This is a genomic window from Paraburkholderia sp. RCC_158, from assembly GCF_041355255.1.
GTDB lineage: Bacteria > Pseudomonadota > Gammaproteobacteria > Burkholderiales > Burkholderiaceae > Paraburkholderia > Paraburkholderia graminis.
In genome coordinates, this window is the sequence record NZ_JBFUPM010000001.1 from 807,402 (window position 1) to 863,023 (window position 55,622).

The window sequence follows — 55,622 nt, forward strand, 5'->3', positions numbered from 1 at the left end:
CGGGCATTCCGGAGAACCTCAAAGATCAGCGACCGGGAGGACTCAAAGGTGTTTAAACCCTATTCGAACGACGACGACGTGCTCAACATCCAGGGCGACGCCATGACCGTGAGCAACGGCACGACGCGCGTCGTACTCAACGGCACGCTCGAACTCACGCAAGATCAGCGCGGGCTGAAGGCCGCGCTCGCATTGAAGCAGGCGGTGGATGCGATCGTGGCGGCGTTGCAGGCGCAGTCGGCACTGCCCGCGAAAGTGAAAGAGGAACCAGACGCGAAGCCGGGCGTCGTCGATAACCCGTTTCAGTAACGTCTAAAGCACAGCGTAGTCGCATGCCGATATGTTTCCGCGACTGCGCCGCAGTTACTTTTTGTCACCAGAGCATCGTCAACTGCTGTCTTCCGGACTGCGTTAAACCGGCAGCGCTGAACAATTCAGCCGCGATCAGGAATCCAAACAGGAATCCACCGGTTCAACAAGGAGTCAAAACCATGAAGACGCTTTTCGCCGCTCTCGCTTCCGCTCTGCTCGTGTCGACCGCTTTCGCTCAAACGGCGGCACCCGCAGCGTCTCAATCCGCGCAGCCCGCGCAAACGCAGCCCGCCGGCCAGGCGAATCTGAAGGCGAGCACCGCCGTGCAAACCGGCGCGTCGGACGACAGCGCGGCCACGGCCAAAGCGCCTTCGGCAACGACCGCGAAGTCGCATGTGAAGACGTCCTCGAAGCACGTCACGAAGAAGCATAAAGCCGTGAAGAAGACGCCGGCCGATTCGAGCGCTGCGAAAGCGAAAACGAAAACGGACGGCACGCAGCAGACCAGCACCGCGCCGGTGAACGCCGACGGCGCAAAGACCGGCACGACCAAAACGCAATAACACGTGTACGGTTTCGGCGCGCACCGGCCACGCATGTATTAAAAGCTAGAAGCAGATAATCGAAGCCGGGCGAAGCCGTTCAGGGAGGGGCGAATCGTATGATTCGCCCTTTTTTCATGGCGTTTTTCAGCGGGGCAATGGTTGTGTGGCAATCGCGCTATGCCTGCACATGCGCGCATGCCATTAATCCTGTTTCGCGTTCGACTGCGCAAACTCGGCAAGCCTGCGTGCATCGACGATTTCTATTTCGGCGTAGCCAAGCCTCAACGCGCCCTGCGTTTCAAACTGCTTCAGCACCTGATTGATGGTTTGCCGCGACAGCGCGAGCATCATCGCGAGATCTTCCTGCGGCACGCCGATAACACGCCGCATGACGCCCGCGTCGCCATAGCCGCCCGCCATCAGCAGCAAGCGCCGCGCGACGCGTTGCGCGGCCGGCAGCAACGCGGCTTCTTCTATTGCATCGAAGGCGAGACGCAGCTTTTGCGTGAGCAGCAAGCCGAACGTGTGCCAATAGGCCGGCGTGCGTTCGAGCAGCGCGGCGAGTGCGGTGCGCGGCACATGAAACAGTTCGGTTTCGCGCTCGGCATACGCGTCGTGCGTTCGCGGACGATTATCGAACAGCGCGATCTCGCCGAACCAGTTCACTGGCTCTATCACAGCAAGCAGCGCTTCCTTGCCGCTCACACCCGCGGCGCCGATCCGCATCAGACCGCTCAGCACGCAATAGAGGCCGTCGTCGGCATCGCCGCGCGTGAAAAGACGCTCGCCGGCTGCGAGGCGCTCGACTCGTCCGCCGTCGGTCAATTGCGTCTGCAACGCGGCCGGCGCCGAGCGGAACCATGCGCTGCGTGCGAGCCGCGTGGCGAGCTGAGTCGGAGGAAGAGCTTCAGTCATTGAATGTGAATCGCGCCTGTGCCGATTGTCGATTGCCGATTGTCGGCTACCCGATGGTTTCAAATTTCGATCGCCGCGATTATGCTGACTTTGACCGAGGAGCGGCATCCATGAGAACGCTGACGCAACAGCTTACGCAGTATGCGGCTTACCATCGCGACCGGCGCAACATCGCCACGCATTTCATCGGCATTCCGCTGATCGTGCTGGCGTTGGCGGTGCTGCTGAGCCGTCCGTCGTTTGTGCCGGGCGGGTGGCCGTTCGCGTTATCGGCGGCGTGGCTGTTGTTCGTCGCGGCCACGCTCTATTACCTCGTGCTCGACGTGCCGCTCGGTTTGATGATGGCCGTGGTGTCCGCGCTGTGCATCGCATTCGGCGAGTGGATCGCCGCGCAATCCACGTTGGCCTGGCTCGCAACGGGTGTTGGGCTTTTCGTGATCGGCTGGGTGTTCCAGTTTATCGGGCACGTTGCCTACGAGCATCGCAAGCCGGCTTTTATCGACGATGTAATTGGCCTTCTCATCGGACCGCTGTTTGTGTTGGCCGAAGCACTGTTCGGCATCGGCTGGCGGCCTGCATTGCGTGAGGCGATAGAACGCGAGGTGGGGCCGACGCGCATCACTCAGGACCGCGCCGCGGCACACCGATAACACGCGCCGCCTCGCCTCATGAACCGTGCGGCTCCAGTCTTTTAATCTTTCAGCCGAAGCGCAAGAACCGCATGCTATGCAGCGCCGTCAGCGCGACGGCGATCCATATCGGCACATACGTGGCCAGTTGCGCGGCGCTCAACGTTTCGCCGAGCAGCGTGATCGACACCAGCACCAGCAACACCGGCTCCACGTAGCCGAGAATCCCAAACAACGCGACCGGCAACAGACGGCTTGCCGTCAGATACGAAGCCAACGCGAGCGTGCTCAGCAGCCCAAGCCCCGGCAGCAGCAGCAACCACATGTCGATGCGCCCTGAGATAAGCGGCAACGATCCTCCGCTGACGACAAACGCGACCGCGGCCGGCAGCAACAAGATCATTTCGACGGTGAACACCGCAAGCGAATCGTATTGGATTTTGCGGCGCAACACGAAGTACGGCGGATAGCCGAGCGCGACCAGCAGCGTGGGCCACGAGAATGCACCCGTCACCCACAATTCATGACCGACGCCGACGGCCGCGCTGACGACCGCGGCCCACTGCAAACCGTCGAGGCGCTCGCGATAGTAAAAGCGCCCAACCAGCACCATTACGAGCGGCAAGAGGAAATAGCCGAGCGACACTTCGAGCATGCGCCCATGCAGCGGCGCCCACAGAAAGACCCATAGCTGCGCGCCGAGCAGCGCGGCGGCCGCGATCATCGCGAGGCCGAGCTTAGGTTGCGTCACCATCCGGTAAAGAAGCTGCCGCAGAATCGGCATGCGTTTGCGCAACGCGACAAGCAACAGCGCGCCAGGCACGGTCCACACGATACGCCACGCGAAAATGTCGAGGCCGCTAAGCGGCGCGAGCAGCGTCGCGTATGCCGACAGCAACGCGAACATCGCACACGCGCTAATCGATAAGGCAATGCCGCGCTTCGGCGAATAGGCGTTCATTGCGCGGCCCGTCGCGCGGGATGGCGGCGCATCGCTATAGTTGTTGTCATTCGATGTGAAAGTCGGTGAGCGGCAGCGCTTACGTGCCGCTTTGTTGCTTTTGATCTGACGATGCAAGCCGGGCATTCTAGCCGGATTATCGACGTGGCATTCGCGGCATCGTTGCGCGCGTTCTGCGCTTTTTCGCGTTGCAGCGGCAAATTAATCCGTGCACATCTCGCGTCGATGAACTAGAACATAACTTCACGCGCGCGGGCGGCAACGTCCGCGCGTCTGCATCCGCAACGCAGCACTCCGTCGCTCAAGCGCGAAACTTGCTTCGGGATCATCCTGCAGCGTTTGCAACATCCACGAGCCGGGCCGGCTTTTCCGGACCTGCTTCCTTCGCAGCACGCATCGCACACTCGCACGCGTGCCGGCGTCCCGCACGAATCCCGCAAACCGAATGTGACTACTGGAGCCAGCATGACCCAGCCAGCCATCTCGCACGACGCATCGCCCGATCTACGCTCAGCTTTCGCCGCCGACGTCCGCGCCGGCCTCACCCATTCGCCGCAGAAAGAGTTGCCCTCCAAGTATCTGTACGACGAAGTCGGCTCCGCGTTGTTCGAAGTGATCACCGTGTTGCCCGAATACGGCGTGACGCGCGCGGAAGAACGGCTGCTCGCGAAGCATGCGGCGGACATCGTCGAGCATCTGCCACATGATGTGACGGTCGCGGAACTGGGCAGCGGCAGCGGCCGCAAAACGCGGCGCATTCTTGAAGCGCTGTGTAAAAAGCGCCCCACTTCTTACTGCCCGATTGAAATTTCGCGCAGCGCGTTGCAGTTGTGCAGGCGCGAACTGGGCGACATCGAGCGTATTTCGATTGTCGGTTACGAACGCGATTATCTGGCCGGTCTCGCGGAAGTCAGCAAGAAGCGCGCGGCCGACGAGCGGCTACTCGTGCTGTTCCTCGGCAGTACGATCGGCAATTTCGGCCGGCTTGCGGCGACGCGTTTTCTGCGCGACATCCGCAACATGCTTGCGCCCGGCGATGCCCTTCTGCTCGGCACCGATCTCATCAAGCCGACGCCCACATTGATTGCCGCTTACGACGACGCAATCGGCGTCACCGCGTCGTTCAACCTGAATCTGCTCGCGCGCATCAATCGCGAACTGGGCGGCGATTTTCCGCTCGACGCGTTCGAGCACGTCGCGCGTTTCAATCCGGACGCGCGTAGCATCGAAATGCATTTGCGCGCGAAACGCGACGTGAGCGCGCATATCGCGGCCGCGAAGCTCACCGTCACGCTAAAGGCAGGCGAGACGATCTGGACCGAAAGCAGCCACAAATATCGCGCCGACGAAATGCCTGCGATCGCCGACGACGCGGGCTTTGCGTGCAGCCATCAGTGGGTGGAAAACGAGTGGGGATTCGCCGAGAGCCTGTTAGTGGCGCGCTAGGCCAGGCTGGGCGCTTAAGGCTTTTCATAACGCTGCGGATTTTTCAACGCAGCCAGTCGAAGCGGCGCGCGATGCTAAAAATCGCGCGCCTTTTTTTTGCGTCAGACGGCGCCGCGGTTGAGCCTCTTACCGCTCAGTGCTGCTCGAAACGCTCGTAACGTTTTTCCGTCGCGCGTTCTTCGCCGCTCACTTCGGTCACGCGCGCGGCCGGCGGCCCGTGCCGCAGCCACGACAGCATCCGGTCGACCTGATTCGCCGCGCCCTGCAACATGGCTTCGACGGAGCCGTCCTCGAGATTCGCCACCCATCCCTTGATGCCGAGCGCGTGCGCCTGGCGCACCGTCGCGTGACGAAAGCCGACGCCCTGCACAGTGCCGCGCACGCGCACGTAATACGTTTCGATCCGCTCATCCAGATCCGGGGCCATGCCGTTCTCTCCTCACAATCTTTCAAGCCGGCATTCTAGTCGGGTCGCGGCGACCCTGCTTGGGCGACAGCGGCCGCGCGCGCCACGTACAATCCCCCGACTGTCACGCAGGAAACGGAAACAGAATGACCGAACAGAATCGCGATCTCGTGCTCGTGACCGGCGCATCCGGCTTCGTCGGGTCGTCGGTGGCGCGCATCGCGCAACAGAAGGGCTTCAAAGTGCGCGTGCTGGTGCGCGCCACCAGCCCGCGGCAAAACGTCGAATCGCTCGACGCGGAAATCGTCGTCGGCGATATGCGAGACGAAGCGTCGATGCGCAACGCGCTGCGCGGCGTGCGCTACCTGCTGCACGTCGCCGCGGATTACCGGCTGTGGGCGCCTGACCCGAGCGAGATCGAGCACTCCAATCTGGAAGGCACCGAGGCCACCATGCGCGCGGCGCTGAAGGAAGGCGTCGAACGCATCGTGTACACGAGCAGCGTGGCGACGCTCAAGGTGACCAACTCCGGCAATTCCGCGGACGAAACCTCGCCGCTCAAAGCCGATCAGGCCATCGGCGTGTATAAGCGCAGCAAGGTGCTGGCCGAACGCGCGGTCGAGCGCATGATCGCCGAAGACGGGCTGCCGGCTGTGATCGTCAATCCGTCCACGCCGATCGGTCCGCGCGACGTGAAGCCGACGCCGACCGGACGCATCATCGTCGAAGCGGCGCTCGGCAAGATTCCCGCTTTCGTGGACACCGGCCTGAATCTCGTGCATGTCGACGATGTCGCGGCCGGCCACTTTCTCGCGCTCGAACGCGGCGAGATCGGCGAACGCTATATTCTCGGCGGCGAAAATCTGCCGCTTCAGCAGATGCTCGCGGACATCGCGGCGCTGACCGGCCGCAAGGCGCCCACCATCAGCTTGCCGCGCTGGCCGCTTTATCCGCTTGCCGTGGGTGCGGAAGCCGTCGCCAGGTTCACGAAGCGCGAACCGTTCGTGACCGTCGACGGACTGAAGATGTCGAAGAACAAAATGTATTTCAGTTCCGCGAAGGCCGAGCGCGAACTCGGTTATCGAGCCCGACCGTATCGCGAGGGTTTGAGCGATGCGCTCGAATGGTTCCGGCAGGCCGGCTATCTGAAGCCGTAGCACAAGCATTTTGTTACAACGTCGCTGTGGTTGCGAAAGGTAAAAGCCTGCGCGCAGCAGTTAAAATCGTGGGTCTTACCAGAGAAACCTCGCATGAATCTTCACGAACAGCTCGGCGCGCTGGAAGTGGGCGTCGATCAGCTCATTCAGGCTGTCGTGGCCCCGCCGGCCGAGAATATCCCCGAGACACGCAACGAGAACGCCGCGCATGAGGTGGTGGAGCAGGCTGCGTCCGTAGCGGACGAAGCGCAAGCAGAAGCGGTTGACGCGGAAGTTGATGTTGCGGTGAACGAAGCCGCCGCAGAGCCGGTTCCGCCCACGCTCGAGATCAATCGTCCGGCGCAGAACGAAATCACCATGACGATCGGCGGTCAGACCGTCGCGCTGCGTGCCGAGCAGATCGGACAACTGATCGAGGAACTGTCGAACGCGCGCGCCTCTATGACGCCGGAGCCGCCGCCAGGCATTCCGCCGGGCTGGCGCTTCGTGTCGACGAAGAATCCGGTCATGGCCGTGCAGAAGCAGTCGAACGGCGACCGTCTGCTGGTCATGCGCCATACCGGTCACGGCTGGGTGCCGTTCACTTTTTCGCCGGACATGGTGATTCAGCTTTATATGCTGCTCACGAAGGGCTAAATGACGAAGCGGCGCTTGTGCGCCGCTTTTTTTGTTACCGCCCTGCACTGCTTCGTGCGGCCCGATGCGGGCCGCACCCATCTCAACGTTCCTGCACCGGCGCCTGAACCCGCGCCTTCCATTGCCCGCCTTTCCCGCGCCAGTAGCGCACCGCCGACGCGAACGTCGCGCCGACATAAAACAGCGCGATGAGCGGCAGAAACGGCGCCCACAGCGGCGAGCGACGGTAATAGCTGAGCATCGGCGCATACGCGCAGCACATGGCCGCCCAGGCGAGCCATGCGGGCCAGCCGGTCGGCCCGAGCACCAGCGCGGCGACGGGTGGCACGAGGTAGATGACCGTCATGCCGGCGAGCGTGCCCGCGAGCAGCACCGGCGAATAATGCAGTTGCGTGAACGCTGTGCGCGCAATCATGTTCCAGATGTCGCGCCAACTGTCGTAAGGACGCAGCGACACGCTGCGCGCCGCCACGTCGAGCCGGATCGCATGACGCCCCGTGCCGCGATGCTTGATGCGCGCCGCCAGACTGCAATCGTCGATCAATTCCGCGCGGATCGATTCGATGCCGCCCGCTTCCTCGAGCGCGCTGCGGCGCACGAGCATGCAGCCGCCCGCCGCAGCCGCCGTGCGATTGCGCGGGTTATTGACCCACGCGAACGGGTACAGCTTCGCGAAGAAGAACACGAAGGCCGGAATCAGCGCCTTCTCCCAGAACGAATCGCAGCGCAGGCGGACCATCAGCGAGACCAGGTCGCGGCTTTCGACGTCGGCGCGGGTCACGAGTTGCGCGACGGCGTCGGGCGGATGACCGATATCGGCGTCCGTCAGCAGCAGAAAATCCGCCGGCAGGCCAAGCGTGCGCACCGCCTCGATGCCTTGCGACTGCGCCCACACCTTGCCCGACCATCCCGGCGGCAACGGCTTCGCGCTGAGCACGGTCAGGCGGTCCGGGCATTGCAGCTGCAATGCCGCCGCGCGGGCGGCGTCGGCGGTGCCGTCGGTGCTGTGATCGTCGACGACGATCACGTGAAACTCGCCGGGGTAGTCCTGCTCGAGCAGCGTCGTGACGGCTTCGGCAATGACGTCGACTTCATTGCGGGCGGGCACCACGGCGGCCACCGCGGGCCACGCGTCGCGCGGCGCGGGCGTGAGCGGCGCGGCCGGCCGCGCGCGCCAGAAGCCGCCCCGAGCGAACAGCAGCACGGCCCAAATCAGCAGGGACAAACAGGAGAGAAAAAACAGAATTACCGCCACCAGGCCCATTAAGCGTTACCCTCGATTTCCAGCAAGCGTCGCAATCATTTTTAATGTGGGCGCGAAGCGCTCCACGGGACGACGTAGTTTAAGGGTTCCGCCAAAGCGATGCAGCGTGCAATTATTGCCGCCCGAATTATCGGCGCGCCGATTGAAAGTGCCGCGTGCGCCCAACACTGTGGCGGGGCCGCCAAAGCAAAGCTGGCCTGATAGCGTTAGAATGCGCGTTTGGTTTTGCTGTACCCGGCACGTCGCCGGAGCTCAAGACGCTAACTAATTAGATGGTCGCGGCGATAAAGTCAGAATTTCCGGCTTCTTCGAAACCCGCGTCAGTCGGAGTCCGCCAACATATGCGAGTCATCCTTGCCCAACCCCGCGGCTTTTGCGCGGGCGTTGTTCGTGCAATCGAGATTGTCGATCGGGCGCTGCAGCAGCACGGCGCGCCCGTGTACGTGCGCCACGAAATTGTCCACAATCGCCACGTGGTCGACAATCTGCGCCAGAAAGGCGCGCGTTTCGTCGAAGAACTCGATGAAGTGCCCCAAGGCGCCGTGGCGATTTTCAGCGCGCATGGCGTCGCCCAAACGGTCGAACGCGACGCGGAAGCGCGCGGCCTCGACGTGCTGGATGCGACCTGCCCGCTCGTCACCAAGGTTCACGTGCAGGGGCGCCAATATGTGGCCGCCGGGCGCACGCTGATCCTGATCGGCCACGCCGGGCATCCGGAAGTGGAAGGCACGATCGGCCAGATTCCGGGCAAGGTCCTGCTGGTGCAGAGCGAAGCCGAGGTCGAGCATCTGAACCTGCCGGTCGATACGCCGCTTGCCTATGTCACGCAAACCACGCTGTCGGTGGACGACACGCGCGGCATTATCGACGCGCTGCTGCGCCGGTTTAACGACATCGTCGGACCGGATACGCGCGACATCTGCTACGCGACGCAAAACCGCCAGGCCGCGGTGCGCGAGTTGAGCAAGCAGGTCGACGTATTGCTGGTGGTGGGCGCAACCAATAGCTCGAACTCGAACCGGCTGCGCGAAATCGGCAGTGAAAGCGGCGTGGCGAGCTATCTCGTCGCCGACGGTTCGGAGGTGAAGCAGGAATGGTTTGCGAATGCGCAGACCATCGGCATCACGGCCGGTGCTTCGGCGCCAGAAGAAATGGTCAAGAACGTAATTGATGCGCTGAGCGCAATGGGGCCCGTCGACGTCACGACAATGGCGGGCCGTGAAGAGAAAGTCGAATTCAAGTTGCCATCGAAGCTGATGCAACCACTCGCGGCACGCGAAGTTTAAGGAGGACGTCTTGTCTATTCCGCTGCTACAGAAAGTCCGGGTCGGCGCATACATCATGCGTCAGCACCTTTCCGGCAACAAACGCTACCCGCTCGCACTGATGCTGGAGCCGCTGTTCCGCTGCAATCTCGCCTGCAATGGCTGCGGCAAGATCGATTATCCGGACCCCATCCTGAATCAGCGTCTGTCGCTGGAAGAATGTCTTGGCGCAGTCGACGAATGCGGCGCGCCGGTGGTGTCGATTGCAGGCGGCGAACCGCTCCTGCACAAGGAAATGCCGCAGATCGTCAAGGGCATCATCGCGCGCAAGAAGTTCGTGTACCTGTGCACGAACGCGCTGCTGATGGAAAAGAAGATGGACGACTACGAGCCGAATCCGTACTTCGTCTGGTCGGTTCACCTGGATGGCGATCAGCAGATGCATGACCATTCGGTGTCGCAAGACGGCGTGTACGACAAGGCGGTCGCGGCCATCAAGGAAGCGAAGCGCCGCGGTTTCCGCGTCAACATCAACTGCACGCTGTTCAACGACGCCGTGCCGGAGCGCGTGGCCGCGTTCTTCGACACGGTCGGGCCGATGGGCGTCGACGGCATCACGGTGTCGCCGGGCTATGCGTACGAACGCGCGCCGGATCAGCAGCACTTCCTGAACCGCGACAAGACCAAGCATCTGTTCCGCGAGATTTTCAAGCGCGGCAACAACGGCAAGAACTGGTCGTTCAGCCAGTCGGCCATGTTCCTCGACTTCCTCGCCGGCAACCAGACCTACGAATGCACGCCGTGGGGCAACCCGGCGCGCACGGTGTTCGGCTGGCAGAAGCCGTGCTACCTGGTCGGCGAAGGCTACGTGAAGACCTTCAAGGAATTGATGGAAACCACGGACTGGGACAAGTACGGCACGGGCAACTACGAAAAGTGCGCCGACTGCATGGTCCACTGCGGTTTCGAAGCGACGGCCGTGATGGATACGGTTGCGCATCCGCTGAAGGCGCTCAAGGTGAGCTTGCGCGGTCCGAAGACGAGCGGTGCTTTCACCAAAGACATTCCTTTGGACAAGCAGCGCCCGGCCGAGTACGTGTTCTCGCGCCACGTCGAGATCAAGCTGGAAGAGATCAAGGTGGCGGGCAAGGGCAAGAAGGTGCAGACGGCTACGGCTGCGCACTGAGCGTTGGATCGAATAAAAAAGCGCGGTGGCTTTAAAGGCCACCGCGCTTTTTCTTTGCAGCTTTCTTTGCAGTGCAGTTATCCCGCGCTGCGCGCGTTATGCGCGGTCAGGAACTTGATCAATCCGTCGACGCCGCCCTTGGCCAGTTGATCGGCGAACTGCGTCTGATACACCTGGATCAGCCACGCGCCCATCATGTTGATGTCGTAGATCTTCCAGCCGGACGGTCCCTTGGTCAGCCGGTAGTCGATTGCGTCGTCGCCGCCATTGCTGAGCACGTGCGATTGCACGACGATGTCTTTTGCGCCGCCCGGCGCGTTGACCGGCAGAAACTTGAACTTCACGTCCTGATCGCGCAACTGCGAAAGCGACGAAGCATAAGTGCGCACGAGCAACAGCGTGAACTGCTCGTAAAGTTGCTTCTGCTGTTCGGGCGTCGCCGTGCTCCATGCCTTGCCCACCGCGATACGCGTCGTGCGCTGAAAGTCGGTTGCCGGCACGAAGCGCGTCTCGACCAGTTGCGTGATCTTCGACATATCGCCGCCGCGTGCCTGCGGATCGGCCTTCATTGCCGAGACCGTGCCCTCGACGGCACTTTTTACCACGGCGTCGGGCGCAGTTTGCGCATAGGCAGCCGTCGACACAACGGCCGCAGCCAGAAAAGCAGATAGATAACGTTTCATACGCTCAGGCAACCTGGAAAAAGTGTGCGCCGCCCGCTAGCCGCGAAGCAGCGAACCAGCAAGCACAACGGATAAGCAAGCTGGCGGCGAAAGCTGGATAGACCAGTATACCGAGATTGCGTTCCCGCCCCATCGAGCGATGCCGGCGAGCAGTGCCATCCAACGGCGCGTCCGGGAGCCGCATTTGCTACCGCCCTTGCTGCCGGCCATGCCGCGCACGCCGGCGATGCCGACGCGACTACGCGCCGCCGACGCGCATTGCCGTCGAATGCGGTCCGGTTTGCTCCGGCTCTGTATACTTGTGCACTTTCCTGAAAATGCCACCCGTGATAAGGCCAGCTCCGCCTACATGCTGAAGTCATCTATCGTTCGCCTCGTCGCCTACTCGGTGCGCCATCCGCTGCGGATCATCGCACTGTCGATCGTGCTCGCCGTCCTGAGCGGGATCTATGTCGCGCATCACTTCAAGATCAACACGGACATCAGCCGTCTCATCGAAACGGACAAACAATGGTCCACGCTCGAGCACGCGATGGACCAGGCCTTCCCCGATCGCGGCGAAACGGTGCTGGTCGTCGTCGAGGCGCGCGCGCCCGAATTCGCCGACGCTGCCGCGAATGCGCTCACAGCCGCGCTGAAGGCCGAGCCGAAGGAATTCGTCGCGGTCTCGCAGCCCGCCGGCGGGCCGTTCTTCGAACACAACGGCCTGCTGTTCCCGTCGACGGAAGAAGTCATGTCGACCACCTCGCAACTCGTGCAGTCGCGCCCGCTCGTGAACACGCTCGCGCACGACCCGAGTCTCACGGGACTCGCCGGCACGCTCACCACGAGCCTGTTGCTGCCGCTGCAAATCGGCCAGGTGAAGCTCTCGGACATGAGCCGCCTGTTGTCGCAAAGCGCCAACACGCTCGATCTCGTGCTGGCCGGCAAGCCTGCTGCTTTCTCGTGGCGCGCGTTCGTCGATAAGAGTGCGGCCACCAATCCGGCGCGCGCATTCGTGGTCGTGCAGCCGGTCGTGAACTACGATGCGCTCGAGCCGGGCGCAAGCGCGTCGAAGGCGATCCGCGATACAGCCGCTTCGCTGCATCTCGACTCGCGCTATGGCGCGAGCGTGCGCCTGACCGGCGAACAGCCGCTCGCCGACGAGGAATTCGCGTCGGTCAAGGACGGCGCGGTGCTCAACGGCATCGGCACGTTCGTCGTCGTGCTGGTGATCTTGTGGCTCGCGCTGCGCTCGGGCCGCATGATCGCCGCGGTCTTCATCACGCTCTTCGTGGGACTAGCGATCACCGCGGCGCTCGGCCTCATGATGGTCGGCGCGCTGAACATGATCTCGGTTGCGTTCATGGTGCTGTTCGTCGGACTCGGCGTGGACTTCGGCGTGCAGTTCGGCGTCAAGTATCGTGAGGAGCGCAATCGCGACGACCGGCTGTCCGCCGCCCTCGCCCATACCGCGCACAGTATCGGCGTGCCCCTCACGCTCGCGGCGGTCGCCGTTGCGCTTAGCTTCTTCTCGTTTCTGCCGACGGCGTATCGCGGCGTGTCCGAGCTCGGCGAGATTGCCGGCGTCGGCATGTTCGTCGCGTATCTGACCAACATGACGTTGCTGCCGGCATTGCTGAAGATCTTCAATCCGCCGGGCGAGCCCGCATCGCCTGGCTTCAAACAGCTTGCTCCCGTCGACGATTTCCTTGCTCGTCACCGCAAGCCCGTTTTGATCGGCACGTTGATCGTCGTGATCGGCGCGACGCCGCTGCTCACGCGCCTGCACTTCGACTTCAATCCGCTGCATCTGAAAGATCCGCATACGGAGTCGATGGCCACGCTGTTGTCGCTGAAGGATTCGCCCGAGGCCGCGGTGAACAACGTGCATGCGCTTGCGCCGTCGCTTGCCGACGCCGACCGCATGGCCGAGCGCTTGCGCGCGTTGCCCGAGGTCGGCCGCGTGACGACGCTCGACACCTTCGTTCCGGCGCAGCAGCAACAGAAGATGATGCTGATCGCAAGCGCCGCGCAGCAACTGCTGCCCGCGCTTCAACAGCAGCCCGCGCCGCAGGCCACGGACGCCGTGCGCGTCGCGGCGCTCAAGCGCGCGTCGAACCAGCTCTCGCTCGCCGCCGACGATCACCCGGGCCCCGGCGCAGCCGAAGCCAAACACTTGTCGGACACGCTGCAAAAACTCGCCGCCGCCGATGCCGCCACGCGCGACCGCGCGGAAACTGCGATGTCCGAGCCGTTGCGCATTGCGCTCAAGCAACTCGAAAACCTGCTGCAACCGACTGAAATCACGCGCGACAATCTGCCGAAGGAGATCTCGAAGGGCTGGGTCTCGAAAGACGGCCGCGCGCTCGTCGACATCGCGCCGAAAGTAAAACCGGGCGCCGATCCGAATGACGACGCCGCGCTCGCCCGCTTCGCGCATGCGGTGAAGAAGGCCGAGCCGGGCGCGATCGGCGGGCCGATCTCGATCCTGCATTCCGCGGACACGATCATCAAGGCGTTCCTGCAGGCTGCCGGCTGGGCGCTGCTGTCCATCGCGATCCTGTTGTGGGTCGCGCTGCGGCGCCTCGGCGACATGTTGCGCACGCTGGTTCCGTTGCTCGTGTCGGCGCTCGTCACGCTCGAATTGTGCGTGGTGTTCGGCATGCCGCTGAACTTCGCGAATATCATCGCATTGCCGCTGATGCTCGGCGTCGGCGTGGCCTTCAAGATTTACTTCGTGATGGCGTGGCGCAATGGCCAGACCGGCCTGTTGCAGTCGAGCCTGACGCATGCCGTGCTGTTCAGCGCCGCGACCACGGCGACGGCGTTCGGCAGCCTCTGGCTATCGCATCATCCGGGGACGTCCAGCATGGGTCGCCTGCTGGCGCTTTCGCTCTTTTGCACACTCATCGGCGCCGTGGTTTTTCAACCTGTGCTGATGGGCAAGCCGCGCCCACGTCGCGCGAAGCACCAAGGAATATAAGCATGAAACTGCGTACCACTGTGCTGGCGTTCGCCGCCACCGGCCTCATATCGGGCTGCGCGACCGGTCCTGAGCGCAAGCCAGGCGATCCGTTGGAGCCGATGAACCGGGCGGTGTTCAACTTCAACGACGGCCTCGACCGCTACGTCGCGGTGCCCGTCGCGAAGGGCTATCAGAAGGTGACGCCGCAGCCGCTGCGCACGGCCGTGAGCAACTTTTTCTCGAACCTCGGCGACCTCAGCAACGCGGCGAACGCGCTGCTGCAATTGAAGATCACCGACGCGACCGAGGACATCATCCGTTTCGCGTTCAACTCGACGTTCGGTCTTGGCGGCCTGCTCGATTGGGCGACGCCCGCCGGGCTGCCGAAGCATCACCAGGATTTCGGACTGACGCTTGGGCATTGGGGCATTCCGTCGGGACCGTATCTGGTGTTGCCGCTGTTCGGCCCGAGTACGGTGCGCGACAGCATGGGGCTGGTGGTGGACGTGAAGTTCAATCCGTTGAACTACATGGAGCCGGCGGTGCGTAATCCGCTGTATGTGCTGCAGTTCGTGAGCGTGCGCTCCGACCTGCTCGGCGCGACGGATCTGCTGCAACAGGCGGCGTTGGACAAATACTCGTTCGTGCGCGACGCGTACACGCAGCAACGGCGGGCGCGTCTGCGCGGCACGAGCGATAACGCGGCGCCGCTGCCGGAATACGACGATGAGGGCGACTCGGGCGCCGCGACGGTTCCGGCGAAAGGCGCTGCGGCAGGCGCGCCAGCCGCGCTGCCGAACTACGCGGACCCCGGCGATACGGCGGGGACGCCGGATGCGGCGTCTGGTGCGGCTACGGGCGCGCCGGCGGGGGTGCCGGCGGGAGTGCCGGATTACACGGACCCGGGGGAGGCGCCGGCGGGTGGTGCGGGTGGTGCGGGTGGTGCGGGTGGTGCGGCGACGGGAGCGAATAGTGGGGCAACGGCACCGGCTGCGGCCTCCGCGCCGGGCACGACCACGCCGGCTCCGCAGTCTGCGCCTGCTGATAATAAACAGCCGGCTTCAGCGCCCGCCGCGCAATAAGGGCCATCGGCGAGTCATGGTCCGAGGTGGGCGGGGATAGGCAAGCAGTCCGCTTATAAAGTGCCGCAGGCAGTCGGGCGGCAGATGGGTGTGCTCAGGCGGGCGAGGATAGCAGAGCAGTCGGGTTGAAGTGGCGGCAGGTGGGTGCGCCGCCGCAGGTGGGTTTGCCGCAGGTGGGTTCGCCGCAGGTGCGTTTTCGGCAAGTAGGCGTCATAGCTGAACGTCGCAGATAAGCACTGCGCGGATGGGCGAGCAGCGGCTGGCCGTGCCAGAACTGTGCGGATGCGGCGCGGGCGGCCGGGGCAAAACTACCGGCCACGCGCCCTCACCGCGCGCAGTCAAGCCACGCGCATATCCAACGCACGAGCCGCGCCCAACGCGTGCCGCGCCTGCACCAACGAAACCCGCGCTGCGCGAGCATCGACAGCCACCTGAATCAGCGCGCCAATCTGCGACGGCTGCCGCAGCAGTTCACGCAAAATCGGCGCAAGCGTGGTACTGCCGTCGTCGCGCAGTCCGGCAGTCGCCGCCGACGGCAACGTGCGCCACGCCGGATCGACAATCGCGCGGCACACGGCGAACGGCAAGCCACGCGCCGCGGCCATCGCGCCGGCCAGATGCGACTCCATATCCACAGCCAACGCGCCCGTCGAGCGATGGAGCGCGCGCTTGTCATCGGCGGACATGAGCGGTGCGGCCACCGCGGCCATTGGACCGCGCCGCAAACGCGACGCGAGCGGCGCGGTTCCGAGCGCGGCAGCGAGCCGGTTGGCCCAGGCAGCATCGGTCGGAACACGGCCGAACGGGCCGACGACTGCATCGGCGATAACCAGCGCGCCCGGCTTCAGATCCGGCGCGAGACCGCCCGCCGTCCCGAAGCTGACGATGCCCGAGCAACCGCGTGCCACCGCGGCGCTCAGCGCGCGCTCGAGCAGGTCGGCGCGCGCCGCATACACGACTTCGACGCCCTCTCCGCGTGCAATCCGCGCCTCGAAGGCCATGCCCGTCACGACGATCACCGGCAGATCGCCAGAGCCGGAGCGTGAGCCGGCATCCGCATCGGCGGACCGCCCTGTTGAACGAACCATCCGTTACATCCCGACCGCGACGCGCGTGAGCCCGTTGCGCTTCAGATGACGGTAGCGCGCCAGCGCCCACAGCGGGAAGAACTTGCGATAGCCGTGGTAACGCAGATAAAACACGCGCGGGAAACCGGTCGCCGTAAAGCGCGTCTCGTCCCACAGACCATGCTCACGCTGTTCGCGCTGCAAGTACTCGATGCCGCGCGCCACAGCCTCGTGATCGACCTCGCCCGCCGCCATCAAACCCATCAGCGCCCATGCCGTTTGCGACGCCGTGCTCGGCGCGCGCTCGTAGCCGCGATAGTCGAGCTTGTAGCTCTCGCCGCCCTCGCCCCAACCGCCGTCTTCGTTTTGAATCGACAGAAGCCATTGCGCGGCGCGCCGGATGCGCGGATGGTCGTGCGGCAGGCCGGCCGCGTTCAGCGAACACAGCGCGGTCCACGTCCCGTAGATGTAGTTCAGACCCCAGCGGCCGTACCAGCTACCGTCGGCTTCCTGCTCCTTCAGCATGTAGTCGAGCGCGCGTTGCGCCGGTTCGCTGTTCTGCGGGAATTCGCCAAGCTGCGCGAGCATCGACAGGCAACGGCCCGACACGTCCGCGGTCGGCGGATCGAGCAATGCGCCGTGATCCGAGAACGGAATGTTGTTCAGGTAGTACTGCGTGTTTTCGGGCTCGAATGCGCCCCAGCCGCCGTCGCTGCTCTGCATGCCGACGACCCATTCGCGCGCCCGCGCAATCGCCTCGCGATCCGCGCCCGAGTGCGTGAGCGCCTCCGAGCGATGCATGGCCATCGCGACCACTGCCGTATCGTCGACATCGGGGTAATACGCGTTGTTGTACTGGAACGCCCAGCCGCCGGGACGCACATTGGGCCTGCGCGAAATCCAGTCGCCGCGCACATCCAGAATCTGCAGCGGACGCAGCCACGCGAGGCCGCGCTCGGCCGCCTGCTCGGCGCGCGCGTCGCCGGTTTCGAGCAGCGCATGCGCGGCGAGCGACGTGTCCCATACCGGCGACAGACACGGCTGGCAATACGCTTCGTCGTCCTTGATGACGAGCAGCTTTTCAATCGACCGGCGCGCGATCGCACGATTCGGATGATCGGCCGGATAGCCGAGCACGTCGTACATCATCACCGAGTTGGCCATCGCCGGGAAAATCGCGCCGAGGCCGTCTTCGCCGTTCAGACGCTGATCGACGAACGCCACCGCCTCGCGCACCGCGCGCTCGCGCGTGGCTTTGGGGAACAGGCCGTCGACCGCTCGCAGCACCGTGTCGACGACACGGAAAAAGCCGAACCAGCCGACGTGCTGATGCGGCGCGCGCGCCGGCATGCCGGTGTTCACCGGTGCGCCGTGGAACAGTTCGTCGATACGCACGCGGCGCGGATTGCGCGCGAGCGGGCGCTTGGCGTTGAGCACGAGCAGCGGCACGATGACCGTGCGCGCCCAGTACGACACCTTCGACAGATGGAACGGGAACCACATCGGCAGCAGCGTGATTTCGACGGGCATCATCGGCACCGCGCGCCATGACACCACGCCGAAGAGCGCGAGCAGGATGCGCGTGAACACATTCACGGTTTCCGCGCCGCCGTGCGCGAGAATCGCTTCGCGCGCGCGGACCATGTGCTCGGCATCCACGGGATCGCCGATCATCTTCAGCGCGAAGTACGCCTTCACGCTTGCGCTGATGTCGATGGCGCCGTCGGTGAAAAGCGGCCAGCCGCCGTTCGGCAACTGGATGCGGCGCAGATAGCGCGCGATCTTCTGCTCCAGCTCCACGTTCGGCGTCTCGCCGAGGTAGTGGACCAGCAACACGTATTCGGCGGGGATGGTTGCGTCCGCTTCGAGTTCGTAGACCCAGTGGCCGTCCGGTTTCTGCGCGGCGAGAATGGCATCGGTCGCGCGCGTGATGGCGGCGTCGAGCGAAGGAGCCAGTGCGGCGGATGCTTCGGCTGCGGTGCTCGCCGTGGCCTGCGCGCCCGGCGCTTCGCCGGCGGTTTCGGGCATGGCGGCGCCCAGCGCGTGGGCTTGAGATAAGTCGTTCATCAGCGTTCCATCGGTTGATTCAGCAGCGTATCCGCGGCCTTCTGGCCGGAGCGGATCGCGCCTTCAATCGTCGCGGGCAGGCCGGTAGCCGTCCAGTCTCCCGCGAGCATCAGATTATTCCAGCGAGTGCGCGTGCCCGGACGCAGCGTTTCCTGGTCCGGCAGCGCGGCGAATGTCGCATTCCTGTCGACGACGACTTGCCAGTCCGGCATCGGCGCGGCGGGCAGATTGGCCGCCTGCGCGACATCGGCCCACACGCGCGCCGCAAGCTCTTCGGCGGGCGTGTCGATGAGCGATTCCGCGCCGTGGATCGTCGCCGACAGACGCCCGTCGAACGCGAACAGCCACTGCGCCGTTCCGTTGACGAGGCCGGTCACGGACGGCAAGCCGAACGGCGGCTCCACCGCGAAATACACGCTGACGGTCGCGGTAAAGCGAGTCGGCGTGCGCAGACCCGGAACCAGCGTCTGCGCAACGTCCGGCGGCACGGCGAGGATCGCCGCATGGTTCGCGTCGAGCGCAATGGTTTCATCGACGAAATTCAGTGCCTTTACGCGGTTCGAATTCGACGTTGCGCTCGCGCTCACGTTGGCGCTTTCGGCGAACACGAGGTTTTCGAGCCGCGAGCCGAGTTCGATGGTCGCGCCGCCATGCTGCAGCAGGCGCAACGCCGGGTCGACGAAAGCATGGCTCAGGCCGTTGCGCGCAACCAGCGGACGGCACGCCAGACCGCCGGCAATCAGCGTCTCGCGCACCATCGCCGCGGTGAGTTCCGCCGACGCCTCGCGCGGCTCGACGCCGAGCATCGCGCGAAACAGCGGAGCCAGCAGGCGGTCCCACAGCGGGCCGTTGCTGCGCATGGTCTGCGCGACACTGCGGCCGGGCTTGGCGAACAACAGCGGCACCACGCTCAGATAATCGCCGGGGCCGGTGTTCGGCACGCGCGCGTTCGGGTCGAAGACCCACCACGGCAGCCGTCCCGGCGACATGCGCACGGTCCAGCGCGCCCGCGTGGCGAGGTCGACGAAGGGCAATTCCGGCAGCGCCGGCCCCGTGAGTTCGTCCGCCGAGCCGATCGCCCGAAGGTAGTTCAGCGTGGCCGCGTTGCCCGACATGATCAGGTGATTGCCGCTGTCGATCGTCGCGCCGAGCTTGGCGTCGTAATACGAACGGCACCGGCCGCCGGCCTGCGCGGCCGCTTCGTGCAACACGACCCGCGCGCCGCGCCGCTGCAACTGCACGGCGGCAGCGAGGCCGGCGAGACCCGCGCCGACCACATGTACGAGCCTCGGCATCGGCTCAGAAAAGCGCGTAACGCGCGACGATCCACAGCAAGCGCAGTTTCGGCTTGCTGACCTTCGTGCGCGGAATGTCGAAACCGCGCTCAAGGGTCCGCTCGAGCAGCACGCGATACACGCCGGACATGATGCGCGGGGCGCGCACGTGGCTGCGCGGCTCGTGGTCCATGATCGCGTCGGACGCGGCGAAGTGTGCCTTGGCCCGCTCGGCAAGCGTCGCGCAGACGCGCGGCAGCGACGGGTCGTCGGCGATCTGCGCCGGGTTTTCGACCGCGATGCCTTCGCGCGCCAGCAACTCGCGCGGCAGATAGCAACGGTTGATGCCGGCGTCTTCGTCGATGTCGCGAAGAATGTTCGTGAGCTGCAGCGCGCGGCCCAGATGGTGCGCCAGCAAACGGCCCGGCTCCTCCTGCATCCCGAATATTCTCACCGATAGACGGCCCGCCGCACTCGCGACGCGGTCGCAATACAGGTCGAGCGTGGCTTCGTCGGGCGCGCAGATGTCGCCGGCGGCGTCCATCGCCATGCCGTCGATCATCGCGTGAAAATCCTCGCGCTGCAGATGGAACGTGTGAATGTGCCGCGTCAGCGCGCGCAACGAAGCGCGCGGCGCACCCGCGTAGCAGGCGTCGATGTCGGCGCGCCAGCGCTCGAGCGCGGCGGCGCGGTCGGCGCGCGGCAGATCGCTGTCGGCGATGTCGTCGACGGCGCGGCAAAAAGCGTAGACCTGATACATCGCGTCGCGCTGCGCGGCCGGCAGGATGCGCATTGCGAGATAGAACGAGCTGCCGGATGTGGCGGCAGCGGCGTCGATTTCAGTATCGTCCACGACAAGATTGGAAACAGCCAAGACGATCTCCGCAGGAGGGCGCCCGCTGAAAGGCGTTCAGGAATTTTTTATGCCTCGCCGCAGGGCGGGCGGTCCACGCGCGCGGACACGCGCGAAACAGACGGCTGGGATGCCGGAAACGGCGAAAAGTATATCAACGTTTGTCGGACGACGCAGTTTCCGCTGCTGTATACGGGGGCGAGCCGCCAGATCGCCCGGCGACAGACGATGTCACGTCAACGCCACCGAGCGGTTGCGTCCTTGCCGCTTGGCGCTGTAAAGCGCCGCATCGGCCTCGTTGATCAGCACCTCGTAGGCGGGCAAGCCTGGGCGCGCGGCCGCGCCACCCACGCTCGCCGTCACGGGCACGCTGGTGCCCTGCACTTCGACCGGCGTATCCGCGATCGTGCAGCGGATTTTTTCGGCGACGCGCATTGCGTCCTCGAGCGGCGTGCACGGCAGCAGCAACGCGAACTCCTCGCCACCGAAACGCCCAAACGTGTCCTGCGCCCGCACGACTCCGGCGACGCGCTGCGCCATCACGCGCAGCACCGTATCGCCGACGCCGTGGCCGAACTGGTCGTTGATCTTCTTGAAATGATCGAGATCGAACAGCAGCACCGACATATCGCCGCCGTAGCGCTGCCAGCGCGTGTATTCGTCGAGCAGACGCGCCTCGAAATAGCGGCGGTTGGCAATGCCGGTGAGGCCGTCGCGGTCCGCGTACTCCTGCAACTTCGCGACGGCCTCTTCGCGCTCGCGCTGCACGATGCTCACGTGCGTCACATCGGAGATCGTCACGCACACGGCCACCACTTCGCGCTCGCGCGTGAGCGGCATGAACGTGCAGTCCTGCTGCATGTAATCGACACCGCCCGTGATCGGCCGGTCATGATCGAACTTGAACAGATACGGGCGCTGCTCCCACGAACTGAACGCGAAACTGCCCAACTGAAACACGCTTTCGATCTTGCGCGACAACCACACGCGCGGCAGTTCGGGAAAATGGACGAACAGCGATTTGCCGACCACCTGTTCCGCCGACAAACCGCTGTGGTCCTGCATGAACCGATTCCACATCAGCACGTTCATGTCGCGATCCAGCACGAAAATGCCGAAGCCGACACGCTCCACGACCAGGTCGCTCAACGATTGCGCGGGCGAGCTCATAGGCTGGACAGCAACGCGTCGAGCGCGTCGTTCATGTGGCGGATGGATTCTTCCGCCATCAGCATCACGAGATGCGCGCGGAAGCTCTGGTCTTCGAGCGTGAAATTGACCTCGACGAGCAGCGCGACTTCCCATTGCAGCACGCCCGGCTGGAACACTTCGTCGAGCGTCATGGCGTCGCCGAGAAGACCGGGCGCGGAGAACACCGGCGTGCGGCCGAGCTGGTCGAGGATGCATGACACGCACGCGCCGGTCAGCACGTTGGCGACGTCGAACATCAACTCTTTCTGGCTCACCGATTCGTAGGCCGAGCGCGAGTACGGATCGCTCACGAGCGCACACAGATCGTCGACGCTGTCGCTGCGGCAAATCACCAGCGCCTCGCCCTTGATGTCCGAGCGGAAACCCTGGCGCACCGCGCTCACCGGGTCTTCGATCCCGGTCATCTCGCGCAGCGCCTGCGCCGCCTCGCTGACCGCCACCACCCTTACGCGCGGCACCGACAACTCAATGAACGAATCGAGCAGCCGGGCGAGACGCGTCGCGGCTTGACCCATCGCCAGATTGGCGACCTCTTGCAGCGCGTCGCGCTGATCTTCGGTGAGGACTGGCTCAGACATACAACCCGTACTCCTTGAGGATGGGCAGTACCGCCTCGGGCGTCACGGGCTTGGCGATGAACGCCGCGGCGCCGAGCGCGCGCACGCGCGCCTGGGCCATCGGCTGAATATCGGCTGAGACGACGATGACGAAGGTATTCAGATCCTCATGCTGCAACGCCTCGAGCACCTGATAGCCGTTCATGTCCGGCATGGTCAGGTCGAGGAACATCACCGAGGCTTTCCCTTGACGATACAAAGCGAGCGCTTCGCGTCCGTTCGTGGCGTAGGACACGTCGACGTCCCAATCCGGCGGCAATGCCTTGGTGAGCACCTTGCGGGCAAGCAATGAATCATCGGCGATCACGATAGGCAAAGGCATGGCGGACGAAAGACGGAATGAGCTCGTGCGTGTTAACGGCGGATAGCGGGATCTCTTTAGGGAGAAGTCTGACGGCGCGCGGCGAACCGCCCCGATGCTGGCGGGAAAGCGGAGAACGGCAAGACGTGGAGAAGGCGCGGCGACGCGCGCCTGGCGTAACCATTGCTCGCGCAGGAATGCGCGCGTGTGCGGCGGACGACGGCTATGACCGGCATGTGCTGAGCCTACCCCGTATATGAATCGGCGCGGCTCGCTGAACCTGGCTGATTCCGTGCCGCGCGCGCGTGGTTTCCGCGAACGCCGGCACTCACGCGCGTACGCATGATCCGGTGCCCTCGCGGCGTGTGCGTTCGAACATGGCGGACGCACTTTTTATCGTGCGTCGATTCTCGAAGTAAAGCAGCCGAAAAGCAATACACGGTATTCGCGTCGCGCTAACAATATCTTCCTTGGTTCGAGGCTTTTCGAAAACATACGCGCCGCATAATAATCGTTTTTATACCGTTTATACTTTTGTGTACGTTTGCGCTTCTCGATTTGTCACTGTTTTAAAAGGGCGACGAATTACGCATTAAAGCGGCAAGCCCAGTTCATAACGGTAACTTCTACCGCCGTTCTGCGACTATGCTTCTCGTATCCTTTCTTTTTCCGCCTTGAAACACCGAGCGTTTATTAATGACACAAGACCGGTTCGACCCGCATCGAGCGAGCCGCCTTTCCGCTGACGGGCAGGGCGAGGCGGTGTTTCCCGCCGTGCCGGAGCAGAATTTTCAGGTTCGGCGCATGACCTTGATCGCGCTGCTTGTCGCCGCGGTCGTGCTGCCGTGCCTTTACGTCGCGGCCATAGCGTTCAGCGACCTGCGCACCCGCGAAGCCGACGCCACCGACATGACGCTGCGGACCGTGCGCGTCGCCGAGGAACACGCGCTGAAAGTGTTCGACATGAACGAAACGCTCGACACGCGCATCGTCGATTTGACGGAAGGCCTCGACGACGACGGCATTCGTGCGCGCGCGGCGGTCATTCACCAGAAAGTGCGAACGATGGGCGGCGGCTATCCGCAAGTGGCCGCCGTGTCGATTTTCGGCCGCGACGGCGCGTTGCTCGTCAGCAGCCGGTTTTATCCCGCGCCGGTGGTGTCGATCGGCGAGCGCGACGATTTCGTCGGCCTTCGCGAGGGCCGCGACCTCGAACATGTATCGAAGGTGATGACGGGGCACGTCGCCGGCGAGCAGGTGTTCAACACCGGTGTGGAACGACGTGCGCCGGACGGCACGTTTGCGGGCGTCGTGTCGGTCGCGCTGCGCCCGAGCTATTTCGACGCGTTCTACCGCGAACTGCTCGGCGGCAACGACGGCCTGCCGATGACCATGACGCTCGTGCGCGCCGACGGCGCGGTTCTCGCGCACTATCCGCGCCGCCCGCGCGAGCCGGCGGCCGTCGCGGCGGATTCGCCGTTCGCCCAGGCGATGAAAGAGGGACGCCGCGCCGGCGTCACGCGCATGCACTCGAACATCGACGGCGACAACATGATCGTCGCGTTCCGGCACGTCGGCTCGTATCCGGTGTACGTGATGTGCGGTTATCGCGCGTCGGCGATGTGGGCCGCCTGGTATCGGCATCTCGCGGTGCTGTTCCTGACGATATTCACGCCGTCCGTCGCGCTCTGGTGCGTGATCTGGCTGTCGTTGCGGCGGCTCGGCGCCGAAGAAGAAGCGTGGGCGCGCTGGCAGGCGGAAGCGTCCATGCGCCGCTCGATCGAATCGGCGTACCGGCAGTCGCGCAAGATGGAAGCGCTCGGCACGCTGGTCGGCAGCGTCGCGCACGACTTCAACAATCTGCTGATGATCCTCTCGGCCAACGTCCAGGTCGCGCGGCGGCGCGGCGCGGCGGGGCTCGACCGCGAACTGTCGGCGATGGAACGGGCGCTGAAAAGCGGCCAGTCGCTCACGCGGCAATTGTTGGGCGTCGCGCGCAAACAGCCGCTTCGCAACGAAACCGTCGCGCTCGAACGGTGGCTGCCGGCGTGCCGCGATCTGCTGCGCGCGTCGCTCGGCGCGAAGGTTTCCCTGGTGATGGATATCGGCGTCGATATCTGGCCGATGCGCGTGGACGTCGCCGAACTGGAACTCGCGCTCATCAACATCGCCGTGAACGCGCGCGACGCCATGCCCAACGGCGGGCGCTTCACCGTGCGCGCGTCCAACATCACGTTCCGTCATGAAGACGGCTTCCCGCTGACGGGCGATTTCGTGCAGTTGTCGCTGGAGGACACCGGCGCCGGCATGGCGCCCGAGGTGCTCGCGCGCGCCTTCGAGCCGCTTTTCACGACCAAGGCGAAGGGCATGGGCACGGGGCTGGGCTTGCCGCAGGTGTTTGCGTTCTGCGAGCGCTCGGGCGGGCTGGCCGCGATCGACAGTGCGGTCGGCGCGGGCACCTCCGTGCGGCTCTATTTGCCGCGGGCGACGGAAGAAGCGACCGTCGACGGCCCGATCGAAACCGGCGCCGACGACCCTGGCGCACAGCACGCGCTGCGCATTCTGCTGGTCGAGGACAACGAGGAAGTGGCGGCCGGCACCGAAGCGCTGCTGCAGATGATGGGCCACCACGTCACCTGCGTATTGAATGCGGACATGGCGTTGGGCCTTCTGGACGACGCCCACACGCGGCAAATGCGCACCGGCGAGCCGCTGCCGTTCGACGTCGTGCTGTCGGACATCCATATGCCGGGAAACCTGAACGGCATCGATCTCGCGGAGGCGATCAGGGCGCTCGACTCGAGGCTGCCGGTCATCCTCGTGACCGGCTACGCGGAAGAGCTCGATCGCGCGCGGCACGTCAATGTGCGGGTGCTTTCCAAACCGTTCGACATCGCGCTGCTCGAAAGCTTGCTGAAGACAATCCAGCATGAACTCGCTCAGAGCGGCCTCGATCCAGCGGCGCATCACGTCCAATAAGCGGTTCGCCGGCGGCTTTTTGCCTCTTCCTCCCGTTACGCGGAATTGTAAAAAGCGCGGTTGACGCGGCCACGGCGGTCCGAGAAAGCGTTTCGCTCACGCCCACGGCGGCGGGCAGGCGGCGCATCGCCGCGTTCCGGCATGAACGTTGCGGCATCCGACAGGTAATGGGGATGGCGCGCGCTGCGCTGTCCGTCGTAGCCAAACGGGAGGCAGCCATGCGACATACCGTGATTGGTTTATTCAACACCTACGCTGAGGCCGAAGCCGCCCGCGACACCTTGGTGCAGACCGGTTTCGCGCGGGAGACGATCGAATTGCAGGCAAACGCGGAGCCTTCGGTCGGCTCGGCCACCGACGAAGTCGCCGGTTCGGGCGTGCTCGCAAACATTGAGCGGTTTCTGGCGAGCCTCTTCGCGAGCGGGCCGCGCGCGCCGGAGACGGCGCGTTACAGCGAAGCGCTGCGTCGTGGGGCGGTGCTCGTCGTCATCGACGCCGCCAGCGAATCGCACGCGGAACTCGCTCGCAACACGCTGACGCGGCTCGGCGCGACGGACATCGGCGAACGCTCGCCGGATTGGGGCACGCAAGCCGGCACCGAAACCGCGCGCGAACATTCGCTGCTCGACGAACTGGGCATCGGCACGCCTACGCCCGGCGCCACACGCGGCTCCGAGGTCGGAACGACGGGCGTCGGGAGCCGGGACACGATGACATCCCCGAGAACCGGAACGACGACGCCGCCGACCGCTGGCGTGGCGACGCCCGGCAGCGCGGCTCCGAATGCCGGCGCCGCACGGTCGGATGTAATGGCCGACCCGCTGTATTCCACGCCACCGCGCAGCACCGACGCCGAACCCTTCGTGCCGCCGCCGCTTGGCGAGCGGCCGACCGCCGATCCGCTCGGCGAACCCGTGCGCGATCCGCTGGCCGGCGATGTCGGACGCAGCGCCATTGCCGCGGGCTCGGCGCCGGGTTCGGGCGCGGTGATGCAGCCGTCCGAAGTCGTGTCGGGCACCGCTCAGCCGACCGCGGGCCTGAGCGGCCAGATTCCGAACGAATATCTGGAATACGAAGAAGACTTCCGCACGCATTACGACGAGCAGTACGCCGCCGACGACTCGCGTTATGAGGATTACGTGCCGGCCTACCGCTACGGCGCGGAGATCGGCAAGGACGTGCGTTATCGCGATCGAGCGTGGGATGACGTCGAGCCGGAAGCGCGGCGTCATTGGGAATCGACGTCGGCCGAGAACAGCACGTGGGAGCGCTTCAAGCTCGCCGTGCGTCACGGCTGGGAGCGCGTGACCGGGCATCATCACGTGTGAACCTGCAGCGGCGCGCCGTGAAGCGATGGCGACGCCGCTGCATTTGATATCGGCTGATGTGGGCAGCTTGTCTTGCGAAGCGTAGGTGCCGGCGTTAGGCGGCGGTATGCCGCTTCACCCACGTCACGTAGCGGTCGACGAAACTTTGCAGGAACTTGCGCGTGCCGTCGTTGAGAATTTCGCCCTTCTCGTTGATGACCGCCGGGTCGTGCTTGATGAACACCTCGGGTTGGCCGAGCGTGGCGACGTCCAGATAGGCGAGCACATTGCGCAGATGTTGTTGCGCGAGAGCCGTACCGGTCGCGCCGACCGACGTGCCGATCACCGCGCCCGGCTTGTTGCCCCAGGAATTCTTGCCCCACGGGCGCGAACCCCAGTCGAGCGCGTTCTTGAGCACGCCGGGAATCGAGCGGTTGTATTCGGGGGTGACGAACAGCAGGCCATCGGCGGCTTCCACGCGCTGCTTGAGTTGCCTGGCGACTTCGGGGAAGTCGGCGTCGTACTCCTGGCTGTAAAGCGGCAATGAGCCAATGTCGATGAATTCGAAGGTGAAGTCGGGCGGCGCGAGAGAAATGACGGCTTGCGCCAACTGGCGGTTGAACGACTCGCGGCGCAGGCTGCCGACGACGACTGTGATATGTAGGGCCATGATTCGCTTCCTTGGATTAGGCGCTCGAGGCGCGAAGGGTACGAACTGCTCATCATAGGCAAAAAGCCCGACGCCGGTGCGTGGTCGAGCGCCAGAGCGGTGAATCGGCGGAAAAGTGTGGCGGGTTTGCGCTAGGCCGGTGGATAAGCCACGGCCAGCAAAAGTTATCCACAGATTTACTGAATAACCTTGTGGATAACTCGTACTTTTGCCTTGTCAATCAAGCCTGCCTCCGGCCTATGCCATTTGGAGGCAGCAAGCATTCACGGAGGATCAGCCATGAGTCTGGATCACGCGGGAAAATCGCACGATGAAGCAGTCGCGGCTCGCAAAAAGGAGAAGCCGCGCTCGCTGGAACAACCGGGCGGCGAGATGGCCGTCGACGGCACGCAGGCGGACGCGACGCATAGCAGCGGGAAGCTGTCGGAGCGCGGCAAAGAGGTGTGGCGCACGGGCGCCGGCATGGACGGCAGCGGGAAGTCGTAGCTGTCGGTTCTGCGCTGTGTGCTGTGTGCTGGGCGGCGTGGGTTGCCGCGCTGATGTTGGATGTAGCAAGGGCGCCTTTTAATGGGCGCCCTTTTTTGTTTGCGTCGGCTCGGGGTTCGTGTAGCCGGCGCCGGCCGATCAGTTGCCGAAGAACACGTTGCAGTAGGACGCCGGGCCGTTGCATTGCGACGGAGCCGCGGCCAGGGCTGCGCCCGAAGCGGCGGCGAACAGTGCGATGGAAGCGATCAGGGCGGACAGAATGCGTTTCATGGTGCTACTCCTCAGTGTATTGGCAGCGATCTCGGTCGATCGACGGACGAAGAATAGCCATTCGGCGTCTGCGTAAAAATGGGGAAGACCGGAAGACATCTTTTCGCTTTTTGAAATGATCGATGCGGGTGCCGAGCGTTCTTTGCGGCCGCGCCGTTGCCTGCCTGCGTTTGCCGGCGGCCTTATGGCTTTCGATATCAGCACGGCGTGCGGTTTTCGATTTCCGCAATAATCAATTTCCGTTCGTCATAAACCGGCGGCGCGGCGCGACAGAACCCTTTGAATCACTCGATGGGGAATCGCGCATGTCCATTACTCATTCGCTTGGGCCGCAACCTACGGCAGAATGGCGCACATCTTCGAACCTCGTACGAGACAGACGCCCGGCTTATGAGCGACAACTATTCAAACGACACCCCGCGCGTGCCGCGAAATGTGGCGCGGAGCGTTTCGTGGCGCAGGTGAGCGGCGCGGCACTCGACGATCGCGCTTACCTGACGCGACTTCGCCGGGACCTGGTGCGTTTCGCCCGCCTTCAGTTGCGCGATGCCGCCGCTGCCGAAGACGCCGTTCAGGAAGCGCTGGCGGCCGCCTGGACGCAGAGCGACCGGTTTGCCGGGCAATCGGAGCATAAGACGTGGGTATTCGGCATCTTGAGGCACAAGCTCGTGGATACGTTGCGCGCCCGGCAACGCACGGTGAACCTGTCGGCGCTGGAGTCAGAACTCGAGGACGAGGCGCTGCTGGATCGCGAGTTGTTCAAGGACAACGGCCATTGGTCGCAGCAGACCAAACCCCGACCGTGGCCCACACCGGAAACGGCGCTGCGTCAGCAACAGTTCTGGACTCTGTTCGAGATGTGCCTCGAGCATCTGCCCGAGCACATCGGCCGCGTTTTCATGATGCGCGAATTTCTCGACCTCGACACCGACGCTATTTGCGCCGAATTGCAGATGACCGCGAACCATTGCAGTGTGCTGATTTATCGCGCGCGACTGCGCTTGCGGACGTGCCTGAGCGAGAAGGGTCTATCCAGCGAGGACGCCAATGGGGAAGTGTAAGAACATCACTCGCCTGTTGTCCGACGCACTCGACCGTTCCTTGACGACCGGCGAGTGGGTCGCGATCCGGCTGCATTTGCCGACGTGCAGCGGCTGCCGCAACTATCGCAAACAGATCCGACTGCTGCGTGAAGCCGCCCACACGATGAGCGGCATTTCGACGTCCGGCGGGGCGAGCGGCGACGATTGACGTCGCGTTGGCTTGCCTCGCCTTGCGGGGTGATGCCCGTTGCGACTGCCAGCGTTACCGTTCGCTGGGCGGCGTGCTGCGATAGCGCTCGATGAATTGTGCGTGCGCGGCTTCGTCGATTGAGACGGGGCTTCGTTCATCGCGCGCCGGATGTTTCGCTAATTGCGCGCGCGTGCGTATCGGCCGATGCTCCAAATTGCCGCCGCAGTTCGGGCACACGTTGCGCAACGTGGTGAGTGCGCATACTTCGCAAAAAGTGCATTCGTAGGTGCAGATCATCGCGTCGGACGCGTTCGGCGGCAGCGACTTGCCGCATCCTTCACAGGACGGTCGTAGTTCAAGCATTCGGACTCCGCATCAAGTTCTGGTTTCGGTTCGCGCGCTGACGAGCCGGGCTCGCATTGAGCGCAGCGCCAGTGTAGGTGGCATGGCGTTTTCGCAACTGACAGCGCTGCGTCAATTGCTGCCAGTGTGATTGCGTTTGCAAGTTGCGTTCGTGCTTTGCCTCGCGACTGGAGTAGGCAGCAGCGGCGTCAGACGAACAACGCCGCTACGTTTTCGGGTGGCCGGCCTATCACGGCTCGTCCGTTCCGTACCACGATGGGTCGCTGCAAAAGGATCGGATGCGCGGCCAATGCTTCGTATAACTGAGCGTCCGACAGCGTCGCATCGGAAAGACCCAGTTCCTTATATTCGGGCTCCGAGTCGCGGATCATGTCGCGGACGGGACAGCCGAGTTGTCGATTCAGCTCCTGCAATTCGGCGACTGTGAGCGGTTGCTTCAGGTATTCGATGATTGTTGTGGGTTCTTCATCGCGGTTGTATTGCGCGGTGACTAGCTCGCACGTCGAGCGGGACTTTGAGCAGCGGGGGTTGTGGTAGATGGTGATCATCGTGCGGTCAGTAAAGGAGGTGGGTGAGCCAGTCAGTCGTTTCGTTCCGGGGATGGGGCTTGGCCTGATTTTAGCCGCTCCGGTTGGACAGGTTGGGGCTTGTGGGCGAGGGTTGGGTGTCGGTGGAGCGGTGCGCGGACTGCTAACGACGCGAGCGCCAGGAGATTTGTGCGGATCCGGGACGCTTCGTGGCGATGGTTGGCGGGGCTTCGCTAGATGCGTCGTTGAGCAACTTTTCTAGGCGGCTAATGCGCGCAGGGCTGTCTTGCAGCGATTGACTGTCCGTTTGTGCGATAGAGCAGGCGGTGTTTCTTGGTCGTTCGCTGGCGGCTCCCCGAAGCTTGTGCCTTCCTGCACGCCGCTGTCAGTTTTCGTCCTTGCGGCTTTTGCGATACGTGAGAGAGGCGCCGTTCGCGCGGACCGCGGTTTATGCGCATAAACTGCCCCGCGCTGGCGTTAGCTCTAGCCTCTCTCAGGATAGTTCTTACGTCTCGTTCGCGGGATTGGTAGTCAGGCGCCGCCTCGCACGGGACACTGCGTACTGCATGGTGATCGTCAAGTCGCCCCTCGCAACACGTGGCCCACGGACCTACCAATCGCGTCGACTCACAAAGACACGCGCAAGCACTCCGGGATAGACGCGACTTTATGCGCATAAATCGCTTCGGGCGCTTCGGAACGAACCCACTGCATTGCGCCCACGCGCCACGCTGCCAAGCCCGCGCCCACGTCTCGCGTCTCTCGCGTCTCTCGCGTCTCTCGCGTCTCTCGCGTCTCTCGCGTCTCTCGCGTCTCATGCCTCGTGCCCATGCCTTATCCGCAATACGAGATCGCACGGGCAAGCCGACGCATGAGCCCACCGTGGCACGCGTCACATTCATCGCCAGGACGCCCCAATCGATCTTTGGGGACCGGCACGACGTCGACGGGTACGAGGCGCATCCGCACAGCACAAACCGCGAAGCATTTCTCCCCAACCTCCGAATCGCCACTTTCACCCGCCTTCTTTATGCGCATAAACCTAACCCGATCGGCCATTTCTATCTCTTTACACAAGAAACGATTGAAATGCGAAATCATCCAGGTAAAATCCTTTTGCGTCTAAAAAAGGAGGTGAACATTGGCAGCGGAAATCATCGCGGTAACTCAACAGAAGGGCGGTGTCGGGAAGAGCACAATCGCGATGCACCTCGGGGCAGCTTTTCATGAGAAGGGGAAACGGGTCCTCGTCGTCGACGCCGACGGTCAGAACACTCTGATCCACTGGGCGAGCGCCTCATCCGACGGTGATACCGGCATCCCGTTCCCCGTTGTCAACCTCTCCGAAGCCGGAAGCCAAATCCACCGCGAGATCAAGAAGTTCGTGGCCGACTACGACATCATCGTCGTCGACTGTCCGCCTTCCATTACGGAAAAAGTGTCGGGCGTCGTGCTACTGGCGGCAAGCGTCGCCGTCATACCGACGTCGTCATCGCCGGCCGATTATTGGTCGAGCATCGGCCTCGTCAAACTCGTTCAGCAGGCGCAGGTCATGAACGAAGACCTGCGCGCAGTATTTCTCCTGAACAAGACGGAAGAAAAACGGATGCTCACGCGTGAGCTGAAGCGCGCGCTAGAGGAACTCGGATTTCCTCTCCTTAAGACCCAGATCCCCACGCGCGAGGCCTACAAGCAGGCAATGGCGTTGGGTCAAACAGTGCTACAGATGAGCGATCGAGGCGCCAAGCTCGCCGCGATCGAAGTACGGGCGTGCGCGAATGAGATCGCCGCCTTGCTCCCGTGAAGTTTATGCGCATAAAGGACCCTGAATGAAACCCTCCCAATTCGCCAAAGGCTTTCAAGCACGTCCTGATACGACCAGCAGCGAAAAACGAACTGCGCTGGACCGCCTGAACGCCATCGACGGTCTGGTCAAGAACAACGTCGCGAAGTCCCAAGACGGGACGGCGCGGACCTTATCGTCCGTGATCCCGCAGGCACACACCGACCTCGACACCGTTGATACGGAGAACGAGTCCGCCGCCTATCGCGCGTGGAGAATGGAACACGGGTACCGCCCCGGCCAGGTGATCGAACTCGCGTTGAAGACCATCAAGCCGAGCCCGTTCAATCCGCGGCATTTTTATCTGAAGTCGTCGATTGCCGAACTTGCCGTCAACCTGGCGAAGCAAGGGCAGCAGCAGGCAATTCACGTCATTCCCGACTACGACAATCCCGGCACCTACTTCGTCAGTGACGGTGGCCGACGCGTGCGCGCGCTGAAGGAAGCAAACAAGGAATCGGTGAAGGCGATCGTTATCGACCTGCCAATCGGAATCCAGAGCTACAAGCTCGGCTACGACCTCAACGTCCAACGTGATTCGCAGACCGTATTCGACAATGCAGTCGTTTGGAAACGCTTTCTGGAGGATCGCCATTTCCAGAGCCAGAAGGAACTTGCCGAGCACCTTGGCCTCGACGAGTCGACGGTTGCAGTCGCCTTGTCGATCGCCAAATTGCCGGAAGCGGTCATGCACGAGATGGTCGCGCGGCCGGATCGTTTCGGCTCCAACATGGCTTATCAAGTGGGCCGCTACCACACCGCGCGCGGTGCCGACGCGACGCTGCGCCTCATCAACAAAATCATCTCCGACGACCTGAGCACGCGGCAGGTCGCCGACATCGTCAAAGGCAGGGCAACCACGCAGGAAAGCACCAAGCCTGCGGGTCGCCAGCGCTACGCGCAACGGCTGGAAATCAAGCTGGACGGCGTATCGGTGGGCGACCTGAAGTCATACGGAGATGATCGGATCGAGTTGCGCCTGAAGGGTCTCACGCGTGAAAAGCGCGACGACATTCTTCGCCAGATCGAGAAGATGCTGAAGTAATAGACGCGGAACAAAGCGCGGAACAAGGCGCAGAACCAGGCGCAGAACTAGGCGCGGAACGAAGCGGCGGCACAACGGCGCGCAAGCCAATCGCCGCCGCCAGCAATCAGAGCGGCATGCGGCGAGGCGCGGCGCAATCAGGCCGCGCGCGACTGACTCAGCGTAAAGGCGAGCAGATCGCCATCGGTCGGTTCGCCCCAGGTCTTGCGAGCGAGCCAATCGAAGAAAGCGGTTTCCACAATCTTCGAGTCCAGTCCCCGGCGGCGCCAGTCGTCGCGCATGTGAGCGCCGAGCCCCGGCAATTCTTCTTCCTCGAAAGACTGCCGCGCAATCTCGCGTTCCGACTCGCCCTGCTCGTCATAGAGCTCGCGCGCTTCCCGGCGACGATACGCGGAATACTCGCCCAACAGTCGCGCCTTCAGGTCGTCTGCGGGGGCCGCCACTGCAGCCTTCGCACTGCCGACGGACGGCACGGATTCGACCGGCGGTGCGTAGCCCTTCTTCAGCGCGTCCTTGAAGAGCGCCGGCGCGCTGCGGACCGGCGGCAACGACGTACTACGCATGCGCTGCTCAGTCATCTGCAGCGCCGCGCGGATACGGTTCTCCTCGCTGTCCGCGTAAAGCGTCTGAGCCTCTTTGAGCGGGATGCCGATCTTGACCATCCGGTCGACCAGCGTGCTGTCGAATACGTTCGGATGCTCATCGAGCGCGAGCATCGGCTGCTTGCGCTCGGTCACGCGGAACTGGATTTCGGCGACGCGCCGGCCTTCGCGGTGCTCGATCAATTCGACGAAGATGTTCGTGACGGCATTAACCTCGGCGATCGCCGGGCGCAAGTAGTCGCGCTTGAAGTATTTGTACTCGCGCTTCGCTTCGTCGCCGGCTTCCGTGTCGGGCGTGCCCGACAGGATCGGGCGCCACCATTCCCACGATTCGCGCATCGTCAGATGGCTCGGATTAGTCAGATAGCGCACGCAGATTTCGTACAGCGCGAGACCCGCGCTGCTGCGCAACTGGCTCTGGAATTGCAGGCTCAGGCGCGCATACTGGACCGGATCGAGCAGCTTCTTTTTGATCTTCGGCGCGAACGAAAACTCCACCCAGACCCGCCGCGTAGTCGGATCTTCGAGAATTTCGGCGTCGGCGATCAGCGTGGAGATGCCCCACTTGCGGCCGGGCTTCTGGCTGGACGTGCCGGTGCTCCATTCGACCTGAACCGACACCATGCGGCGCAGGTGTTCCTTGACGAGCGCGGTGTCGTTGGAATCGAAAGCGGAATTGGCGACGATGTCGGACAGCAACGCGCGGTAGGTATCGCCCGATTCGTCGGCCTGTTGTGCAACGGCGAGCAGCACGTTGAACAGCTTGCGCGTCAGCAGCGTGATCTTGCCGCTCTTGGGCTGAATGGCGATCGCCTCGACGGCCTTGCGCAACTCCGCCGAGCTCGGGCTGACTACATCGGTTTTCTTGGCGCGCTTCGTGGCCATGCGTCTGGTCAAGGAGGGATTTGGCGAGAGCATACCGACTGTGGTGATACGCGTCTATAGCGCGGCTCTCACCGTTGCGGGTGAAGGCAGTTTACGCGACGCGGCTCACCTCGGGCGACTCCCGAAAACCCTCACCTGACCATTTGACGCGAGATTCCGGCGATCCTTTAGCGTCGCGGCTTGGGAAAAAACCCGCGCTTTTTGTGCGGACGGAAAGGGGAACTCGATCGTCCCGAATCTTCTCACCTTAAAAATTTTTGGGTTTTGGACCGCAACGCTTGTCGTCCACGGTCGCGGCGCTGGCAAGCGAGACGCAGACAGATCGACGACGCGAATACTGCGATCTCGGCGGGCAAGCGCACCCTTTACCTATGCGTTCGCGGAGCGCCGCGGCCAGCGCAGTCCAGTTGTCCGGCGGCGCATGCGATCAGTAGTGCCCGTAGCTTCCCGCAAAAGCTCACCATTAAGTGCGTTCAGCGCTCCGGATGACGCGGGTTCCAGCAACCCAGGCTATCGGTACTGCTTCAAAACAGTCCCGGAAGTCCTCACCTTTGGTATCGGCGATGCGCTGGCGCAGTTGCCAAACCTTCCTCCCGAAAAGCCTCACCTTTCGGCTAATCCAACAGTTTTCCCTTTGTTATCCGTGACTTACATCGAACATAAAAGAACAACGTGCACCACGCGCGGCTCTGCATCTCCCGTAAAACCTCACCTTAATGCCAAATTGCCTCTGTCCAGGACCCTTGGTGCAGCGCAAGACGCTCCCGAAAACGCTCACCGTTCAGATCCAACTCGCTCGGGCCTGACGAAGATCAAGCCCCGTCCACAGGACATTTGCGGACCACAAAGTCGGCTGCTTTCCTGCATTCGCTCACCTTTGGGCGAAAAACGCGGCCGAAAATCTCCCGAAAAGCCTCACCTTTGCCTGTCGGCGCCTGGATTTTGAGCACCCGCGGCAAGCCCCTAGTTGCAGGTCCCGTATTTCCTCACCTTTTGCATAGAGCAGTCACCGCTCACCGCCATGTCGTGGCAAAAAGCATCACCAATGCCGCCAACGCTCCCGAAAAAGCTCACCTACGCCAGTCGACTGCACAAAATCAAGGCAAAACAGCCTACCGATCCCCGAAAAACCTCACCTTGCATCCGCGTTTTCTCCTGTCTTCGCTCACCTCGAGGTTTTGGGACCCCCGAACAGGGGCAAAAACAGCGTGTTGCGACCGTCCTGTAAACACTCACCTTGGCTTCGCCGGCGCGAGAGATTGCTTTCTAGCGCAGCCGGGCGCTCGCGAATGATAAGCTCCCGCAAAATCTCACCTTGTGCCGGTACTCACTGAGAGGACGCTTCCCGAACCCGCTCACGATGTTTCCCGCACCGGCTCACCACTGTCCCCGAACCTCATCACTCGTGCGTCCCGCAGGATCTCACCTGGCTTCCCGGAAAGCTTCACCTTGCCGCCGGGAAACCCGCGCCAGGTAAGGCTTTGCCTTGGCGTTAACGTTTTTAACCTAGGTTCAAGGGTGTTTACTTTTATTACTCTCTAGTCTCGAACGCGCGAGTCCTCAGGAAAGACCACATTCCAACCACCTTCCGAAGTTTGCGCATCGTGAAACAGTGCCGAATGAAAGAAAAAGTGGATAATCGTTCGACAGAACAAAGACTTACATGACGTTCTTCGTTTTGTTTCACGGAAAAAACCAGCACGCACGACGCAACGAACAGGAAGCGCAGGCTACCCAGCATAAAAAGGCTCTGCCACAGCCAGCAGACAAAAAATCGTAGCGCGTGATACGTAACTTGTTATGATCGCTACACTTCACGACTCGCAGAGGCCTAAATGAACCTGGACGACGAACGTCGAGCCCTACGCGAAGAGCTGGACGCGATGCGAACCAAAGGCGCTCGACGGCAAGAACTCTCACTGCACGCCTGCAAGCGGCTGTTCTTCGATCTCGGCATACGTCCGTCGATGGCAGCCGTGCGCGATCTAACCCAGACCGGCAGCGCCAGCGACATCCCGAAAGACATCGACCACTTCTGGGAGCGCATCCGCAACGTCTCGCGTGTGAAGATCGGCGGCGGCGCAATCCCGAAAGCTTTGGAAGAGCGTGCCGGAGAACTCTTGGGCGCACTCTTTGAAGAAGCGGTCGCACAAGCACGCACCTCATTGGATGCCGAGCGCGACGAAGCACGCGCCCAAATCGCCGCGGCCGAGCAGCGTGCGCGCGACGCGGAAATCCGCCGCGACGCCTCCGAAGAAGCCATCAAGCGCAGTGAGCAACGGGCGGAAGCCGCGTGGGAACGCATCCGGGCGCTGGAAGCCGAGCTCTCCGCCGTCGCCACGCACGGCACCGCCCATCAGGAAGGACTTCAGGCAGCGGTGCGCCGGCTCGAACACGAAAATCAGACACTTCAGCAACGCGTCGACACCGAGCAGGCGACAAACGCGACGCTGCGCGATCGCATCGACGCCTTACATGTCGAGCTGCGCCAGAGCACCGAGCACTATGCGCAACAGATCAAGGACGCCGTCGCGGAAGCCGAGCGCCGCGTCAAGCCGATGCTCGTCGAACTGGACTCGTTGCGCAGCATGGCCGCGACCTATCAGTCGGGTGTGCGCGACGCCAGCCGCAAGGAGTTCGAGTTCATTCAGCAACTTGCCGCGGCGAAAGCGCGCGGCGACCGGCTGGATGCGCAAATGCGCGAACAATCGGACGAGATCGACGCGCTGACGAAAGAACTCGCGAGCCTGCGCAGCCAGCAGGGCATCGATCCGGCGATCGGCGGTTTGCTGTACTCGCTCGTGCAAGCCGGCCGTCTCACCAGCGACGAGTTGCGCGTCATCGGCACCGCAGCCGATGGCCACGTGAGCTTGCCGTTGCGCTGTCCCAAGTGCGAAGAAGGTGAGCCGGAACTGTCGCAAGTCGATCACCAGTTCGAATTGCAATGTCCGGAATGCGATCACTCGTCCGGGCCGGGCGATTCACGGCTGGAAGCCGTGAGCCGGTTTTTGTCGCGCGGCTCTTTGTCCGCTCCGGCCTGAAGCAAGGAGCCGAGGAGCCCGAGAGCCCGCAAAGGTGAGGAAATTCGGGACCTGAAACGTGAGAAGTTTCAGGATTCGGCCGAGCCTGCTTTCCTCGTAAAACGCCTGTCGGTGCGAGCTTCGGGCAGGAGCGGCGCGGCCGGATCGGGTTCCTCGGTGACGCGTGAATTCTGCTGTTCCATCCACGTTTGCCACGCGCGATACAGACGATTCGCGGACACGGTCTGAACAAATCCGAGCCATTGTCCGACCAGCTCCGCTTCCACGCCGCTCTCGAACAGATCCGCGGCAAACGTGTTGCGCAAGGTGTGCGGACTGGCGCGCGAGGTACGCGACGCCGCGATGCCCGCCGCGTCGACGAGCGCATCCACTGCGCGAAGCATCGTGGCTTTATGCATCGGCCTGCCGGAAGGCGACGCGGCAAAAACGAGATCGCCAGCGAGCCCGACCAAACGCCGCTCGGCCAGCCAGGCGTCGAGAATCGCGGAAGCGAACGGCGCGAGCCGTGTCCGCCGGACCAGCATGGGATTGGTCGAATCGATCGTTATCCACGGCGAGCCTGGCGTCGCGCAACTAACCGTAAGCGCGGCGGCCTCGCCGGTCTTCAGTCCGCCGCCGAGAAACACCGCGATCAGCGCGCGGTCGCGCCGTTCTTTCCAGCGCTGCGCGCGTGAGAGCGCCTGCACGGGCGAAAACAGATGCGCGATTAGCGCGGCGCGTTCGGCGTGATGAAGGAACCCGGTCGGCTCGTTGTCGCGCGCGTTGCGCCATGCAGCCTCGCCATCCTGAGCGATGAAGCGGGCAGGATTGGTCGACGATGCCTCGACTTCGCGCACATGATCCAGCACCCGCTCGATAAGCCGCAGATAGCGCACGCGTTGCGGCTTGCGTATCTCGAGCCCGGCGACGAAATCGGCGATGGTCTGCGTATCGACGGTGACGAGACTCTTTTGGCGCGCCTTCAGCCACTCGAGGAAAAGCCCCCACTGCGCCTGGTACACCTGCGCCGACGAGCGCCTGAAATGCTGCCGGGCGAGCCATGCGTCGAACGCGACTTGCGGATCGCGGCGCCAGTCTTCGCGTTGCTGATCGAACAGATCGGTGGACGATTGGGGACGCGGTACCGGGTCGGACAAATGAGGAGGCGACATGCGCTATCTATCGGTTAGTTGCGCATATTGTAGACGTGGTGCAAGCGCAGCCGGCTTAATCGCCCCAGGCTTGCACTCGCTTGTGGACAGCAGCGCCTTCGGAGGTACGTTGCGCGGCGCGGCGAGCGGCTTCCTCGTAAGCCGAGACAGCAAACGCGAACACCGCGGGCAGCGCGGTCGACATGCCGAAGTCCACGGCCTCGTCAGTCTCGGGATACGGCAAATCCGACGGACGTTGAAACAGACCGAGCATGAGCGCGTCATGCCGGCTGGCAAATCCGAGGTCGGCGAGCGCCTCGGCTTCAATCGCGTGAAGCAGGCGCCAGGTGAGCGGCACTTGCTGCACGATATAGCGCCCGGCGATGTTGCGGACGATACGTTCGAGATCGCGCGCCGCGGTTTGATAGCGCAGCGCAGCCAGAGCGTGGTCGGTCGGGGCGGTTTTCAGGTCGTTCATTATCGGCTCCAGTCGATAGCCTGTACTGTACAAACATACAGTATTCGGCGCAACCTCGCGCAAGCCCCGATTCCGCGTAGACGCCTCTTGCTGCTCGATGCCTCAGCCGTGAATCACCACCAGCAAGGCCTTTGCCTCGCCCTTGCCGGCATTGCGGATAGCGTGCGGCTCATCGGCGACATAGCGCGCCGTGTCCGCAGCCTTGAGCCGTTTTGTCGTCCCGGCCGCCTCGATTTCAATCGACCCCTGCAACACCGTGAGATGCTCGCGCGTGCCCGGTTCGTGCGCGTTGGACACGAGCGCACCGCCCGCCTGCAGCGTCAATTCGTACCACTCGAATTTGCCGGCCAGCTCGATCGGCCCCCACACGCGCAACTGGTATTTCGCGTCGTGTCCGCTTAACGTAGGAATCTCGTGCGGACCCGCGACGGCGATCGCCTCCGGCGTCTTTTGCGGCGCGAACAGCGAATCCAGGCTTACGCCAAGTGCATTGGTCAGCCGCCAGGCGACTGCGATCGTTGGATTCGCCTTGTCACGCTCAATTTCGGAGAGCATCGATTTCGACACGCCCGCCGCACGCGACAGATCGTCGAGCGTCATGCGCCGCTCGGCGCGCAGGCGCTGAATCTGTTCGCCGACGCGCGGCGGCGCCGCGATTGCCGGCGCCGCGATCGCACTCGGAGTGGGTGCCGCGCCGGCCGCCGCACGGCGAATACCCGAACTTGCCATTTCCTGACCCATCGTTTAAAGTTGTTCGATATACCGGATTTTAGTTCGAAAAAACGAAAATATCCGATAAAACTGACAACCGACTATAGCAGGCCGTCGCCTGTTCGCCCACGTCGGTCTCACCCATTCAGGAGCCCGGTTCATGCGTGACTCATTTCTCGCCCATCTGCGCGGCACGCTCGAGCAGATTCGCGCCGACGGCTTTTACAAGAGCGAGCGCGTTATCGACAGCCCGCAATCGGCCGATATTCGTCTCGCCGACGGCGCCGAGGTGCTGAACTTCTGCGCGAACAATTATCTCGGTCTTGCGAACGACGCTCGCCTTATCGAGGCCGCGAAGCAAGGGCTCGACAACGACGGCTTCGGCATGGCCTCGGTGCGTTTTATTTGCGGCACGCAGACGGTCCATAAGCAACTCGAGCAGGCGCTCGCCGCGTTTCTGCAAAGCGACGACTGCATTCTTTACTCAAGCTGTTTCGACGCGAACGGTGGCCTGTTCGAAACGCTGCTCGACGAGAACGACGCAATCATCAGCGACGAGTTGAATCATGCGAGCATCATCGACGGCGTGCGGCTTTCGAAGGCCAAGCGCTTTCGCTACAAGAACAACGATCTCGCGGACCTCGAAGCCAGACTGAAAGAGGCCGACGCGGCCGGCGCACGCTTCAAGCTCATCGCCACAGACGGCGTATTTTCGATGGACGGCATCATCGCCAATCTCGCCGGCATCTGCGATCTGGCCGACCGCTACGGCGCGCTCGTGATGGTCGACGACTCGCACGCCGTCGGCTTTATCGGCGAACACGGACGCGGCACGCCGGAACATTGCGGCGTGCTCTCGCGCGTCGACATCATCACGGGCACGCTCGGCAAGGCACTCGGCGGCGCATCGGGCGGCTATATCGCCGCGCGTAAGGAGATCGTCGAATTGCTGCGTCAGCGCTCGCGGCCGTATCTGTTCTCGAACACGCTGACGCCGAGCATCGCGGCGGCGTCGCTGAAAGTACTCGAACTGCTCGCCAGCAACGAAGGCGCGCAACTACGCGCCCGCGTGCGCGAAAACGGCGCGCACTTTCGCGAGAAGATGAGCGCGCTTGGTTTCACGCTCGTGCCGGGCGAACATCCGATCATTCCCGTGATGCTCGGCGACGCGCAGCTTGCTTCCAGAATGGCCGATGCGCTGTTGAAGGAAGGCGTCTATGTGATCGGCTTTTCATTCCCCGTCGTGCCGAGAGGCCGCGCGCGCATCCGTACGCAAATGAGCGCGGCGCATACGACCGAACAGATCGACCGCGCCGTCGATGCGTTCGCGCGCGTCGGCCGTGAGCTTGGCGTGATCCAGGCGGAGGGCGCATGAAGGCACTCGCAAAACTCGAACGCGCGCCGGGTCTCGCCCTGACCGATGTGAAGCTGCCCGAAGTCGGCCATAACGACGTGATGATCCGCATCACGCGCACGGCGATCTGCGGCACGGACATTCACATCTGGAAATGGGACGACTGGGCGCAAAAAACGATTCCGGTGCCGATGCATGTCGGCCACGAATATGTCGGCGAAATCGTGCAAATGGGCGAGGAAGTGCGCGGCTTTTCGATCGGCGATCGCGTGTCGGGCGAAGGCCACATCACTTGCGGCTTCTGTCGCAACTGCCGCGCGGGACGCCGGCATTTGTGCCGCAACACGGTGGGCGTCGGCGTGAATCGCGAGGGCGCGTTCGCCGAATATCTGGTGATTCCGGCGTTCAACGCGTTCAAGATTCCGCCTGAAATCTCCGACGACCTCGCCGCGATCTTCGATCCGTTCGGCAACGCGACGCACACGGCGCTGTCGTTTAACCTCGTCGGCGAAGATGTGTTGATTACCGGCGCGGGACCGATCGGCATCATGGCCGTGTCGATTGCGAAGCACGTCGGCGCGCGCAACGTCGTGATTACCGACATCAACGATTACCGGCTCGACCTCGCGCGCAAGATGGGCGCGACGCGCGCGGTGAACGTGTCGCGCGAATCGCTGCGTGACGTGATGGCGGACCTGCACATGGCCGAAGGCTTCGACGTCGGCCTCGAAATGTCCGGCGTGCCGAGCGCTTTTACGAGCATGCTCGAAGCGATGAACCACGGCGGCAAGATCGCGCTGCTCGGTATTCCGCCGGCGCAGACCGCGATCGACTGGACTCAGGTGATTTTCAAAGGCCTCGAAATCAAGGGCATTTACGGCCGCGAGATGTTCGAGACCTGGTACAAGATGGTGGCGATGTTGCAAAGCGGGCTCGACTTGTCGCCGATTCTCACGCATCACTTCAAGGTCGACGACTACCAGCAAGCGTTCGCGACCATGCTCTCCGGAGAAAGCGGCAAGGTCATTCTCGACTGGACGGCCGCGTAAGCATCACAACGCTTGCCGTCTCACACACGCCCGCGATGCGCTCACGCGCCCGCGGGCGTTTTGCCGAATTCGGCCTGAATTCGCACGTGAATGTCGTCGCCCACTGCGGGATACCACGTCGCGAGGCCAAACTTCGCGCGGCTGAACTGTCCTTCCGCGGAAAAGCCGAGCGTGTCTTTTTTCGTTAGCGGATCTCGCGCGAAACCGTTGAACGTGACATCCAGCGTGACGGGTTGCGTTACACCATGAATGGTCAGATTGCCCGTCAACGTGCCGCGAGATTCGCCGGTGCGCTCGAACTTCGTACTCACGAAACGAATCTCCGGATAGCGCTCCACGTCCAGCAGGCTTGCGCTTTTCACCATCTTGTCGAGCAGCGGCACGTTCGTGTCGATGCTCGCGGCGTCGATTGAAACCGACACGCTGCTTTGCTCGAGACCGCCTTCATTCCAGTTCAGTTGCCCTTTCTTGCGATCGAAGCGCATGGTGAAGCGCGAATACTTGAAGTGTTCGACGTCGAACGTAATGCTGCAATGGTCCAGGTCGAGATCGTAGCGCCCGACCGGCACGCGCGCTTCGTTCTGGCTGACCGAATGCGTCAGCACTTGCAGCGGCGTGCAGGCCATTGATGTAAGCAGCATTGCGGCGAGTAAAGCGCGTACGGCAATGCTGCGGGCAGTGAACGCATTCATCAAGTGAGTTCCGGTTGTTTGCTGGCAACCAGGATAACAGGTGCCGCGCACGTCGTGCAAAAAGCGGCAAGACTTGACGAGGGAGAATGATCGTTCTACCCTTCGCACATGGCTACGGATACTCTCATGGAAAAGGCATCGGCGGCTGGCGCGCGTGAGCGTCTGCTGGACGCTGCCGAAGCGTTGATCTACGCGGGCGGCATTCATGCAACCGGCGTGGACGCGATCGTCAAGCAGTCGGGCACCGCGCGTAAGAGCTTCTACACGCATTTCGAATCGAAAGACGCGCTCGTCGCGGCCGCGCTCGAGCGGCGCGACGAACGCTGGATGAACTGGTTTGTCGAGGGCACGCAGCGGCGCGGCAAGAGCGCGCGCAAACGGCTGCTCGGCATGTTCGACGTATTGCGCGAATGGTTCGCGTCGGAGGACTTTCACGGTTGTGCGTTTCTGAACGCGGCCGGTGAGATCGCTTCGGCGGAAGACCCGATTCGCATCGTCGCGCGCGAGCACAAGGAGCGCTTGCTGACTTTCGTGCGGACGCAATTCGACGAGTTCATTGCCGAAAGCAAACTGGACGCGAGGCGCGCCGCGCGTTTGTCGCGGCAGTGGCTCGTGTTGCTCGACGGTGCGATCGCCGTTGCGCTTGTGAGCGGCGAGCCCGATGCGGCGCTCGACGCGCAGGCCGTCGCTGTCACCTTGCTTGACGCACAATCAGCCGGCAACGGGAACACGCTCGCACGCAACAAAACTTCAAGCCAACCTTCACGCAAGTCCCCGCCGACGAGGCGACCCGCATCCTGACTGCCCACCTGACCAAAAGCGAGGTATCTCATGACCGATCCGATCGAAACCCGTCCGCCGCTGCCGCCCTTTACGCGCGAAGCCGCCATCCAGAAAGTTCGCGCCGCGGAAGACGGTTGGAACACGCGCGACCCTGAACGTGTGTCGCTCGCCTATACGCAGGACAGCGTGTGGCGCAATCGCGCGGAATTCACGCATGGGCGCGCGGAAATCGTCGGCTTACTGCGCCGCAAATGGGCGAAAGAACTCGACTATCGCTTGATCAAGGAACTGTGGGCGTTCACCGATAACCGCATCGCCGTGCGCTTTGCCTACGAATGGCACGACGATTCCAACAACTGGTTCCGCTCGTACGGCAACGAGAACTGGGAGTTCGACGAGCATGGATTGATGGCGCACCGTCACGCCAGCATCAACGATCTGCCGATCCGCGAAGCGGACCGTCTGTATCACTGGCCGCTCGGCCGCCGTCCCGACGATCACCCTGGCCTTTCCGACCTGGGTCTATAAACACTCTGCCTGCAACGTGAAAACGCGTGAAAATGCGGCGCGCGTCTTCACCGCTTTGCCATCGGTCCTCCATTAGAGTTGTGCTGACGCTTGACGGCACGTCTTGTGCCCGCAAGCCCGAGTGGGTCTTCAACATCGCGCGAGTGGCTTGCGGTACAGTGCGCGACGGGCGGCACGCACCGATATGAGAACAGCATCGCGCCGGCGTTCGACTGGCGATGGAGAGGACATGCATCTTCGGCAGATCAGCAGGCGGATGACCACGCAAATCGGCCAGCATACCGGCCAGTTCAAAACGCACTTTTGCCGCGTATTGTTCGCGTTTGCCGCGAGCGTCGCCGGCACATCCGCGGCGCATGCGGGCAACTGGTGCGAGGGCGGCGTATGGGTCGACGCGATGCTGGGTTCCTATCACATCAATCCCGACCCAGACAAACACTTCGAGCAGTTCAACCCCGGCCTCGGCGTCGAATGCTGGCTCAACAATCAATGGGCGCTGACGGCGGGCGGCTTTCGCAATTCACTGCGCCGGCCGTCGTATTACGGCGGCGGCGTCTGGTCGCCGGATTTTCTGCACTGGGGCATTGTCCGCATAGCGGCGATGGGCGGCATCATCTCCGGCTATAACTATGGCAACTGGGGACTCGGCCGCGATCACACGATCGGACCCGTGCTCGCGCCGCTCATCATGGTCGAATACAAGCGTGTCGGCGCGAACTTCATCGTGATTCCGCCGATCCCTTCCGACGATCTTCCATTCACCATCGGCTTTCAGGTGAAGGTCAAGTTTTAGTGCTTATTCACCTTTCAGTGAGCGCCGCTTTCGTGAGTCCCACTCCCCGAGACATCGTCCGGGAAAAAGCCCAGGAAGGTAGCGCCCTTTGCTTCCCAAGCCGACGTTCTCGATACGACCGCATCAACTGAATCCAATGCGTTCGCCGTCTCACGTCGGTTCGAGACAAATTGCCAGGAACTTGCCGTGGCCGTCTTGACCATTTGCGCCGACTCAAGAGCGCTTGAGAGACTGGATCGGTCTGGCGTGTGAACAACGAACCCTTCGTTGCTCAAGGCCGCACTGCCGATTCCGAGCGTTGTGCAGAGGGCGGCTTTCGCCCAGACATCGGCAGCATCCGTGTTGCGCGACTCAGTGACTAGCGCGGCGATCTGCGCGTCGACAATTTGTCCTTGACGCAACAGTGGCGAGCTCGCACCCGTCCAGGCCTCCGGCGGACATGCTTTCTGCGCTGGGTCCATAGAAATGGACGGGTTAATTTCCGCAGGATAAATACGGCATACCAGAGGTCGACTCTCGTAAGCTCCGCATCGCATATCTTCCAGCAGGTTCGGACATGGACCATCGAATGCTGCAACGATGACAACGACCACTCGTATGGGCAGAGAACCGCTTGTAGCCGGAAACGAGCGTCGGCGCTTATGTGCCGCGACCAGATTGTCTTCCGGCGGCTCTTCCGGCCACGGCAGCGCTTCAACAAATAGCTGAACGTCGTGGCCTCGCTTGAGCCACGCGATTGCTTCGGATACGGTCAGCGGCAACCGAAGGTTGTGACAACATTTGCCGCACATCGTGCAGTCGAAGTCGATATCCATCCGTCAAGCTCCTTTGGCCAAATCATTCTTCCGTGTTGCGTTTGATAGTTCGAACGTTGTCGCGCTATCCAACACGGGTGATGTTGGGCTTAGTCGGGGCTGCACCAAAAACCTGACACTGCTTTCAAAAAAATTGTTATGCGGTCGCATCACGGCAATAGCTGACGCAAACACGCTTCGCGAGAGCCTGTCACGGCTCTCCAGTATCATTGCACCCTTCCACCATCCCCACCGCCCTGGAGCCTCTCGTGCCCGCGCGTTTGTTCCGCTCCGCGAAAGCCGACCGTAACCGTTTCATTGCGCTCTACATCAGCATGGCCATTGGCTTGCTCGTCGCAGCCGGTCTGTTCGTGTACGAAGCGAAGATCATTGTCGCCGACGGTCTGCGCGACGAGGAAGCGTTCGCCGTGCTCGGCGCCGCGAATCGCGTGCTGCACGATCTCGAGAACGCGGAGACCGGCCAGCGCGGCTATCTGCTCACCGGCGATGAAGCCTACCTCGTGCCCTATCGCCAGGGCATTCGCGATCTCGACGACACCGTTTTGCGTTTGCAGCAGACAGCAGGCAGCGACGAAAAATCGCTCGAACTCGTGCGCCGTGTCGAGCATGCGAAGACCGACAAGGTGGTCGAACTCGCGCGCACCATCGAACTGGCTCGCAGCGGGAATCGTGTGGCCGCCATCCAGCTCGTGCAGACCAACGAAGGCAAGGCGTATATGGATGGCCTGCGCCAGGACCTCGGCGAACTGCTGAACGAGTGGCGCGAAAGACGCAAGGTCGCCACGCAGGATGCGCATCGGCGCCTCGTGTTCGGCAGCGCCGCGCTCGTTGCCATTGCCGTGCTCGTGTGCTGCCTGATGGGTTACACGGTGTATGTCCAGCGTCGTGCGTTCGCGAGGGTGCACGCGTATTCGAACATGCTCGATCAACAGGCCGCGCAGGATACGCTGACGGGACTTCCGAACCGCCGCCGGCTGCTGTCCGCCATCGACGCGCTCTCGGGCAACGAGGCCGAGTCGCGCCGAATCGCGCTTCTGTACCTCGACATAGACGGCTTCAAGAAGGTCAACGACGCGATGGGCCATAGCGCCGGCGACGTGTTGCTGCGTCGGCTTGCAGAATCGCTGCGGGCCGCGACGCGGCAGAGCGACATGCTCGCTCGTGTCGGCGGCGATGAGTTCGTGCTGCTCGCAACCGATTGCGGCGACGACGCCCAATTGCGTGAACTGGCCGAGCGTCTTGTCTCAGGTGTGCGAGCAATCGGCGACAAGGAGTACGGCGGCCGTTTTGCGATTGGCGTGAGTATCGGCATCGCCACGTTTCCCGACAGAGTGCAGAGCATCGCGGGCTTGCTCGACGTCGCCGATGCCGCCATGTACGCGGCCAAACGCAGCGGGCGTTCGACCTATAGCTTCGGCAGTTCGCCGGCTGCGGGGCTGTCGAATGTAATCAAGCTGACGCGATAACGTATCGCGTGAGTCCGCACGTTGCTTGCGGATATCGCCAAAGGTGAGCCGTTCCAGGATGGTGAGGAATTCCAGGAGACGGCATCACCATCGACGTCTTCAAATCCAAAGGTGAGATGTTCCAGGAGATGACGCGACGCGTGCAATGGTGAGTCGTCCCAGGATTCACGCCGCACCTTTGATGCATTTCACCCGACAGCGTGCGTAAAGGTGAGGAGTTCCAGGAGGTCGCCGCAAAGGTGAGATCGTGGATGAGTCCAGTACTGTGCGCGACGCAGTGGCTGGTTTTCTTTCGGAACCGGAACGGTCTCGGCATCGACATGAGCGATGCATGGCAAAGCATCAAGGTCGTTGATCAGCGACGTAGACACGCCGGATATAGCCGGCCTCACGATGGTCGAAAAAATTCGCGGGAGCTCGCGAACAAGACCGTCAACGTCATCATGCTCACAACCGAAAGCAGCCCGGCAATGAAAGAACGCCGCAAGGCTGCGGCGTCAAGGGCTCGATCGTGAAGCCGTTCAAGGGCGACGCGGTGCTGGAGACGTTTCATAAGCTCGCGAACTGACGCTTGCGCGCCACGCCGTCAAAGGTGAGGGTTTTCGGGAGTGGTTCGGCGGGCGAGTTCCGCGCTTGATTCGCACGCGTTATCGTCGCGGAAATGGGCGAAATCCGCTAAATGTCCGCCTGGTGCGGGGGCCAAAGCTGTGTCGTCCCGGGGCTTCATCCGCTCTAAGGTGAGGGAATTCGGGAGCACTTCGACGCTGCGGCGATCCGTGAGCGAATCGAACGCGTGCGCCTCACCGTCCATCGAGCTGGACGGTTCGCTGCGCGCGAGTCGTTTTTTCACCGCACCCCGCATCGACGTCTTACCTGGGTATCCCGATCATTCGCGCGCTTCTAAAGGTGAGAGTTTTCGGGATTCGCCTCTTTCGGGGTCGTCGGCCCACGCCCAGCATGGCTTTGCGGGCGGTCCGCAAGCGCTTAAGGTGAGGGTTTTCGGGAGATGTGAAACTGCTCCCTCCGGCCCACGCTCCGATAGCTGCGTGCCAAAGGTGAGGCTTTTCGGGAGCCCGCTGTTCTTGCGCAGGTGGCGATGCAAGCCGCAGCAGCAGCGCGGTAAAACCACTGCATATCAAGCGCAATTCGCGCGACGCGCCGCTGCAAAAAGCACACGAATCATCGCCGCGCGGGTCCAAAGGTGAGACTTTTCAGGAGCCACGATAGTGACTGCGCATCAACAGCGCATCACGCCCGCTTCCCAACCTCGCGAATATCAGCCACCGGCGTTTCACCAAATGCATCGCTGAACGCATAGTCGAGCAATTGAGCCGCAGCTTGCTCGGGCGTCGAAAGCTGACCGTTGCGCTTCAAGTCCTCGAACTTCTCACGCATTGGAAACTGTTCGACGCCGGTGCTGCGGATCTCCGCCTGCATGTTCGTATCGATGACGCCCGGCGCGAGACTGCAAATACGCAGCGCGCGAGTGGCATCGAGTGCGACGGCGCGCGCATGATGGTCCAGCGCGGCCTTCGTCGCGCAGTAGATGCTCCAGCCGGCGTAAGCGTTGCGCGCCGCGCCGCTCGAAATATGCATGATGCGCCGGTCGCTTACGTTGGAGCTTGCCGCGGCGAGCGCGCTTGCGAGCATCAACGGCGTGGCGACGTTCAGGCTCACAGCCCTGGCAATGGCCGCTGCGTCCTGCGCGTCGATTGGACCGATTGGCTGCACCATGCCCGCGTTGTTGATCAGCAGCACAGTGTGCGCGCCGCTGACGAATGCCCGCAGTGCATTGGTCGCCGTCCATTGCGCAACACGCGACGTATCGGCGAGTTCGAGTTCGATTTCGTCGAGCAGCGCGGGAAAGCGCTGTTTCAGCGACGCATGACGCGAGCGTGAGAGACCGAGCACCGCGACATCGCGCTCAAGCAGTTGCGCGGCGAGCGCCGCACCGAGGCCGCGCGTATGGCCGGTGACGATCGCGCGAATGGGAGAAGAGGGATTCATGTCGTTCCTTGAAGATAGCTCATGCAGGCCGTTATCTTCTCACGCATGTTTCGCACGCGCAGCGGCGCCGCTCGCGCGCTTTCAGGCCGCGCGAAAGCGCTCGCGGTATTGCATCGGCGTGACGCCGATTCTCTTCACGAAAACGATCCGCATGCGATCCGCGGTGCCGAAACCGCAATCGTAGGCAATCGCTTTCAGCGCGGCGCCGCTGCTTTCCAGCAGCTTGCGCGCGGCATCGACACGCGCGCGCTCGACGAATTCATGCGGCGTCACGCCGGTTTCCTGCACGAACACGCGCGCGAAATTGCGTGAGCTCATGCCGGCGACATCGGCGAGTTGCTTGACTGTAAAACTCTCGTGAATGCGCTCCATCACATGCGCCTGGACTTTTGCAACCGGCGATGTTTCGTCGACGGGCGCCGTGAGATACGGACTGAATTGCGACTGTCCGCCCTGGCGCTGTGCGAACACGACGAGCCGCTTTGCCACCGCGAGCGCGATATGCGCGCCGTGATCTTCGGCGACGAGCGCGAGCGACAGATCGATGCCCGCAGTCACGCCCGCGGAAGTGACCAGTTGCCCGTCGCGCAGATAAATGCGGTCGTAGTCGACGCGCGCTTTCGGAAACTGCGCGGCGAGTTGGGCCGCGTGCTGCCAATGCGTCGTGACGTTGCGCGCGTCGAGCAGACCGGCATGGCCGAGCGCGAAAGCGCCCGTGCAGATGGAGCCGTAACGGCCGCATTGCGGCGCGATGTTGGTCAACCAGTCGAGCAAGGATGCCTCGGGCGGAGCGCCTTCGGGCAGCGCGGGGCCGCCCGCGACTAACGCGAGGTCGAACGGTTTGCGAGCGCGCGCGAAGACGGCGTCGGCGATCAGCGTCATGCCGTTGGACGCGCGCAGCGGTGCTTGTTGCGCGCTCAGCAGCGTGACTTCGTAGCGCGCGTCCGGCGCGATGAAGCGGTTCGCTTCTGAGAAGACGTCGACGGGACCGGCGACGTCGAGCGCCTGCACGCCAGCAAAGATCGCGATCGCGACGGTGGGCATCGAATGATTCCTTTCACGATAAGCAAACCGCGGCAGTCAACGCCGTGCGATTGGCAGCGTTCGACGGCCTCGCGAAAGCACGTTGGCCAATACGCGAAAACGCGGTGGCCCAGCATACCAAACGCGCTTTGACGCTGCATGGCGAGCGCAAACAGTCTCGCATACTCGTCGCGCAAGCAATGATTCACGCGCCGCATATGGGATGATTAGCCACTGACCGAACTTCCGGCGCCGCGCCATGGTGATTAAAAACCTTCTCCGCAAGCTCGACCTGACCACGCTTCAACTGTTTCTCGCCGTCTACGAGGAAGGCACGCTTACGCGTGCCGCGGAGCGCGAGGCCATTGCCGTTTCCGCTGCGAGCAAGCGGCTGCTCGAACTGGAACAGGCCGTGGGCGCGACGCTCTTTCAGCGCAACGCGCGCGGCATGACGCTAACGCCGGCCGGCGAAACGCTGCTGCATCATGCGCGGCGCGTGATGCGCGACATCGAAAATATCGGCATCGAACTGGCTGGGCATGCGAGCGGCGTACGCGGTTATGTGCGGATGATGGCGAACCTGTCTGCCATCGTCGAATTTTTGCCTGAAGATTTGCGCGCGTTCCAGTTGCTGCATGAGCGCGTGAAGCTCGACCTCGAAGAGCGGCCGAGCGGCGGCGTCGTCGAAGCGGTGGACGATAGCCTCGCCGATCTCGGCATCTGTTCCGCCGATGCCGACACGCGCGAGTTGCACGTCGAGCACTATCGCCGCGATTCGCTGGTGCTCGTGATGCGCGACGATCATCCGCTCGCCGCGCGCACGAGCGTGGCGTTTGCCGAAACGCTCGACGGCGATCACGTCGGCCTGCACGCCGCGAGTTCGATCAATGCGCGAACGCATATCGCCGCGCGCGTCGCCGGCAAGCCGTTGCGCTTGCGCATCCACGTGCCGGGCTTCGACGCCGTTTGCCGGATGGTGCAGGCGGGAATGGGCGTCGGCGTGTTGCCGCGCAAAGTCTATGAACTCATGGGACGGCCGCTCGGGCTCGTCGGCGCGCCGCTCGAAGACGACTGGTCGGAGCGCAGCCTCGTGCTGGTCGTGCGCGATGTCGATGCGCTCTCGCCCGTGAGCCGTTTGCTGTTCGATCATCTGCGTTCGATAGAAGCCTCCGAAGCCACGCAAACGCCGGCGGCATGAATCTGCAACCGCGTCTTTCTGCATAGCGCTCGAGAGTTTGAGCGTTCGCCGTTCGCGAACGGTCGTTGGCGAATTGCGGTTGGACGCCGCCGCCGCACGCCTGCAAGCTGTCTCCCAACAGAAAACCACTTCGGAGACAGCACATGGGTGGACCCCTTCAAGGTATCCGCGTCGTTGAAATCGGAACGCTGATCGCCGCGCCGTTTGCCGCGCGCCTGATGGCCGAGTTCGGCGCGGACGTCGTCAAGATCGAAGCGCCGCAAACCGGCGACCCGCTGCGCAAATGGCGCAAGCTGCACGAAGGCACGTCGCTCTGGTGGTATCTGCAGTCGCGCAACAAGAAGTCGGTGTGCGTGAATCTGAAGTCGCCGGAGGGTGTCGAGATCGTGAAGCGGCTCGCGGCCGAGGCCGATGTCGTCATCGAAAACCTGCGTCCTGGTGCGCTCGAAAAGCTCGGCATCGGCTGGGACGTGCTGCATGCGATCAATCCGAAGCTGACGATGGTGCGTATCTCCGGCTATGGCCAGTCGGGTCCATACCGTGACCGTCCGGGGTTCGGCGCGATCGGTGAAGCGATGGGCGGCATTCGCTACACGACGGGCGAGGTGGACGGCGCGCCGGCGCGCGTCGGCGTGAGTCTCGGCGATTCGCTCGCGTCGCTGCATGGCGTGATCGGCGCATTGATGTCGCTGCTGCGTGTGAAGACAGGGCAGGGCGACGGGCAAGTGGTCGACGTGTCGCTCGTCGAAAGCGTTTTCAATCTGATGGAAAGTCTCGTCCCCGAATACGATCTGCTCGGCCACGTTCGCGAGCGAAGCGGCGGGGCGCTGCCTGGCATCGCGCCGTCCAACACCTATCCCACTGAAGACGATGGCTATGTCGTGATCGCCGGCAACAGCGATCCGATTTTCCGGCGCCTCATGCAGGTGATCGGCCGCGCCGACCTCGCCGACGATCCCGCGCTCGCGCACAACGACGGCCGCGCCAAACACTGCGCGATGCTCGACGAGGCGATCGCCGCATGGACCTCGCATCATTCCACCAACGACGTGCTGGCCGCGCTCGAACGCGCCGAAGTGCCGGCGGGGCGCATCTATTCCGTCGCGGACATCGTCGCCGATCCGCACTACCAGGCGCGCGACATGTTGTTGCAGGCACAACTGCCGGGCGGCGCCTCGGTGAAGATGCCGGGCATCGTGCCGAAGCTGTCGGAGACGCCAGGCGAGGTGCGCTGGCAAGGCCCCGCGCTCGGTGAACATACGGGAAGCGTGCTGAGCGAACTCGGCTTCGCGAGTGAAGAGATCGAGCGGCTGCGCCGCGAAGGAGCCGTGCAATGACACATGCAACGACACATGCAACGAACGGTGCAACGAACCGCGAATTGAACTCACAAGTCGCCGACAAGCTCATCGTGCAGGAAGTCGCGCCGCGCGACGGCTTGCAGATCGAACCGACGTGGGTCGACACCGCCGACAAAATCCAATTGATCAACGCGCTCTCGACGGCGGGCTTCACGCGCATCGAGGCCGGCTCGTTCGTATCGCCGAAAGCCATTCCTGCGTTGCGCGACGGCGAGGCCGTGTTCCAGCAGATCGAGCGGCGCGCGGGCGTGATCTACGTCGCGCTCGTGCCGAATCTCAAGGGCGCCGAGCGCGCGCTCGCGGCGAAGGCGGACGAACTGAATCTCGTGATGTCCGCGAGTCAGACGCACAACCGCGCCAACATGCGCATGAGCTGCGAGTCGTCGCTGGCGGCGTTTGGCGACATCGTGCGTCACGTGAAGGGCGCGGGCGTGCTGTTGAACGCATCGGTCGCGACGGCGTTCGGCTGTCCGTTCGAAGGCACGATCGACGAGGACCGCGTGGTCCGCATTGTCGATACGTATCGCGAGATGGGCATTGAGGGCATCACGCTCGCCGATACGACGGGCATGGCTAATCCGCGCCAGGTGACGCGGCTCGTCGAGCGAGTGCTGCAACGCGTGCCGTCGTCGGCGCTCACGCTGCATTTTCACAATACACGCGGACTTGGGCTCGCCAATGTACTGGCCGCCTATGAAGCCGGCGCGCGCCGCTTCGATGCCGCGTTGGGCGGTCTCGGCGGATGCCCGTTTGCGCCCGGTGCGTCGGGCAACATCTGCACTGAGGACCTCGTGAATCTGTGCGACGAAATGGGTATTCCCACGGGAATCGACCTCGAGAAACTGCTCGCGCTGTCGCGAGCGTTGCCGGCCTTGCTGGGCCACGACGTGCCCGGGCAAGTGGCGAAGGCGGGACGCAATCGCGACCTGCATCCCGTGCCGGACTACGTGCTGCAAATCTGACTTTCCCTGATCCACTAAACGACCGGACGGCGCAGCCGAATCCGGCATTGGAGACGAATCATGAGTGACCTCGGCGCAATCGCAACCGGCGGCCGTGAACAGAGCGCGGACGGCGCGGCGGCCATCATCCGAAAAGTGGCATGGCGGCTGATGCCGCTCATCATGATCTGCTATCTGTTTGCGTTCTTCGACCGCATCAACATCAGCTTCGCGAAGTTTCAGTTGCAAAGCGATCTCGGCTTGTCGGACACCGCATATGGTCTTGGCGCGAGTTTGTTCGTGATCGGCTATGTGCTGTTCGAGGTGCCGAGCAATCTGTTCCTCTACAAGGTCGGTGCGCGGCGCTGGATTGCGCGCATCATGATTTCGTGGGGACTCGCGACCGCGGCGATGGTGTTCGTCAACACCGAATGGCAGTTTTACGGCCTGCGCTTTCTGATCGGCGCGATGGAAGCCGGCTTCGCGCCGGGCGTGCTGTACTACCTCACGCTGTGGTTTCCGCCGAGCTATCGCGGACGCATTACGTCGATGCTGTTTCTCGCGTCGGCGTTTTCGGGGCTGGTCGGCGCGCCGCTGGCGGGGCTTGTGATCGGCCATATGAACGGCGTGCTTGGCATGCCGGGATGGCACTGGCTGTTCCTGCTCGGCGGCCTGCCGTGCGTGCTGCTTGGTTATCTCGTGCTGAAGCTGCTGAAAGATCGCATCGACGATGCGAACTGGCTGTCGCCCGCGGAGAAGTCATTCCTGTCTGAGCAGATTTCGCAGCAGAGCCGTCATCCTGAGACTGGGCATTCGTTCATCGGCGCGATAAAGACGCCGGGATTTCTCACGCTGGGGCTCGTCTATTTTCTGATTCAGGTGGCGTCGTATGGATTGAATTTCTGGGCGCCACATTTGATCCGCGTGGCAGGTACGCATAATCCGACGCTGATCGGTTTGCTGACAGCCGTGCCTTATGTGTGCGGCGCGATCTGCATGGTGGTTGTGGGGCGCTTGTCCGATGCAAGCGGCGAGCGTCGCAAGTTCGTGTTCGGTTTGCTGGTGATGTCGGCGATCGGATTCTTTGCGGCCGGTTTCTTCGACAAACAGACGGGCTTCCTGATCGTCGCGCTTGCGGTGATGGGCGGGGGCGTGGTGGCGTCGATCCCGGCATTCTGGGCATTGCCGCCGAAGCTGGTGACGGGGGCGGGCGCGGC

53 protein-coding genes and 1 pseudogene (2 of these 54 cut by a window edge) are annotated in these 55,622 nt (G+C 63.0%); 30 read left to right on the forward strand and 24 right to left on the reverse strand.

From position 1 onward, the window contains the following. The 3 genes from AB6809_RS03665 to AB6809_RS03675 form a co-directional block, all read left to right on the forward strand. Positions 1–56, forward strand: partial view of a DNA/RNA non-specific endonuclease gene (locus AB6809_RS03665; RefSeq protein ID WP_053859779.1) — the final stretch only. 694 nt of this gene lie to the left of the window's left edge; 56 of the gene's 750 nt are visible here — the last part of the coding sequence; the start codon falls outside the window, past its left edge; its stop codon occupies positions 54–56. Then, positions 49–309, forward strand: coding sequence for a hypothetical protein (locus tag AB6809_RS03670; protein WP_029967246.1), 261 nt, complete (start codon positions 49–51; stop codon positions 307–309). The genes AB6809_RS03665 and AB6809_RS03670 overlap by 8 nt, the downstream gene beginning before the upstream one ends. 182 nt (positions 310–491) lie before the next feature. After that, positions 492–875: a hypothetical protein gene (locus AB6809_RS03675; RefSeq protein WP_029967247.1), complete on the forward strand. Its 384-nt coding sequence runs from the start codon at positions 492–494 to the stop codon at positions 873–875. Positions 876–1,058: 183 nt separating this feature from the next. Here the strand turns inward: AB6809_RS03675 and AB6809_RS03680 are convergent, their stop codons facing one another. After that, positions 1,059–1,772 (reverse strand): Crp/Fnr family transcriptional regulator, encoded by a 714-nt coding sequence (locus tag AB6809_RS03680; protein ID WP_371026000.1) that lies wholly within the window; start codon positions 1,770–1,772, stop codon positions 1,059–1,061. A 110-nt stretch (positions 1,773–1,882) separates the two neighbouring features. On the opposite strand from AB6809_RS03680, the gene AB6809_RS03685 reads away from it, so the two are divergent. Then, positions 1,883–2,422 (forward strand): DUF962 domain-containing protein, encoded by a 540-nt coding sequence (locus AB6809_RS03685; protein WP_307260352.1) that lies wholly within the window; start codon positions 1,883–1,885, stop codon positions 2,420–2,422. 49 nt (positions 2,423–2,471) lie between these two features. On the opposite strand, the gene rarD is transcribed toward AB6809_RS03685, so the two are convergent. Beyond that, positions 2,472–3,362: an EamA family transporter RarD gene (gene rarD, locus AB6809_RS03690; RefSeq protein WP_029967251.1), complete on the reverse strand. Its 891-nt coding sequence runs from the start codon at positions 3,360–3,362 to the stop codon at positions 2,472–2,474. Between the two features lie 465 nt (positions 3,363–3,827). Here rarD and egtD point away from each other — a divergent pair, with 465 nt between their 5' ends. After that, complete coding sequence (gene egtD / locus AB6809_RS03695) at positions 3,828–4,808, forward strand: L-histidine N(alpha)-methyltransferase (protein WP_006047432.1); 981 nt, start codon at positions 3,828–3,830, stop codon at positions 4,806–4,808. A 133-nt stretch (positions 4,809–4,941) separates the two neighbouring features. Here egtD and AB6809_RS03700 read toward each other — a convergent pair whose 3' ends face one another. Continuing rightward, positions 4,942–5,235, reverse strand: a complete 294-nt coding sequence (locus AB6809_RS03700) for an acylphosphatase (RefSeq protein ID WP_006047433.1) — start codon at positions 5,233–5,235, stop codon at positions 4,942–4,944. Between the two features lie 125 nt (positions 5,236–5,360). Here AB6809_RS03700 and hpnA point away from each other — a divergent pair, with 125 nt between their 5' ends. Together hpnA and AB6809_RS03710 are read left to right on the forward strand one after the other, a co-directional pair. Continuing rightward, entirely contained in the window at positions 5,361–6,371 is a 1,011-nt protein-coding gene (hpnA, locus tag AB6809_RS03705; protein ID WP_029967254.1) for a hopanoid-associated sugar epimerase, read from the forward strand. A 93-nt stretch (positions 6,372–6,464) separates the two neighbouring features. Further along, entirely contained in the window at positions 6,465–7,007 is a 543-nt protein-coding gene (locus AB6809_RS03710; protein ID WP_029967256.1) for a hypothetical protein, read from the forward strand. Between the two features lie 82 nt (positions 7,008–7,089). On the opposite strand, the gene AB6809_RS03715 is transcribed toward AB6809_RS03710, so the two are convergent. Further along, a complete protein-coding gene (locus AB6809_RS03715; protein ID WP_029967257.1) occupies positions 7,090–8,271 on the reverse strand; it encodes a glycosyltransferase in 1,182 nt (393 codons plus the stop codon). A 341-nt stretch (positions 8,272–8,612) separates the two neighbouring features. On the opposite strand from AB6809_RS03715, the gene ispH reads away from it, so the two are divergent. Together ispH and hpnH are read left to right on the forward strand one after the other, a co-directional pair. After that, complete coding sequence (gene ispH / locus AB6809_RS03720) at positions 8,613–9,557, forward strand: 4-hydroxy-3-methylbut-2-enyl diphosphate reductase (RefSeq protein ID WP_006047437.1); 945 nt, start codon at positions 8,613–8,615, stop codon at positions 9,555–9,557. 10 nt (positions 9,558–9,567) lie between these two features. After that, positions 9,568–10,722, forward strand: coding sequence for an adenosyl-hopene transferase HpnH (hpnH, locus tag AB6809_RS03725; RefSeq protein ID WP_006047438.1), 1,155 nt, complete (start codon positions 9,568–9,570; stop codon positions 10,720–10,722). 77 nt (positions 10,723–10,799) lie between these two features. Here hpnH and AB6809_RS03730 read toward each other — a convergent pair whose 3' ends face one another. After that, positions 10,800–11,405 (reverse strand): phospholipid-binding protein MlaC, encoded by a 606-nt coding sequence (locus AB6809_RS03730; protein WP_006047439.1) that lies wholly within the window; start codon positions 11,403–11,405, stop codon positions 10,800–10,802. Between the two features lie 349 nt (positions 11,406–11,754). On the opposite strand from AB6809_RS03730, the gene AB6809_RS03735 reads away from it, so the two are divergent. Beyond that, positions 11,755–14,370, forward strand: a complete 2,616-nt coding sequence (locus AB6809_RS03735; RefSeq protein WP_029967259.1) for an MMPL family transporter — start codon at positions 11,755–11,757, stop codon at positions 14,368–14,370. Positions 14,371–14,372: 2 nt separating this feature from the next. Next, positions 14,373–15,434 (forward strand): VacJ family lipoprotein, encoded by a 1,062-nt coding sequence (locus AB6809_RS03740; RefSeq protein WP_371026001.1) that lies wholly within the window; start codon positions 14,373–14,375, stop codon positions 15,432–15,434. A 338-nt stretch (positions 15,435–15,772) separates the two neighbouring features. On the opposite strand, the gene AB6809_RS03745 is transcribed toward AB6809_RS03740, so the two are convergent. From AB6809_RS03745 to AB6809_RS03775, 7 genes are all read right to left on the reverse strand, one after another. After that, positions 15,773–16,522: a phosphorylase gene (locus AB6809_RS03745; protein ID WP_371026002.1), complete on the reverse strand. Its 750-nt coding sequence runs from the start codon at positions 16,520–16,522 to the stop codon at positions 15,773–15,775. Positions 16,523–16,525: 3 nt separating this feature from the next. Further along, the gene (shc, locus tag AB6809_RS03750; RefSeq protein ID WP_371026003.1) at positions 16,526–18,568 is read right to left on the reverse strand and encodes a squalene--hopene cyclase; all 2,043 of its coding nucleotides are present in this window, start codon (positions 18,566–18,568) and stop codon (positions 16,526–16,528) included. Next, positions 18,568–19,863 (reverse strand): hydroxysqualene dehydroxylase HpnE, encoded by a 1,296-nt coding sequence (gene hpnE, locus AB6809_RS03755; RefSeq protein WP_371026005.1) that lies wholly within the window; start codon positions 19,861–19,863, stop codon positions 18,568–18,570. Before hpnE ends, shc begins: the two co-directional genes overlap by 1 nt. A 4-nt stretch (positions 19,864–19,867) precedes the next feature. Continuing rightward, complete coding sequence (gene hpnD / locus AB6809_RS03760) at positions 19,868–20,716, reverse strand: presqualene diphosphate synthase HpnD (RefSeq protein ID WP_029967266.1); 849 nt, start codon at positions 20,714–20,716, stop codon at positions 19,868–19,870. A 210-nt stretch (positions 20,717–20,926) separates the two neighbouring features. Next, entirely contained in the window at positions 20,927–21,865 is a 939-nt protein-coding gene (locus AB6809_RS03765) for a diguanylate cyclase (protein WP_006047446.1), read from the reverse strand. Further along, positions 21,862–22,485, reverse strand: a complete 624-nt coding sequence (locus tag AB6809_RS03770) for a chemotaxis protein CheC (protein ID WP_006047447.1) — start codon at positions 22,483–22,485, stop codon at positions 21,862–21,864. Before AB6809_RS03770 ends, AB6809_RS03765 begins: the two co-directional genes overlap by 4 nt. Continuing rightward, a complete protein-coding gene (locus AB6809_RS03775; RefSeq protein WP_006047448.1) occupies positions 22,478–22,846 on the reverse strand; it encodes a response regulator in 369 nt (122 codons plus the stop codon). The genes AB6809_RS03770 and AB6809_RS03775 overlap by 8 nt, the downstream gene beginning before the upstream one ends. 675 nt (positions 22,847–23,521) lie before the next feature. Here AB6809_RS03775 and AB6809_RS03780 point away from each other — a divergent pair. Continuing rightward, positions 23,522–25,804: an ATP-binding protein gene (locus AB6809_RS03780; RefSeq protein WP_371026006.1), complete on the forward strand. Its 2,283-nt coding sequence runs from the start codon at positions 23,522–23,524 to the stop codon at positions 25,802–25,804. A gap of 218 nt (positions 25,805–26,022) precedes the next feature. Then, positions 26,023–27,132 carry a hypothetical protein gene (locus AB6809_RS03785; protein ID WP_029967268.1) on the forward strand — a complete coding sequence of 370 codons (1,110 nt, stop codon included), beginning with the start codon at positions 26,023–26,025 and terminating at the stop codon, positions 27,130–27,132. A gap of 94 nt (positions 27,133–27,226) precedes the next feature. Here AB6809_RS03785 and AB6809_RS03790 read toward each other — a convergent pair whose 3' ends face one another. After that, complete coding sequence (locus tag AB6809_RS03790; RefSeq protein WP_371026007.1) at positions 27,227–27,781, reverse strand: NADPH-dependent FMN reductase; 555 nt, start codon at positions 27,779–27,781, stop codon at positions 27,227–27,229. Between the two features lie 279 nt (positions 27,782–28,060). Here AB6809_RS03790 and AB6809_RS03795 point away from each other — a divergent pair, with 279 nt between their 5' ends. Continuing rightward, a complete protein-coding gene (locus AB6809_RS03795; protein WP_006047452.1) occupies positions 28,061–28,267 on the forward strand; it encodes a hypothetical protein in 207 nt (68 codons plus the stop codon). A 138-nt stretch (positions 28,268–28,405) separates the two neighbouring features. On the opposite strand, the gene AB6809_RS03800 is transcribed toward AB6809_RS03795, so the two are convergent. Beyond that, the gene (locus tag AB6809_RS03800) at positions 28,406–28,537 is read right to left on the reverse strand and encodes a hypothetical protein (protein ID WP_307260372.1); all 132 of its coding nucleotides are present in this window, start codon (positions 28,535–28,537) and stop codon (positions 28,406–28,408) included. Between the two features lie 452 nt (positions 28,538–28,989). On the opposite strand from AB6809_RS03800, the gene AB6809_RS03805 reads away from it, so the two are divergent. After that, entirely contained in the window at positions 28,990–29,598 is a 609-nt protein-coding gene (locus AB6809_RS03805) for an RNA polymerase factor sigma-70 (protein WP_029967272.1), read from the forward strand. Next, the gene (locus AB6809_RS03810) at positions 29,585–29,788 is read left to right on the forward strand and encodes a zf-HC2 domain-containing protein (protein ID WP_029967274.1); all 204 of its coding nucleotides are present in this window, start codon (positions 29,585–29,587) and stop codon (positions 29,786–29,788) included. The genes AB6809_RS03805 and AB6809_RS03810 overlap by 14 nt, the downstream gene beginning before the upstream one ends. A gap of 54 nt (positions 29,789–29,842) precedes the next feature. On the opposite strand, the gene AB6809_RS03815 is transcribed toward AB6809_RS03810, so the two are convergent. After that, positions 29,843–30,133: a DUF1272 domain-containing protein gene (locus AB6809_RS03815; RefSeq protein ID WP_371026009.1), complete on the reverse strand. Its 291-nt coding sequence runs from the start codon at positions 30,131–30,133 to the stop codon at positions 29,843–29,845. 188 nt (positions 30,134–30,321) lie between these two features. After that, the gene (gene arsC / locus AB6809_RS03820) at positions 30,322–30,681 is read right to left on the reverse strand and encodes an arsenate reductase (glutaredoxin) (protein WP_371026010.1); all 360 of its coding nucleotides are present in this window, start codon (positions 30,679–30,681) and stop codon (positions 30,322–30,324) included. 1,120 nt (positions 30,682–31,801) lie between these two features. Between arsC and parA the strand changes: the two genes are divergently transcribed. Both parA and AB6809_RS03830 read left to right on the forward strand, forming a co-directional pair. Continuing rightward, on the forward strand, positions 31,802–32,464 hold the full coding sequence (parA, locus tag AB6809_RS03825; protein WP_006047459.1) for a ParA family partition ATPase: 663 nt from the start codon (positions 31,802–31,804) through the stop codon (positions 32,462–32,464). A gap of 25 nt (positions 32,465–32,489) precedes the next feature. Then, positions 32,490–33,548 carry a ParB/RepB/Spo0J family partition protein gene (locus AB6809_RS03830; RefSeq protein ID WP_029967283.1) on the forward strand — a complete coding sequence of 353 codons (1,059 nt, stop codon included), beginning with the start codon at positions 32,490–32,492 and terminating at the stop codon, positions 33,546–33,548. Between the two features lie 137 nt (positions 33,549–33,685). Here the strand turns inward: AB6809_RS03830 and AB6809_RS03835 are convergent, their stop codons facing one another. Continuing rightward, a complete protein-coding gene (locus AB6809_RS03835) occupies positions 33,686–35,035 on the reverse strand; it encodes a replication initiation protein (RefSeq protein ID WP_006047461.1) in 1,350 nt (449 codons plus the stop codon). A 1,835-nt stretch (positions 35,036–36,870) separates the two neighbouring features. Here AB6809_RS03835 and AB6809_RS03840 point away from each other — a divergent pair. Next, positions 36,871–38,076 (forward strand): DNA-binding protein, encoded by a 1,206-nt coding sequence (locus AB6809_RS03840; protein WP_029967285.1) that lies wholly within the window; start codon positions 36,871–36,873, stop codon positions 38,074–38,076. A gap of 68 nt (positions 38,077–38,144) precedes the next feature. On the opposite strand, the gene AB6809_RS03845 is transcribed toward AB6809_RS03840, so the two are convergent. The 3 genes from AB6809_RS03845 to AB6809_RS03855 form a co-directional block, all read right to left on the reverse strand. Beyond that, positions 38,145–39,227, reverse strand: coding sequence for a tyrosine-type recombinase/integrase (locus AB6809_RS03845; RefSeq protein WP_029967287.1), 1,083 nt, complete (start codon positions 39,225–39,227; stop codon positions 38,145–38,147). A gap of 55 nt (positions 39,228–39,282) precedes the next feature. Beyond that, a complete protein-coding gene (locus AB6809_RS03850; RefSeq protein ID WP_029967289.1) occupies positions 39,283–39,684 on the reverse strand; it encodes a DUF2471 family protein in 402 nt (133 codons plus the stop codon). Positions 39,685–39,786: 102 nt separating this feature from the next. Further along, a complete protein-coding gene (locus AB6809_RS03855) occupies positions 39,787–40,425 on the reverse strand; it encodes a helix-turn-helix domain-containing protein (protein WP_029967291.1) in 639 nt (212 codons plus the stop codon). A 130-nt stretch (positions 40,426–40,555) separates the two neighbouring features. Between AB6809_RS03855 and AB6809_RS03860 the strand changes: the two genes are divergently transcribed. Then, positions 40,556–41,770 carry a glycine C-acetyltransferase gene (locus AB6809_RS03860; RefSeq protein WP_029967293.1) on the forward strand — a complete coding sequence of 405 codons (1,215 nt, stop codon included), beginning with the start codon at positions 40,556–40,558 and terminating at the stop codon, positions 41,768–41,770. Continuing rightward, positions 41,767–42,798: an L-threonine 3-dehydrogenase gene (gene tdh / locus AB6809_RS03865; RefSeq protein WP_371026011.1), complete on the forward strand. Its 1,032-nt coding sequence runs from the start codon at positions 41,767–41,769 to the stop codon at positions 42,796–42,798. Before AB6809_RS03860 ends, tdh begins: the two co-directional genes overlap by 4 nt. A gap of 41 nt (positions 42,799–42,839) precedes the next feature. On the opposite strand, the gene AB6809_RS03870 is transcribed toward tdh, so the two are convergent. Further along, complete coding sequence (locus AB6809_RS03870; RefSeq protein ID WP_029967296.1) at positions 42,840–43,490, reverse strand: YceI family protein; 651 nt, start codon at positions 43,488–43,490, stop codon at positions 42,840–42,842. Positions 43,491–43,598: 108 nt separating this feature from the next. Between AB6809_RS03870 and AB6809_RS03875 the strand changes: the two genes are divergently transcribed. From AB6809_RS03875 to AB6809_RS03885, 3 genes are all read left to right on the forward strand, one after another. After that, positions 43,599–44,291: a TetR/AcrR family transcriptional regulator gene (locus AB6809_RS03875; RefSeq protein ID WP_029967297.1), complete on the forward strand. Its 693-nt coding sequence runs from the start codon at positions 43,599–43,601 to the stop codon at positions 44,289–44,291. A gap of 30 nt (positions 44,292–44,321) precedes the next feature. Then, a complete protein-coding gene (locus AB6809_RS03880; protein ID WP_029967298.1) occupies positions 44,322–44,801 on the forward strand; it encodes a nuclear transport factor 2 family protein in 480 nt (159 codons plus the stop codon). A gap of 256 nt (positions 44,802–45,057) precedes the next feature. Next, positions 45,058–45,594, forward strand: a complete 537-nt coding sequence (locus tag AB6809_RS03885; protein ID WP_370882152.1) for a hypothetical protein — start codon at positions 45,058–45,060, stop codon at positions 45,592–45,594. 14 nt (positions 45,595–45,608) lie between these two features. Here the strand turns inward: AB6809_RS03885 and AB6809_RS03890 are convergent, their stop codons facing one another. Continuing rightward, positions 45,609–46,409 (reverse strand): YkgJ family cysteine cluster protein, encoded by an 801-nt coding sequence (locus tag AB6809_RS03890; protein WP_029967302.1) that lies wholly within the window; start codon positions 46,407–46,409, stop codon positions 45,609–45,611. A 248-nt stretch (positions 46,410–46,657) separates the two neighbouring features. On the opposite strand from AB6809_RS03890, the gene AB6809_RS03895 reads away from it, so the two are divergent. Together AB6809_RS03895 and AB6809_RS03900 are read left to right on the forward strand one after the other, a co-directional pair. Further along, a complete protein-coding gene (locus AB6809_RS03895; RefSeq protein WP_307260388.1) occupies positions 46,658–47,875 on the forward strand; it encodes a diguanylate cyclase domain-containing protein in 1,218 nt (405 codons plus the stop codon). Between the two features lie 244 nt (positions 47,876–48,119). Beyond that, positions 48,120–48,443 (forward strand): annotated as a pseudogene (locus tag AB6809_RS03900) (response regulator). A gap of 680 nt (positions 48,444–49,123) precedes the next feature. On the opposite strand, the gene AB6809_RS03905 reads toward AB6809_RS03900, so the two are convergent. Together AB6809_RS03905 and AB6809_RS03910 are read right to left on the reverse strand one after the other, a co-directional pair. Then, positions 49,124–49,882, reverse strand: a complete 759-nt coding sequence (locus tag AB6809_RS03905) for an SDR family oxidoreductase (RefSeq protein WP_029967306.1) — start codon at positions 49,880–49,882, stop codon at positions 49,124–49,126. Positions 49,883–49,963: 81 nt separating this feature from the next. Continuing rightward, positions 49,964–50,926 (reverse strand): GlxA family transcriptional regulator, encoded by a 963-nt coding sequence (locus AB6809_RS03910; protein ID WP_029967308.1) that lies wholly within the window; start codon positions 50,924–50,926, stop codon positions 49,964–49,966. A 238-nt stretch (positions 50,927–51,164) separates the two neighbouring features. On the opposite strand from AB6809_RS03910, the gene AB6809_RS03915 reads away from it, so the two are divergent. The 4 genes from AB6809_RS03915 to AB6809_RS03930 form a co-directional block, all read left to right on the forward strand. Next, complete coding sequence (locus AB6809_RS03915) at positions 51,165–52,103, forward strand: LysR family transcriptional regulator (RefSeq protein ID WP_006047476.1); 939 nt, start codon at positions 51,165–51,167, stop codon at positions 52,101–52,103. Between the two features lie 143 nt (positions 52,104–52,246). Next, the gene (locus tag AB6809_RS03920) at positions 52,247–53,440 is read left to right on the forward strand and encodes a CaiB/BaiF CoA-transferase family protein (protein WP_029967310.1); all 1,194 of its coding nucleotides are present in this window, start codon (positions 52,247–52,249) and stop codon (positions 53,438–53,440) included. After that, positions 53,437–54,426, forward strand: coding sequence for a hydroxymethylglutaryl-CoA lyase (locus AB6809_RS03925; protein ID WP_307260394.1), 990 nt, complete (start codon positions 53,437–53,439; stop codon positions 54,424–54,426). Before AB6809_RS03920 ends, AB6809_RS03925 begins: the two co-directional genes overlap by 4 nt. A gap of 60 nt (positions 54,427–54,486) precedes the next feature. Continuing rightward, positions 54,487–55,622, forward strand: the 5' portion of a protein-coding gene (locus tag AB6809_RS03930; protein WP_029967314.1) for an MFS transporter. Its footprint extends 196 nt past the window's final position; the window shows 1,136 of its 1,332 coding nt (coding positions 1–1,136); its start codon is at positions 54,487–54,489; the stop codon falls past the right edge of the window.

Bases quoted from the DNA above. Each gene is read 5' to 3' on its own strand.
- AB6809_RS03675 (WP_029967247.1), top strand. From the start codon at position 492: ATGAAGACGCTTTTCGCCGCTCTCGCTTCCGCTCTGCTCGTGTCGACC.
- AB6809_RS03680 (WP_371026000.1), bottom strand. From the start codon at position 1,772: ATGACTGAAGCTCTTCCTCCGACTCAGCTCGCCACGCGGCTCGCACGC.
- AB6809_RS03685 (WP_307260352.1), top strand. From the start codon at position 1,883: ATGAGAACGCTGACGCAACAGCTTACGCAGTATGCGGCTTACCATCGC.
- rarD (WP_029967251.1), bottom strand. From the start codon at position 3,362: ATGAACGCCTATTCGCCGAAGCGCGGCATTGCCTTATCGATTAGCGCG.
- egtD (WP_006047432.1), top strand. From the start codon at position 3,828: ATGACCCAGCCAGCCATCTCGCACGACGCATCGCCCGATCTACGCTCA.
- AB6809_RS03700 (WP_006047433.1), bottom strand. From the start codon at position 5,235: ATGGCCCCGGATCTGGATGAGCGGATCGAAACGTATTACGTGCGCGTG.
- hpnA (WP_029967254.1), top strand. From the start codon at position 5,361: ATGACCGAACAGAATCGCGATCTCGTGCTCGTGACCGGCGCATCCGGC.
- AB6809_RS03710 (WP_029967256.1), top strand. From the start codon at position 6,465: ATGAATCTTCACGAACAGCTCGGCGCGCTGGAAGTGGGCGTCGATCAG.
- AB6809_RS03715 (WP_029967257.1), bottom strand. From the start codon at position 8,271: ATGGGCCTGGTGGCGGTAATTCTGTTTTTTCTCTCCTGTTTGTCCCTG.
- ispH (WP_006047437.1), top strand. From the start codon at position 8,613: ATGCGAGTCATCCTTGCCCAACCCCGCGGCTTTTGCGCGGGCGTTGTT.
- AB6809_RS03730 (WP_006047439.1), bottom strand. From the start codon at position 11,405: ATGAAACGTTATCTATCTGCTTTTCTGGCTGCGGCCGTTGTGTCGACG.
- AB6809_RS03735 (WP_029967259.1), top strand. From the start codon at position 11,755: ATGCTGAAGTCATCTATCGTTCGCCTCGTCGCCTACTCGGTGCGCCAT.
- AB6809_RS03740 (WP_371026001.1), top strand. From the start codon at position 14,373: ATGAAACTGCGTACCACTGTGCTGGCGTTCGCCGCCACCGGCCTCATA.
- AB6809_RS03745 (WP_371026002.1), bottom strand. From the start codon at position 16,522: ATGGTTCGTTCAACAGGGCGGTCCGCCGATGCGGATGCCGGCTCACGC.
- shc (WP_371026003.1), bottom strand. From the start codon at position 18,568: ATGAACGACTTATCTCAAGCCCACGCGCTGGGCGCCGCCATGCCCGAA.
- hpnE (WP_371026005.1), bottom strand. From the start codon at position 19,863: ATGCCGAGGCTCGTACATGTGGTCGGCGCGGGTCTCGCCGGCCTCGCT.
- AB6809_RS03765 (WP_006047446.1), bottom strand. From the start codon at position 21,865: ATGAGCTCGCCCGCGCAATCGTTGAGCGACCTGGTCGTGGAGCGTGTC.
- AB6809_RS03770 (WP_006047447.1), bottom strand. From the start codon at position 22,485: ATGTCTGAGCCAGTCCTCACCGAAGATCAGCGCGACGCGCTGCAAGAG.
- AB6809_RS03775 (WP_006047448.1), bottom strand. From the start codon at position 22,846: ATGCCTTTGCCTATCGTGATCGCCGATGATTCATTGCTTGCCCGCAAG.
- AB6809_RS03780 (WP_371026006.1), top strand. From the start codon at position 23,522: ATGACACAAGACCGGTTCGACCCGCATCGAGCGAGCCGCCTTTCCGCT.
- AB6809_RS03785 (WP_029967268.1), top strand. From the start codon at position 26,023: ATGCGACATACCGTGATTGGTTTATTCAACACCTACGCTGAGGCCGAA.
- AB6809_RS03790 (WP_371026007.1), bottom strand. From the start codon at position 27,781: ATGGCCCTACATATCACAGTCGTCGTCGGCAGCCTGCGCCGCGAGTCG.
- AB6809_RS03795 (WP_006047452.1), top strand. From the start codon at position 28,061: ATGAGTCTGGATCACGCGGGAAAATCGCACGATGAAGCAGTCGCGGCT.
- AB6809_RS03800 (WP_307260372.1), bottom strand. From the start codon at position 28,537: ATGAAACGCATTCTGTCCGCCCTGATCGCTTCCATCGCACTGTTCGCC.
- AB6809_RS03810 (WP_029967274.1), top strand. From the start codon at position 29,585: ATGGGGAAGTGTAAGAACATCACTCGCCTGTTGTCCGACGCACTCGAC.
- AB6809_RS03815 (WP_371026009.1), bottom strand. From the start codon at position 30,133: ATGCTTGAACTACGACCGTCCTGTGAAGGATGCGGCAAGTCGCTGCCG.
- arsC (WP_371026010.1), bottom strand. From the start codon at position 30,681: ATGATCACCATCTACCACAACCCCCGCTGCTCAAAGTCCCGCTCGACG.
- AB6809_RS03830 (WP_029967283.1), top strand. From the start codon at position 32,490: ATGAAACCCTCCCAATTCGCCAAAGGCTTTCAAGCACGTCCTGATACG.
- AB6809_RS03835 (WP_006047461.1), bottom strand. From the start codon at position 35,035: ATGGCCACGAAGCGCGCCAAGAAAACCGATGTAGTCAGCCCGAGCTCG.
- AB6809_RS03840 (WP_029967285.1), top strand. From the start codon at position 36,871: ATGAACCTGGACGACGAACGTCGAGCCCTACGCGAAGAGCTGGACGCG.
- AB6809_RS03845 (WP_029967287.1), bottom strand. From the start codon at position 39,227: ATGTCGCCTCCTCATTTGTCCGACCCGGTACCGCGTCCCCAATCGTCC.
- AB6809_RS03850 (WP_029967289.1), bottom strand. From the start codon at position 39,684: ATGAACGACCTGAAAACCGCCCCGACCGACCACGCTCTGGCTGCGCTG.
- AB6809_RS03855 (WP_029967291.1), bottom strand. From the start codon at position 40,425: ATGGGTCAGGAAATGGCAAGTTCGGGTATTCGCCGTGCGGCGGCCGGC.
- AB6809_RS03860 (WP_029967293.1), top strand. From the start codon at position 40,556: ATGCGTGACTCATTTCTCGCCCATCTGCGCGGCACGCTCGAGCAGATT.
- tdh (WP_371026011.1), top strand. From the start codon at position 41,767: ATGAAGGCACTCGCAAAACTCGAACGCGCGCCGGGTCTCGCCCTGACC.
- AB6809_RS03870 (WP_029967296.1), bottom strand. From the start codon at position 43,490: ATGAATGCGTTCACTGCCCGCAGCATTGCCGTACGCGCTTTACTCGCC.
- AB6809_RS03875 (WP_029967297.1), top strand. From the start codon at position 43,599: ATGGCTACGGATACTCTCATGGAAAAGGCATCGGCGGCTGGCGCGCGT.
- AB6809_RS03880 (WP_029967298.1), top strand. From the start codon at position 44,322: ATGACCGATCCGATCGAAACCCGTCCGCCGCTGCCGCCCTTTACGCGC.
- AB6809_RS03885 (WP_370882152.1), top strand. From the start codon at position 45,058: ATGACCACGCAAATCGGCCAGCATACCGGCCAGTTCAAAACGCACTTT.
- AB6809_RS03890 (WP_029967302.1), bottom strand. From the start codon at position 46,409: ATGGATATCGACTTCGACTGCACGATGTGCGGCAAATGTTGTCACAAC.
- AB6809_RS03905 (WP_029967306.1), bottom strand. From the start codon at position 49,882: ATGAATCCCTCTTCTCCCATTCGCGCGATCGTCACCGGCCATACGCGC.
- AB6809_RS03910 (WP_029967308.1), bottom strand. From the start codon at position 50,926: ATGCCCACCGTCGCGATCGCGATCTTTGCTGGCGTGCAGGCGCTCGAC.
- AB6809_RS03915 (WP_006047476.1), top strand. From the start codon at position 51,165: ATGGTGATTAAAAACCTTCTCCGCAAGCTCGACCTGACCACGCTTCAA.
- AB6809_RS03920 (WP_029967310.1), top strand. From the start codon at position 52,247: ATGGGTGGACCCCTTCAAGGTATCCGCGTCGTTGAAATCGGAACGCTG.
- AB6809_RS03925 (WP_307260394.1), top strand. From the start codon at position 53,437: ATGACACATGCAACGACACATGCAACGAACGGTGCAACGAACCGCGAA.